The following is a 57671-nucleotide window of genomic DNA, read 5'->3' on the forward strand; positions in this document are numbered from 1 at the left end:
GCGCCTTGCCCTGCACAACAGCAGACCCGGCGCGGTGTGAAAACTAATTGAGAACGCCCCCTAGGTTGTACGATCTGCAAAGGATTACAACGATGGATGAGTGTGCGCAGTGACAGGCGCCCCCAATCACAGGATAATGCCGCATCTTTTTTCGACGGCTCTGCGTTGCGGGCCGGTCGATGTGTTTGCTTGTTTGGCCGCCTTAGCCTGACAACCCTGGAGTGTCTGGTTTGATCGTCTTCCGTTATCTGTCCCGCGAAGTCCTGTTGACCCTCAGCGCCGTGAGTGCCGTGCTGCTGGTCATCATCATGAGCGGTCGCTTCATCAAATACCTGGCGCAGGCCGCTGCCGGCCAGCTCGATCCGGGCTCGTTGTTCCTGATCATGGGCTTTCGTCTGCCGGGTTTCCTGCAACTGATTCTGCCGCTGGGCCTGTTTCTCGGCATCCTGCTGGCGTACGGTCGCCTGTATCTTGAAAGCGAAATGACCGTGCTGTCGGCCACCGGCATGAGCCAGCAGAAGCTGTTTCGCATGACCCTGTTTCCGGCGACGCTGGTTGCATTGGTCGTGGCATGGCTGAGCCTGGGCCTGGCCCCGCAAGGCGCCAATCAGTTTCAGTTACTCCTGAACAAGCAGGATGCACTGACTGAATTCGATACCCTTGAACCGGGGCGTTTCCAGGCGCTGCGTGACGGCACTCGGGTGACTTACACCGAAACCCTGAGCGACGATCGCGTCAATCTGGGCAGTGTATTCATTTCGCAGAAGAATCTCGGAGCCGATCAAAAGGATCGCGGGATTTCCGTGCTGGTGGCCGAAAGTGGTCGCCAGGAAGTGCGCCCCGACGGCAACCGCTATCTGATCCTCGATAACGGCTACCGCTACGACGGCAGCCCGGGTCAGGCCGATTACCGTGCCATTCATTACGAAACCTACGGCGTGCTGCTGCCCAAGCCGGACGTCAGCGAAGAAGTCACCGACCGTGACGCCATGCCGACCTCGTCTCTGCTGGGCAGCGATGACATCCGCTCCAAAACCGAACTGCAATGGCGTTTGTCCCTGCCGCTGCTGGTGTTTATCGTGACCCTGATGGCGGTGCCGCTGTCGCGAGTCAATCCGCGCCAAGGGCGTTTCCTCAAGCTGCTGCCGGCGATTCTTCTTTATATGGCTTATCTGACCATCCTGATTGCCGCGCGCGGCGCCCTTGAAAAAGGCAAGATTCCACCGGCCCTTGGCCTGTGGTGGGTGCACGCGATCTTCCTGTTCATCGGTCTCGGCCTGCTCTATTGGGAGCCGCTGCGTCTGAAAATGGCCAGCCGTCGCGCCGCTGCGCTGGAGGTGGCCCGTGGTTAAACTCGACCGCTACATCGGCAGCAGCGTGTTCATGGCGATCATCGCCGTGCTGGCAATCATCCTCGGTCTGGCAACGCTTTTCGCGTTCATCGATGAGATGGGTGATGTCAGCGACACCTACACCCTCGTTGATGTTCTCAGCTTCGTGTTGCTGACCGCGCCACGCCGTCTCTACGAAATGTTGCCAATGGCCGCGTTGATCGGTTGCCTGATCGGCCTCGGCAGTCTGGCCAGCAGCAGTGAGCTGACCGTCATGCGCGCCGCTGGCGTGTCCATCGGCCGGATCGTCTGGGCGGTGATGAAGCCAATGCTGGTGCTGATGCTGGCTGGCGTGCTGATCGGCGAATACGTTGCTCCGGCGACCGAAAGCATGGCGCAGGCCAACCGTTCGCTGGCGCAAGGCAGCGGCGACGCGCAAAGCGCCAAGCACGGTATGTGGCACCGTCAGGGTGAAGAGTTCATCCACATCAACGCCGTGCAACCGAACGGCTTGCTGTATGGCGTGACCCGTTATCACTTCGACAAGGAGCGCCATCTGCTCAGTTCGAGCTTCGCCAAAAAGGCTGAGTTCGATGGCAATCACTGGCAGCTCACCGATGTGGCGACGACCAAATTCAATGAGCGCAGCACTGAAGTGGTGAATATGCCGACCGAGCGCTGGGACGTGTCCCTGAGCCCGCAATTGCTGAGCACCGTGGTCATGGCCCCGGAATCGCTGTCGATCAGCGGCCTGTGGGGTTACATCCACTATCTGTCCGAGCAAGGTTTGAGTAACGGCCGTTACTGGCTGGCATTTTGGGTCAAGGTGTTGCAGCCGCTGGTGACCGCCGCGCTGGTACTGATGGCGATCTCCTTCATCTTCGGTCCGCTGCGTTCGGTGACCCTCGGTCAGCGGGTGTTCACCGGCGTGCTGGTCGGTTTCACGTTCCGCATCGTCCAGGATTTGCTGGGCCCGTCGAGCCTGGTGTTCGGTTTCTCGCCGCTGTTCGCGGTACTGGTGCCGGCCGGGGTTTGTGCGCTGGCGGGTGTCTGGCTGCTGCGAAGAGCCGGTTGATCGGCTCTTTTCTGCCAATGTTTCCGCTTTGAGAACGCCTCGGTCGACAGAACGAGGCGTTTTTGCATGCAGTCCGGGTGACAGGTGAACGTGACGCTTGCGCCGTGTATCAGGTACAATTCCCGGCTATTTTTCGGCGGGCCATGCCTGCAGCCTTTTTGAGTGTTGATCCGTGAGTGATTTGAGTCATATCCGCAATTTCTCCATCATCGCCCACATTGACCATGGCAAGTCGACGCTGGCTGACCGTTTCATCCAGATGTGTGGCGGCCTGGCCGAGCGTGAAATGGAAGCCCAGGTACTGGATTCCATGGATCTGGAGCGTGAACGCGGGATCACCATCAAGGCCCACAGCGTCACCCTTTATTACACGGCCAAAGACGGCATCAAGTACCAGCTGAACTTCATTGACACCCCGGGCCACGTCGACTTCACCTACGAAGTCAGCCGTTCCCTGGCCGCGTGTGAAGGTGCGTTGCTGGTGGTCGATGCCGGTCAAGGTGTTGAAGCCCAGTCCGTGGCCAACTGCTACACCGCGATCGAGCAGGGCCTTGAGGTCATGCCGGTACTGAACAAGATCGACCTGCCGCAGGCCGATCCTGATCGCGTCAAGGACGAGATCGAGAAGATCATCGGCATCGACGCCACCGACGCCGTCACCTGCAGCGCCAAGACTGGCCTGGGTGTCGACGAAGTGCTTGAGCGTCTGGTGCACACCATTCCTGCGCCGACCGGCAACATCGAAGATCCGCTGCAAGCGTTGATCATCGACTCCTGGTTCGACAACTATCTGGGCGTTGTCTCCCTGGTGCGCGTGCGTCATGGCCGCGTGAAGAAGGGCGACAAGATCCTCGTCAAGTCCACCGGCAAGATCCATCTGGTCGACAGCGTTGGCGTGTTCAACCCGAAGCACACCGCCACGTCTGACCTGAAGGCCGGCGAAGTGGGCTTCATCATCGCCAGCATCAAGGACATTCACGGTGCACCGGTCGGTGACACCCTGACCCTGAGCTCGACCCCGGACGTTGAAGTGCTGCCCGGCTTCAAACGCATCCAGCCACAGGTTTACGCCGGTCTGTTCCCGGTCAGCTCCGACGACTTCGAAGATTTCCGCGAAGCGCTGCAGAAGCTGACCCTCAACGACTCGTCGCTGCAGTACACCCCGGAAAGCTCCGACGCACTGGGCTTCGGCTTCCGTTGCGGCTTCCTTGGCATGCTGCACATGGAGATCATTCAGGAGCGCCTGGAGCGCGAGTACGACCTGGACCTGATCACCACCGCGCCAACCGTAATCTTCGAGCTGGTACTGAAAACCGGTGAAACGATTTACGTCGACAACCCATCCAAGCTTCCGGATGTCTCGTCGATCGAAGACATGCGCGAGCCGATCGTGCGCGCCAATATTCTGGTGCCGCAGGAACACCTGGGCAACGTCATCACCCTGTGCATCGAGAAGCGCGGCGTTCAAGTCGACATGCTGTTCCTCGGCAATCAGGTGCAAGTCACTTACGACCTGCCGATGAACGAAGTGGTCCTGGACTTCTTCGACCGTCTCAAATCCACCAGTCGCGGCTATGCTTCGCTGGATTACCATTTCGACCGTTACCAATCGGCTAATCTGGTGAAACTGGACGTGTTGATCAACGGCGACAAGGTCGATGCCCTCGCATTGATCGTGCACCGTGACAACTCGCACTACAAAGGTCGCCAGTTGACCGAGAAGATGAAAGAACTGATTCCTCGTCAGATGTTCGACGTGGCGATTCAAGCTGCCATTGGTGGTCAGATCGTTGCCCGGACAACCGTCAAGGCACTCAGAAAGAACGTATTGGCCAAATGCTACGGTGGTGACGTCAGCCGTAAGAAGAAACTGCTCGAGAAGCAAAAGGCCGGTAAGAAACGCATGAAGCAGGTCGGCAACGTGGAAATTCCACAAGAAGCCTTCCTTGCCGTGCTCAGGTTGGATAGTTAGGTCCTATGTCACTAAATTTCCCGCTGTTGCTGGTCATCGCCGTGTTCGTCTGCGGCCTGTTGGCGTTGCTTGATCTGTTGATCCTGGCACCGCGTCGGCGTGCTGCCATTGCCTCTTATCAAGGCAGCGTCAGCCAGCCTGACGGGGTGGTCGTTGAAAAACTGAATAAAGAACCGCTGCTGGTTGAATACGGCAAGTCGTTCTTCCCGGTGTTGTTCATCGTTCTGGTGCTGCGTTCGTTCCTCGTGGAGCCGTTCCAGATTCCTTCGGGCTCGATGAAGCCAACCCTGGACGTCGGCGACTTCATTCTGGTGAACAAGTTTTCTTACGGGATCCGCCTGCCGGTGGTCGACAAGAAAATCATCGAAGTCGGTGATCCGCAGCGCGGCGATGTGATGGTGTTCCGCTACCCGAGCGATCCGAACGTCAACTACATCAAACGTGTGGTCGGTCTGCCGGGTGACACGGTGCGCTACACCGCCGACAAGCGTCTGTTCGTCAACGGCGAGTCGATTGCCGAGCAGATGGTCGGCGCCGAGCCGGGCACGCTGGGCAGTGCCGAACTGTACAAAGAGAAACTGGGCGCCGCCGAGCATCTGATCCGCAAGGAAATGAGCCGCTACCGCGCCACGCCGGACCGCTCGTGGACAGTGCCTGCCGGGCACTACTTCATGATGGGCGACAACCGCGACAACTCGAACGACAGTCGCTATTGGGATGATCCGAACATTCCCAAGGATCTGCTGGGCATGGTTCCCGACCAGAATATCGTCGGCAAGGCCTTCGCGGTCTGGATGAGCTGGCCGGAACCGAAACTCAGTCACCTGCCGAATTTCTCGCGGGTTGGCCTGATCAAGTAATCACACACGGCGCTGTTGACCACAGCGCCGAATGCATTTCTGGAGCCGGCACAATCGGCTTCGCAATCGCCAGGATTTAATTTTTGAACACAGCGTTAATTGTCCCAGGCCTGCGCCGCATCCCGGCGATGGCAGTGGAATCCAGCCACGAACTCAGCGTGGGTAAACCGTGAGCGTTTCTCTAAGCCGTCTCGAGCGTCAGCTCGGTTACACCTTCAAGGATCAGGAGCTGATGCTGCTGGCCCTCACGCACCGCAGTTTTGCCGGGCGTAACAACGAACGCCTGGAATTCCTCGGCGATGCCATCCTCAACTTCGTTGCCGGCGAGGCACTCTTCGATCGCTTCCCGCTGGCCCGCGAAGGCCAGTTGTCGCGTTTGCGCGCACGCTTGGTAAAAGGTGAGACGCTGGCCGTACTGGCGCGCGGTTTCGACCTTGGCGATTACCTGCGACTGGGTTCCGGTGAGTTGAAAAGCGGCGGCTTCCGTCGCGAATCGATTCTGGCCGACGCCCTCGAAGCCTTGATCGGTGCGATCTATCTTGATGCCGGCATGGACATGGCGCGTGAGCGCGTGCTGGCCTGGCTGGCCGGCGAGTTCGAAGGCCTGACGCTGGTCGACACCAACAAGGATCCGAAGACCCGCCTGCAGGAACACCTGCAATCGCGCGGTTGCGATCTGCCACGCTATGAAGTGGTGGATATCCAGGGCGAGCCGCACTGCCGAACCTTCTTCGTCGAGTGCGAAGTTGTCTTACTGAATGAAAAAAGCCGAGGTCAGGGTGTGAGCCGTCGTATTGCCGAACAGGTAGCGGCCGCTGCAGCACTGATTGCCCTGGGCGTGGAGAATGGCAATGACTGATACAAATGCAACTCGCTGTGGCTATGTTGCCATCGTCGGCCGTCCCAACGTCGGTAAGTCGACGCTGCTGAACCACATCCTTGGCCAGAAACTCGCGATTACCTCTCGCAAGCCGCAGACCACCCGCCACAACATGCTCGGGATCAAAACCGAAGGTGACGTGCAAGCGATCTACGTCGACACCCCCGGCATGCACAAGGGTGGCGAAAAGGCTCTGAACCGTTACATGAACAAAACCGCTTCGGCGGCGTTGAAAGACGTCGATGTGGTGATTTTCGTCGTTGACCGCACCAAGTGGACCGACGAAGACCAGATGGTTCTCGAGCGCGTGCAGTACGTGACCGGCCCGCTGATCGTCGCGCTGAACAAGACCGACCGCATCGAAGACAAAGCCGAGCTGATGCCGCACCTCAGCTGGTTGCAGGAACAGCTGCCGAACGCGCAGATCATTCCGATTTCCGCGCAGCACGGGCACAACCTCGAAGCGCTGGAAAAAGTGATTGCCGATCATCTGCCGGAGAACGATCACTTCTTCCCGGAAGACCAGATCACTGACCGCAGCAGCCGTTTCCTCGCTGCTGAACTGGTGCGCGAGAAAATCATGCGCCAGATGGGCGCCGAGCTGCCGTACCAGATCACCGTCGAAATCGAAGAGTTCAAGCAGCAGGGCAAAACACTGCACATCCACGCTTTGATCCTCGTTGAACGTGACGGCCAGAAGAAGATCATCATTGGCGACAAGGGCGAGCGCATCAAGCGCATCGGCACCGAAGCGCGCAAGGACATGGAGCTGCTGTTCGACTCCAAGATCATGCTCAACCTGTGGGTCAAGGTGAAGGGCGGCTGGTCTGACGACGAGCGTGCGCTGCGTTCGCTGGGTTACGGCGACCTGTAATCACCGTTCCAGAGAACACCGATACCCACTGTGGGAGCGAGCCTGCTCGCGAAGGGATGTAACATTCAGCATTGATGTTGACTGTCACTCCGCTTTCGCGAGCAGGCTCGCTCCCACAGTGGTTTTTGGGTTGTGTGTAAATCTGCGTTTCTTCATCGAGAACTCAATGTCGCAAAACCCGCCTCCCGCCCAACCTGCCTACGTCCTGCACAGTCGCGCCTATCGCGAAACCAGTGCGTTGGTGGATTTCCTCACGCCGCAAGGGCGGCTGCGGGCGGTGTTGCGCAGTGCGCGGGGCAAGGCCGGGACATTGGCGCGGCCGTTCGTGTCGCTGGAAGTCGAATTCCGTGGCAAGGGGGAGCTGAAGAATGTCGGACGTATGGAGAGTTCTGGCACTTCGGCGTGGCTCAATGGCGAGGCGCTGTTCAGTGGTCTCTATCTCAATGAGCTGCTGATCCGTCTGCTGCCCGCTGAAGATCCGCACCCGGGTGTATTCGATCACTACGCCGCGACCTTGCTGGCACTGGCTGAAGGCCGTCCGCTGGAGCCGTTGCTACGTTCGTTCGAATGGCGACTGTTGGACGATCTCGGTTATGGCTTCTCGCTGAACACCGATATCCACGGCGAGCCCGTCGCGCCAGACGGTCTCTATCGTCTGCAAGTGGATGCGGGGCTTGAGCGGGTTTTCCTATTGCAACCCGGCCTGTTCAACGGCGTCGAATTACTGGCCATGGCCGAAGCCGACTGGAGCGCTCCCGGCGCGTTGTCCGCCGCCAAGCGCTTGATGAGGCAGGCCTTGGCCGTTCATTTGGGCGGTCGCCCTCTCGTCAGTCGCGAGCTGTTTCGCAAGCCCTAGCCCCGTGTATGCTGTGCGCCGAATCTTTTCCTTCAGGAGCGCGCATCCGTGACCACCAGCAATCGCATTCTTCTTGGCGTGAACATCGACCACGTCGCCACCCTGCGTCAGGCCCGTGGCACGCGCTACCCGGATCCGGTCAAGGCTGCGCTGGACGCGGAAGAGGCGGGTGCCGACGGCATCACCGTGCACCTGCGTGAAGACCGCCGGCACATTCAGGAGCGCGACGTTCTGCTGCTCAAAGACGTGCTGCAAACCCGCATGAACTTCGAAATGGGCGTCACCGAAGAAATGATGGCGTTCGCCGAGCGTATTCGCCCGGCACACATCTGTCTGGTTCCGGAAACCCGTCAGGAACTGACCACTGAAGGTGGTCTGGATGTCGCGGGGCAGGAAGAGCGGATCAAGGCCGCGGTCGAGCGTCTGTCGAAGATCGGCAGCGAAGTGTCGTTGTTCATCGATGCGGACGAGCGTCAGATCGCTGCGTCGAAGCGCGTCGGTGCGCCTGCAATTGAACTGCACACCGGGCGCTACGCCGATGCCGAAACCCCGACCGAAGTGGCTGAAGAACTAAAGCGCGTTGCCGAAGGCGTGGCGTTTGGTTTGGCCCAAGGCTTGATCGTTAACGCGGGTCACGGCTTGCATTACCACAACGTTGAAGCCGTCGCGGCGATCAAGGGCATCAACGAACTGAACATCGGCCATGCGCTGGTGGCACATGCGTTGTTCGTTGGCTTCAAGTCTGCCGTATCGGAAATGAAGGCGCTGATTCTGGCTGCTGCCAAGCACTAAAGGTCACCGCATAACAACTTGTGGGAGCGAGCCTGCTCGCGAAAGCGTTGTATCAGTCGAAGATGATGTCGACTGACACGACGCTTTCGCGAGCAGGCTCGCTCCCACAATTTGTTTTGGGGTGTTGGTTAGAGCGGGGCAGGTTCTTGAGTGGGCTTTGATTTGTCGATGCCGGGCACATGCAGATTGCCCTCAGCGACTTGATCGCCCTCAAGCTGCGGCTGCGTCACCCAGGTCAAAATGTCGTAATAGCGACGAATGTTCGCCACAAAATGCACCGGCTCGCCGCCCCGGGCGTAGCCATAACGCGTCTTGCTGTACCACTGCTTCTGCGACAGGCGCGGCAGGATCTTCTTAACGTCCAGCCATTTGTCCGGGTTCAACCCTTCCTTGGCCGTCAGCTTGCGCGCGTCATCCAGATGGCCGCTGCCGACGTTGTACGCCGCCAGGGCAAACCAGGTGCGATCCGGTTCCTTGATCGAATCGTCGAGCTGATCCTTCATATAAGCCAGGTACTTGGCGCCACCCATGATGCTCTGCTTGGGGTCGAGGCGGTTGGACACGCCCATCGCCTGCGCGGTGTTCTGGGTCAGCATCATCAGCCCGCGCACGCCGGTCTTCGAGGTAACCGTCGGCTGCCACAGCGACTCCTGATAACCGATCGCTGCCAGAAGGCGCCAGTCGACCTTCTCTTTCTTCGCGTAATTCTTGAAGTGCTGTTCGTATTTCGGCAGGCGCTGCTGCAAGTGCTGGGCGAAGGTCGTGGCGCCCATGTAACCGAGGACATCGACGTGGCCGTAATAGCGGTCTTTCAGGCGTTGCAGGGTGCCGTTCTTCTGCACCTTGTCCAGATACGCGTTGATTTCGTTGAGCAGGCTGTTGTCTTCGCCAGGGCCAACCGCCCAACTCTGGCTGCGCGCATCGCCGAGGTCGAAGGCCACACGAATGTTGGTGAAGTACACCTGATTCATCGCCACTTCGTTGGAGTCGACCAGGGTCAGGTCAATCTGCCCTTCATCGACCATGCGCAGCAGATCGACCACTTCAACCGCGTCGGACTCTTCATATTCAATGCCGGGGAATTTCTTTTTCAGTTCGGCCAGTTGTTCGGCGTGAGTGCTGCCCTTGAGCACCATGATCTTCTTGCCGACCAGATCGCCGGGATCGGTTGGCCGCGACTGGCCGTTGCGGTAGATGATCTGCGGGGTGACTTCGAGATAGGAGTGCGAGAAGCGCACCTGCTTCTTGCGCTGTTCGCTGCTGACCAGACCGGCGGCGGCCAGCACCGGGCCGTTCGGCTTGCCGATCTGATCGAACAGGTCGTCGAGGTTGTCGGCGGTCTCGATCTTCAGCTCGACACCCAAATCGTCGGCGAAGCGCTTCACCAGCTCGTATTCGAAGCCGGTTTCACCGCTGCGATCCTGAAAGTAGGTGGCGGGGCTGTTACGGGTAATCACCCGCAGCACACCATCCTCCTTTACGCGCTCGAGTGTGTTGGGTTTATCAACACAGCCACCGAGCATCAGGAAGAGTCCGGTTGCGATCAGCCATTTGGCGTACCGCGGACGCAAAGCCGTTGGGAAAAACATCTGCGCAGTATACGCAAACGGCCGCGGGCGCCATATCTCGACAGTGCAAGGCGAGTCTGCTAGCGATCACAAAACCGAGCGAAACCCCGCAGAAACGGGCCTTTACGGCTTTTTGTTACAGTAAAAATAAGCGGCCTCCGAATAGCTGATTTACCTGACTCTGAAGTCGGAAACACAGATTGATACTCGAGTGCAACCGTGCGTAGCGTTTCGGGTGATGTTGAGGGCGGTTTAGGCTAGAATGCACGGCCTCAAAGCACACCCCTTCCCGAGGCTGTCCCGAAGATGTTGATCCTGCGCGGCGCTCCTGCCCTTTCTGCCTTTCGCCACAGCAAACTCCTTGAGCAACTGAGCCAGAAGGTTCCAGCTGTCAGTGGCCTGTATGCTGAATTCGCTCACTTCGCCGAAGTCACCGGCGTCCTGACCGGCGACGAACAGCAGGTGCTAGCGCGCCTTCTGAAGTACGGTCCAAGTGTTCCGGTTCAAGAGCCGACCGGCCGTCTGTTTCTGGTGTTGCCGCGTTTCGGCACCATCTCGCCATGGTCGAGCAAGGCCAGCGATATCGCTCGCAACTGCGGCCTGAGCAAGATCCAGCGTCTGGAGCGCGGTATCGCCTTCTACGTGGCCGGTCAGTTCAGCGAAGCCGAAGCCCAGCAGATTGCCGATGTGCTGCATGACCGCATGACCCAGATCGTGCTGGCCAACCTCGAGCAGGCCGCCGGCCTGTTCAGCCACGCCGAGCCGAAGCCGCTGACTGCAATCGACATCCTCGGTGGTGGTCGCGCCGCGCTGGAAAAAGCCAACACCGAGCTGGGCCTGGCCCTCGCCGAAGACGAAATCGACTATCTGGTCGACGCCTTCAACGGTTTGAAGCGCAACCCGCACGACATCGAACTGATGATGTTCGCCCAGGCCAACTCCGAGCACTGCCGTCACAAGATCTTCAACGCCAGTTGGGACATTGATGGCGAGAACCAGGAAAAAAGCCTGTTCGGCATGATCAAGAACACCTACGTGATGCACAGCGAAGGCGTTCTGTCGGCTTATAAGGACAACGCCTCGGTGATCGTCGGCAACGTTGCCGGCCGTTTCTTCCCGAATCCTGAGACCCGCCAGTACGGCGCGGTGCAGGAGCCGGTGCACATCCTGATGAAGGTTGAAACCCACAACCACCCGACCGCGATCGCTCCGTTCCCGGGCGCGTCGACCGGTTCCGGCGGCGAGATCCGTGACGAAGGTGCAACCGGCCGTGGCGCCAAGCCTAAGGCTGGCCTGACCGGTTTCACTGTATCCAACCTGCAGATCCCGGGCTTCGAACAGCCGTGGGAAGTGCCGTACGGCAAGCCTGAGCGCATCGTCACCGCGCTGGACATCATGATCGAAGGCCCGCTCGGCGGCGCCGCGTTCAACAACGAATTCGGTCGTCCGGCCCTGACTGGCTACTTCCGTACCTTCGAACAATCGATCACCACCCCGCACGGTGACGAAGTTCGCGGTTACCACAAGCCGATCATGCTCGCTGGCGGCATGGGCAACATCCGCGAAGAACACGTCAAGAAAGGCGAGATCGTGGTCGGCTCCAAGCTGATCGTCCTCGGCGGCCCGGCGATGTTGATCGGTCTGGGCGGCGGCGCCGCTTCCTCGATGGCCACCGGCACCAGCTCGGCGGATCTCGACTTTGCTTCCGTACAGCGTGAAAACCCTGAGATGGAGCGTCGTTGCCAGGAAGTCATCGACCGTTGCTGGCAACTGGGTGACAAGAACCCGATCAGCTTCATCCACGACGTGGGTGCGGGCGGTCTGTCCAACGCCTTCCCGGAACTGGTCAACGACGGCGACCGCGGTGGCCGTTTCGAACTGCGCAACATTCCTAACGACGAGCCGGGCATGGCCCCGCACGAAATCTGGTCCAACGAATCCCAGGAACGTTACGTTCTGGCGGTCGGCCCGGAAGATTTCGAGCGCTTCCAGGCGATCTGCGAACGTGAGCGTTGCCCGTTTGCCGTAGTCGGTGAAGCCACCGCCGAGCCGCAACTGACCGTGACCGACAGCCACTTCGGCAACAATCCGGTGGACATGCCGCTGGAAGTGTTGCTGGGCAAGGCTCCACGCATGCACCGTTCGGTGGTTCGTGAAGCTGAACTGGGCGATGACTTCGATCCGTCGAACCTCGACATCAGCGAATCCATCGAGCGCGTTCTGCATCACCCGGCCGTGGCGAGCAAGAGCTTCCTGATCACCATCGGCGACCGCACCATCACCGGCCTCGTGGCCCGTGACCAAATGGTCGGCCCATGGCAGGTTCCAGTGGCTGACGTTGCCGTCACCGCGACCAGTTTCGACGTCTACACCGGTGAAGCGATGGCGATGGGCGAGCGCACTCCGCTGGCATTGCTGGACGCTCCGGCGTCGGGCCGCATGGCCATCGGCGAAACCCTGACCAACATCGCGGCTTCGCGCATCAACAAGATCTCCGACATCAAACTGTCGGCGAACTGGATGTCGGCGGCCGGCCACCCGGGCGAAGACGCGCGTCTGTACGACACCGTGAAAGCGGTCGGTATGGAACTGTGCCCTGAGCTGGGCATCACCATTCCGGTGGGCAAGGACTCGATGTCCATGGCCACCCGTTGGAACGACAACGGCGAAGAAAAAACCGTGACCTCGCCGATGTCGCTGATCGTGACCGGTTTCGCGCCAGTGGCTGACATCCGTCAGACCCTGACCCCGGAACTGCGCATGGACAAGGGCACCACCGACCTGATCCTGATCGACCTCGGTCGCGGGCAGAACCGTATGGGCGCTTCGATCCTTGCTCAGACACACGGCAAGCTCGGCAAACACGCGCCGGACGTCGATGACGCCGAAGACCTGAAAGCCTTCTTCGCGGTGATCCAGGGCTTGAACGCCGACGGTCACTTGCTGGCTTACCACGACCGTTCCGACGGTGGTCTGCTGACATCCGTGGTGGAAATGGCCTTCGCCGGTCATTGCGGTCTGAGCCTGAACCTCGACAGCGTTGCCGAGTCCTCGGCGGAAATCGCTGCGATCCTGTTCAACGAAGAACTGGGTGCGGTGATCCAGGTCCGTCAGGACGCCACGCCAGACATCCTCGCGCAATTCAGCGCGGCCGGTCTGGGCGACTGCGTGTCGGTGATCGGTCAGCCGATCAACAATGGTCAGATCAACATCACCTTCAACGGTGACACCGTGTTCGAAGGCCAGCGTCGTCTGCTGCAACGTCAGTGGGCCGAGACCAGCTACCAGATCCAGCGTCTGCGCGACAACGCCGACTGCGCCGAGCAAGAGTTCGACGTGCTGCTGGAAGAAGACAATCCGGGTTTGAGCGTCAAGCTGAGCTACGACGTCAACCAGGACATCGCCGCGCCTTACATCAAGAAAGGCATCCGCCCACAGGTTGCCGTGCTGCGTGAGCAGGGCGTCAACGGTCAGGTGGAAATGGCGGCGGCGTTCGACCGCGCCGGTTTCAACGCGATCGACGTGCACATGAGCGACATTCTCGCCGGCCGTGTTGACCTGAACGAGTTCAAAGGTCTGGTGGCGTGTGGTGGTTTCTCCTACGGCGACGTGCTCGGCGCCGGTGAGGGCTGGGCCAAGTCGGCACTGTTCAACAGCCGTGCCCGCGATGCGTTCCAGGGCTTCTTCGAGCGTAACGACAGCTTCACCCTCGGCGTGTGCAACGGTTGCCAGATGATGTCCAACCTGCACGAGCTGATCCCGGGCAGCGAATTCTGGCCGCACTTCGTGCGCAACCGCTCCGAGCAGTTCGAAGCGCGCGTGGCGATGGTGCAGATTCAGGAGTCGAACTCGATCTTCCTGCAGGGCATGGCCGGTTCGCGTATGCCGATCGCCATTGCTCACGGCGAAGGTCATGCCGAGTTCTCCAGCGAAGAGGCACTGCTGGAAGCCGATCTGTCGGGTTGCGTGGCGATGCGTTTCGTCGACAACCACGGCAAGGTCACCGAGCGTTACCCGGCCAACCCGAACGGTTCGCCACGCGGGATTACCGGTCTCACCAGCCGTGATGGCCGCGTGACGATCATGATGCCGCACCCGGAGCGGGTGTTCCGCGCGGTGCAGAACTCGTGGCGTTCGGAAGACTGGAACGAAGATGCACCGTGGATGCGTATGTTCCGTAACGCGCGCGTCTGGGTGAACTGAGCCCTGTGTACAAGCTCGCCTTTTTTGTTCCCGACAGTCATGTCGAAGTGGTCAAAGGCGCTGTGTTCGCTGCCGGTGGTGGGCGGATCGGTGATTATGATCACTGTGCGTGGCAGGTGCTCGGTCTGGGCCAGTTTCGACCGTTGGACGGCAGTCAGCCGTTTATTGGCGAGGCTGGGCAGGTCGAGCGGGTTGAGGAATGGAAGGTTGAGCTTGTAGTGGCGGATGAGCTGATCGTTGCTGTTGTGGCGGCGTTGAAGCTCAGTCATCCGTACGAGACACCGGCTTATGAAGTGTGGCGGCTGGAAGATTTCTGATAGCCGCTTAAACAGGAAACCCGCAGATGAGTGATTGTCTGCGGGTTTTTTGTTGCCCCCCCGATTTTCCGGGCGATGGGAATCCAATGTGGGAGCGAACCTGCTCGCGAAGGCGCCGGCTCAGGCAATAATGTTCTGACTGACCGAGTACATATCCATTGCTGCGGTAACGGCTTCTCAGGGTTCCGCCCTTACGGCGGGTCACCTTTTCCAAACGCCGAAAAAGTAACCCAAAAGGCTTGCCCCAACGTTCGGCCCACTCGCTAAAGCTCGGGGTTCCTTCGCTCCGGGATCCATCCGCTCAGCCTGCCGACGAGGCTGGTGGATCAAGATCAAAAGCTGCAGCCGAGCTAACGCTCATTCTGTTGAGTGGGGCGGCTTCGCTGCGGGTATGTTCGCAAATCGAAGTTGTGGGGGCTGGCCCCAAAAACGGCGAGAAGAAAACCACTGGGCCGTCCAGTCCAGTGGTTTTCAGCGTGATTACGCCCTCTCGAAGGCGTTCAACTGACAGCCGAAAGTTTGGCTTGCTCGACAAGCATTTCGATCAATTCGGGCAAGTATTGGAACCGCTGCTCCTTCTTGTTCCAGCGGTCAATGAAGAACAACCCTTTGTCATCCACCTGGATTGGCGTGCTGACAATGTCCCCCGTTGCGGACTTATGCACCAGATTGATTTCGCTCGGGCCAGGACGTTCGATCAGAAAATGTCCGGCGTGAGTGAGTCTGGTCCGACTGACAGACGGAATGGGTGGCGGTTTTTTTGCTCGGGAAACCGCGATGTCCAGATTGAAATCGCTGCGCAGTGCGAACACGCCGGAATTGACTTCCGAGTTCACCACTTCCCAGGTGCCTTGATAGACACCTTTGGTCAGTTCTTGCGGGGTGTCGCGCACATGAAGGCTGGCAGCGCCAAGCGTATCGGTCAGCCCCGGTACGCCCAGATTATAGTGGGTGTTCGTTCTGTCGATCAGCGCCACCCACTTATGCGGTCCGTGTGCCAGTTGGTCAGCCTCGATCAGCTGGGTAGCGAAGTAACTGAACATCTGGTTTCGCGAAATATTCTTGTCAGCCAAGCCGTCCAGGTAATAGCTCACCGTGCAATCGAGCGCCCTGATGCGGATGTTGTTTTTCGCCGCCGCGTGGACCAGTTCGGTGTAGAGAGCGACACCACCCGAACGCCCCATGAGTGAGGAGTCGAGTATCCGCAAGTAGCTTCTGAGGCGGTCGGGCATGCGTTGGGTTTGAAAAAAAATGTCCAGCTCGGCCTGATGCAGGTCGGTCAGCAGATGTTGCATATACAACGTGTCGTAGCCTGACGACTTGAGTGTTTCCATGTGTTTTTTCAGCAGTGTTTTGCTCGACACTGTGAGTCTTGATTCGCCGATCAGCAGGCTCAGACGACTGTCGACCAGTTGGCTCAAAAATGTTTCGAATGAGCTATCGGCAGCAATGTCTGGAAGGGTCGCAGCGGGGGCCGGCGTGTAGTCGGTAAAGGCGTCTCGGGCCTTTTTCTCGAGGCGGTTGCGTTGAGCAATAAACGCGTCATAGGCAGCCTGCGCGTCGCGGCCGGCCTGACCACGCAAGGAGGTAAAGGGGAAGCGAGAGTCCAGTGCTCGGGGGCGGAATTGCATGCGAGCAATTTCGTCACGGAACGCCGTCGGAACATCGAACTCGTCGAAATGTTGAACGCCCGGACTCGCCGTCGCCGGAGGCTGAGCCGGTACTTGGGGCGCTTTGTAGGATGTCGGCAATGCCACGAGGTAATCGCCCTTGGCCGCTGCGTCACCGGGTATCGCGCCGGGTGAGTCCACGCCGATGCGCGTCGGTTGACCCACAGCCACGTCGTCGATGCGCAGCGCAACGGCTTCGTGCAGGTCGGCCAGACCAGGCGTCTTGTCGAACGTGCTTATGCGTGAAGCGTCCGTCAGGGCTATCCAGCGTTCGGCGGGCGCCTCAATCGCATCGGCGGCAATGGCCTTGAGCGAGTAGAAGTTTCTGATGCTGTTGCTGCGGGGCGTCAGCGGCGAAACATCGGCCATCACCAGGGCTCCGTCCAGCTTATAGCTGGTGGAGGCGTCCAGCGCGTGGATTTTCAGACCCTTTTCCCGAGCCGTGCGGACCAGCGCAAGGTACGAGAACGGCGCGTCGGGTCCGTGGCCAAAGGCTTTGTCGACGGCTTTCAAATGTCGTTTGATACCGCGCCATGATTCGCCCCGGTTGAATTTTGCCAGCTTGATATGGAAGACGTCAGCCGGCAGATATTCCATATAAAGGTGTTTGAAACCACTCTTGAGCAACGCGTCCATATAAGTGATCAGCGCCTGTTTACTGGCGATGGAGCCAGGCTGGGCGCCGATGACCAGATTCTTGCCGGCCAACGCGTCGCTGGCGATCAGTTGCGTAAATGACGTGTCGGCGGCGATGGCCGGCACTTCGATGCGCGCAGGCAAAGGGGCCAGTTCGGCAAAATGACGGGTCGCGTCCGTGGTCAGCTTTTCGACCTGTTGCAGGTAGGCAGTGCGTGTGGAAGCCAGTTGGTCGGCAGCGGCGAAGAGGCTGGAGTGAGCGTAGGACGTTCCCATGTAGTCCTGGCTGCGCAAAATGAGTTCCTCTCGGGACTCTGGATTGATCACCATTGCAATCCTGTCCCGATATTTGGACGGCACGCCGTAGTCTTTGTGCGGGCCGGGTGTATCCGGCAAGGCGTCGTATTTCGGCGCGCCGCCGGCCACGCCGCTGCGCACCATCACACCTTCGCCATTGGGCACGGCCAGAATCCCGGTCGACAGAAGCCTGTCGGTGTCAGGGTCAAGGCGATGCAGCAGGTATCGGCCAATAACGTCGGGCGTATTCGCTGCCCACAGGGTCTGACCCTTGTAGTTCACCGGCCGCATGTCCGCCGGGGGTACGCTGGGTTCCAGTTGCTCAATCAGAGCCATGACGCGTTGCTGCTCGCTGGCGCTGCTGACGGCGGCCTGGCGCAGGGGACGGCTGACTGGCTGAAGTGAGCGCAGGGCTGGACGCAGGTCGGTCAATAGCGCACCGGTACTGTTGAGCATGTAGCCGAGCAAATGGTTGAGCGCTTCGGCGTTGTTACCCTGCCGATAGGCGTGCAGGGCGAGCATGCCATCCTTGAATGCCAACAGCAGCCCGGTGCTCAGACTCAACAGTGGAAACGGTGCGGTGGCAATGGCGGTGATCCATTCGACGCACGTCCAGATCAGGCCGGCAATCATCTGGGCGCGGCTGCTGGTAGTCGCGTGGACATCGTCGATCTTGCGCTGCAGCTTCATGTCATACAGCGCGTCGCGCATGTCGCTGATCGGGGCTTTCTGCTGTGTCGAGTCGTAGCGTGCCGGGCTGGACGTGGTTTTGTCGATGTCTTTGGGCAGCTGCTTTTTGGCAGTTTCAAGGAATTTGCGCACCCGGGTCTGCGATTGAATGCCTACCCGCCGGGTGAAGTATTCGATCATGCCGGGCTGCTGTTTCAGCAGGTAATTGAACAGCCGTGCTTCGCGAAAACTCACGCCGTCAGGCGCGTCGGGGGTGTAGAGCAGCACCGGGTTTTTGTCGTGGCCGAACAGCCAGTTGTCGAGCACCCACTCACCCTCAATCATCAGTCGATGGACCGGGTATTTTTTTTGCCGTGGCGCCGATATGTCCTCCATGCTGTCGATGCTCTGCTCAAGCCATTGCCGGTCACTGCTGGCGATATGGCCCTGCAACTGGCATTCCAGCGCTGCGCATTTCATCTGGCGTTGAGTAATGGCCAGGATTGTATTGCGCCTGAAGGCGTAACCCTCACTCGCGTCACTTTGCAGTTCTTGTCTGACCTTGTCGGTGTAGCGTTTGCCTATCCACACACCGGTAATCGAGCGCGCGACAGTCTTTGCGCTCAGGTTGCTGATATCGATGTCTGGCGGCCCTTTGAAGTGTGCCGAACGAGAGAATTTTTCGTCGAGGAAGCCGACGCCGTCGGCATACCCGTCGCGATACAGCCGTGTGTACGTTAACGGTTTTGGTGTCAGGGCCGGAATGACCGACATGGGCGAGTAAGCGATGACAGTATCCGGGTCGACGTCATTTGCCGGGCGTTTGAGCAACTGGTTCAGTTGTTTTTTCGCCTGCTCGTGCACGTAATCGTCGAACGCCGGAAAGCGGCTGCCCGAAAGTTGATGTCGGTCGAAGCCTTGCAATGCACCTTCGGCGTCTTCGCTCAGCGTCGACAGTTTTCTGCGGTTTTCGTCGGTGGTTGTGCGATACCACAGCGGGGTGCCGAAATCGTAGTCGTCGACTCGCGTGGCCAACACGTGCTCGGCCATGACTTGCAGGCAATCGAGGTGCTTGCCGATGTTCTCGAAGGTGACTTTTCTGTGCTCCTGATCCTCAAGCTTGAAACTGAGGCTGGAGAGCACTTTGCGCAGGCTTGAACGAAAACGCAGAGGTGCACGGCTGATCAGGTAGCCGGTCATGGTATTGGCGTCTTCGCTGTGCGTGGCCCAGCCAAGCAGGTGGGTCTGACATTCAAGCTCACTGGCGAAGACCTGGAACTGCTGCTCTCGCGGCGCTTGTGGCGTGCACAGCAACATGCGTTTGAGGACGCCCTCGGCGTCGCTTTGGCGCAACACCCAGAGATCCTGCAGTTGCGCACCGTGCACGGACAGGGTCGCGGCGCGCAGGTGTGGATCGCTGTCGCTGCGCAAGCGCTGGATCAGTTGCAGGTCACTCTCGAGCAGATGGCCTTGCAGCACTGCCGTATGAGCCAGCGCGACGATACGTTGATCGAGCATGTCCTCGATCGCGGGTTTGATGGCTGGGCCGGCATGCATGTCTTTCTGCAAACGGTCGAATTCGATACGCGGCTTGAGGCTCAACCCTTGCTTGACCAGCCACTGCGGTGTCAGGTCTGCGTAGGCATCGGCCAAAGGCGCATCGTCATAGGTGAGGGTGGTATATCGAAGAAACTCCGAGTCCGGCAATTCGTCTCCCGTGTGCGGGCCACGCAAGGACAGATCGAGCAAATTGCGCTGATGCTCATACACACCGTATCCGGGCACCCGACGTTGCGTGGTGATTTGCAGCTTCTGCGGCTCCAGATCATCAATCTCCAGATCTTCGCTCAGACGCTCCAGCCATTGATGCCGGGCGAGGGTCAGAAGACTGGCCGACGGCCCCATCAGGTCGAGCAGTTTTTGCCGCGCCTTGTGGTAGATACCGACCTGTTGCGCCAGCTCGGTCTGCCTGGCGGCGCTGGCGCTGCGGTACCACTGCGGTGCACTGTCGCGCAGGTGGCGTTCGAACAAGGTTTGCGCCTGCAGTTCCAGGCGCGGGGCGAGATCCGGCAGGGCTCCTGCAATGGCCCGGTCGAGGGCCGCGAGCAACTGCGCCGAGTCTTGTTGCGGGTTGTCGTCGTAGCTCCAGGCGCGATCGATGTCTTGTGTGCGCTTGTCGATCAGGGCATCGCAGATATGTTCAAACAGCGGTTGGCTATCGATCAGCGAACACTGCAACGGCCAGATCCCCGCTGCACTCAAGTCGTGATAGCGCGCCGGCAACATCTGCATGAATTCAGTGTGGCTGGCGGGATGTTGCAGGTATTGCAGCAAATGGACGTCGAGAGCCGCTGCTGAATCGAAGTACTCGATGCCCCGGCTCGGGGTGAACAACAGGACGTAACCACCGTCCCTGGCCGTCGACAGATCGGTGAGCGCGGACTTGTTCTTTTCCGTGACGACAAAGGCGCCAGCCAGCTCGACGGTGTGTTCCTGAAAGCTGAACTGCAGCGCGTAGGCGGCCGGACGTAGCGTCGGCCCCAGCGTCAGCTGTTCCAGGAGCGCAGCGGCTTGGGGATGCAGCAGGCGATCCTTGACGGCCTGTCGCGCCTCGTGGCCGATCGCGGTGAAACCGGCTTCGTAGGTCAGAAAGGTTCTGGCCGATTTGTTATCGATCAGATCGCGCAGATCCATGTCGAGCAACGCCGTGTCGAGCTTGGCTTTGGTGGTCGCGAGCAGTTTTTTGCCCTGGTCACTGTGCAGGTCGCTGTTTTCCAGGATCTGGTAGATCGCCCGACTTTTTTGCAAGAACTGCTCGCGGTGAGCTTTGAGCAGGCTGTTCAGCCGTTTGAGGTAAACCTGCTCCGCTGTCGGTGCCTGTTCGGCAAGCAACGGGGTATCGATGTTGAAAAGATGCTGGGCGATCTGGTTGAGATCGCTCCTGATCTCTTCAACCGTGGGGGCGGTGGGAGTGCTCATCGGCACAGTCTCCATGCTGGTGGGAAGAGCCTTCAGCATGGCGAGGGTGATTCGATCGAAGGTGGTACATATGTAGTGGGTGTGCAGTGCAGGTCAGGCGGAGGCGTGAAAGGCTCGACTCGATCCACATACCGGAGAATTGCAGCATCGTTGATCGCCAGCAGGGCATGTGAAATGCATTCCTCTACGGGAACGAGCCTGCCAGCGATACAGTCGACTCAAACACTATTGCTTCAAACCTTCGCGCTGACCTCGCTGCGATTCACCAGGCTCTCCAGCGCTCCACTCAAACTCGCGGCCTTATCCCCCACCAGCAAATGCCAGACCCCGCCATCCAACTGGCTGACGCCATGACACCCCAACGCCTTCAACTGCGCTTCCGACAGCGCCTTGCCATCCGCCAATTGCAGGCGAATCCGCGTCATCGCGATGCAGTCCAGTTGCAGTACGTTGCCGCCACCGCCCAAGGCATTCAGCCATTGCTGCGCCTCGGAGCCGGCGACCACCGGCGCTTTCGGTTCCTCGACAGCCACAGCATTTTCAAGCAGAACCGCACGCCCGAGAGAAGGCATTGCCAGGCGAATCTCGTCAGCAATGCTGTCCGCCATCGGCCCGACCACAACCTGCAAACTGCCACCTTTACCCGGACGCACAACCGCCATTGCGCCCAGCGCTTTCAGATCAGCATCCGAAGCCTTGTTGCGATCGACCATCTCCAGTCGCAGGCGCGTGGTGCAAGCGCCAACAGTCAGCAGATTTTCGGCGCCGCCCAAGGCCTTGATGTAAGCGCTGGCACGTTCGTTTTCCGTGAGCACTGCTTTCTCAGCAGAAGCCACATCCTCGCGCCCCGGCGTCTTCAGATTGAAGCGACGAATGCAGAAATCAAATACGGCGTAATAGATAACCGCGTAGGCGAGGCCCACCGGAATCACCAGCCAACCATTGGTCGAGCGCCCCCAACCCAGCACCATGTCGATAAAGCCGCCGGAGAAGGTAAAACCCAAATGAATATTCAAGCCATTGGTAATCGCCATCGATAACCCGGTCAGCAACGCATGCAGCAGATACAACAGCGGTGCGAGGAACATAAAGGCAAATTCGATCGGCTCGGTTACCCCGGTCAGAAACGAGGTCAACGCCATCGACAGAAAAATCCCGCCCATGACTTTGCGGCGCTCCGGCAGGGCGTTGCGGTACATCGCCAGACAGGCCGCCGGCAGGCCGAAGATCATCATCGGGAACATGCCGGTCATGAACTGCCCACCCTTCGGATCGCCAGCGAAGTAGCGCGACAGGTCACCGGTCACCAGCGCACCAGTCGTCGGATCGGTGAAGTTACCGAACACGAACCACGCCATGTTGTTGAGGATATGGTGCAGGCCGGTGACGATCAGCAGACGGTTGAATACGCCGAACACGAACGCACCGATGCTGCCGCTCTCCATCATCAACGCACCGAAGGCGTTGATGCCGTGCTGGATCGGCGGCCAGATATAGCCGAACACTACGCCCAGACCGACCGCTGCAAACCCGGTGACAATCGGCACAAAGCGCCGCCCGCCGAAGAACGCCAGATATTCCGGCAGCTTGATGTCCTTGAAGCGGTTGTACAGAGCGCCGGCCATCAGACCGCTGACGATCCCGGCGAGCATGCCCATGTTGATGCTCGCATCGAGCACCTTGAGCGTGGAGATCATCACCAGATAACCGATCACCCCGGCGAGGCCAGCGGTGCCGTTGTTGTCCTTGGCGAAACCGACGGCGATGCCGATGGCGAAGATCATTGCCAGGTTGGCGAAGATCACTTGGCCGGCATCGTGAATGATTGCGATGTTCAGCAGGTCGGTGTCACCCAGGCGCAGCAGCAGACCGGCAATCGGCAGGATTGCGATCGGCAGCATCAGCGCACGGCCGAGGCGTTGCAGGCCTTCGATGAAGAGTTGGTACATGGCGTTTGTCCTTGTTGTTTTTGTTAGCGCAGAGGCCAATGTTGATGACAGGCGTGACGCACGGCGGCGGCGCTGCTCAGTTTGAGCAGGTCGCGGCTGAGACGCTGGCACTCGGCCTCGTGCACCTGGCGCACGCGATCCTTGATTTCGCCGATCTGCACCGGGCTGACCGACAGTTCGGTGACGCCCAGACCGATCAACACCGGTGTGGCCAGCGGATCAGAGGCGAGGGCGCCGCAGACACCGACCCAACGTTTGTGCACCGCCGCGCCTTCGCAGGTCATGGCGATCAATCGCAGCAGCGCCGGATGCAGAGCGTCGACGCGAGCGGCCAAACCAGCGTGGTCGCGATCCATGGCCAAGGTGTATTGCGAGAGATCGTTAGTACCGATCGAGAGGAAATCGGCGTGTTCGGCCAGTTGTTCGGCTTGCAGCGCGGCGGCAGGGACTTCGATCATCACGCCGATTTCCGGGCGCTGGCTCACGCCCAGTTCGACGCACAACGCATCGACGCGTTGGCGAATCTGCAGCAGCTCATCGACTTCGGTAACCATCGGCAACAGGATCCGGCAACGACGCAACGGGCTGACTTGCAGCAGCGCACGCAGTTGCTGATCGAGGATTTCCGGACGCGCCTGAGCCAGGCGAATGCCGCGCAGACCGAGTACCGGGTTGGCCTCGATGGGCAGTGGCAGGTAGTCGAGTTGCTTGTCGCCGCCGACGTCGATGGTGCGGATGATCACGCATTTATCGCCCATGGCATCGATCACCGCCTGGTAAGCACTGCGCTGCACTTCGACGTCCGGAGCGGTCTGGCGATCGACGAACAAAAACTCGGTTCGTAACAGGCCTACACCGTCGGCACCGTTGGCGAAGGCGTCCGCCGCTTCAGCGCTGGAGGCGACATTGGCGACGACTTCGATGTGCACGCCATTACGTGTTTCGGCGGGCAGATGAGCTTTGGTTTGTTGCGCGTCGCGGCGATGCTGCCGGTCGATTTGCGCTTGCCGAACTTCGGCCAGACGTTCAGCGTTGGGCGTCAGTTCGAGACGACCGCCATCGGCATCGAGGACCACCGATTGACCTTGCGGCTGATCAAGCAGCGCCGAACCCAACGCCACCATGCACGGCAGACCTTTACCGCGAGCGAGAATCGCCACGTGCGAAGTCGCGCCACCCTCGGCCATGCACAACCCGGCGACACCTTGCGCGCTGAGTTGCAGCAGATCCGACGGCGTCAGTTCATGTGCCGCGACGATGGCGCCGGCCGGCACGTCGTAGTGCCAGGCCTCGCCGAGCACTGCACGCAACACGCGTTGCTTGAGGTCGCGCAGATCATTGGCGCGTTCGGCCAGCAGCGCGCTGCCGGTGTGTTGCAGGACTTCGCACTGCACATCGATCGACTGGCTCCAGGCGTGAGTCGCTGCAGTGCCTTGTTCGATGGCTTGCTGTGCGGCATCGAGCAGTGCCGGGTCTTCGAGCAGTGCCAGATGCGCGGCAAAGATCGCTTCTTCATCGGCATTTTTGTGTTTTTTCGCTTGGGCGAGGGTGCCGTCGATTTCACTGCGCACCTGATTCAGTGCAGTGTCGAGCGCCTGCAGTTGTTGCAGCGGATCATGATTGCCCGTATCCACCGGCAAACTGATCGCGTTCAAGCGAAACAGTGGCCCGCCGACCAATCCCGGTGCAGCGCACACACCGTGCAACACGCCAGCCTCGGCCGGGCGTTTAACCGATGCGACACTCACCGGCGCCGCAGCGTGACAATCATCCGGCAGCGCTGTGGCCAACGCGGTGAGCAACGCTTGCAGCGCCGCTTCGGCATCCGGCCCCTGACAGCTGACCTGCACCTGATCCTGTTCGCCAACCGCCAAACCCATCAAACCGATCAGGCTGTTGCACGGCGCCGATTTGCCGGCGAAGTGCAGTTGCGACCGGCTTTTGAAACCTTGCGCGGTCTGCCGAATCAGTGCCGCAGGGCGCGCATGCAATCCGCCGCGATGCGCCACCAGAACATGGCCATGAACCTCTGGCCCGCCCACGTCTGCAACATTCGCCGCCGAACTGTTGCGCGCAACAATGTGCAGTAACGGCTCGCCGACTTTCACCGCTTTGAGCGTGATCGGCCGCACCTGAAAATCCTGGCTGTTGGTCAGGATCAACAAGCTGACGAGGCTTTTGCACTGCTGACCGACCTTGTCCAGGTCATAGCGCAACAACGGCTGGCCCTTGCTGACACGCGTGCCATCCTTGACCAGCATCGAGAAGCCTTCGCCGTTCAGTTCAACGGTATCCAGGCCCAGATGCAGAAGAATCTCCGCGCCGTTATCGGCACGCACAGTGAGTGCGTGGCCGGTGCGCGCGACGTGAATGATCACCCCGGCGCATGGCGAGTACAGGGTGTCGTTGATCGGGTCGATGGCAATGCCGTCGCCCATCGCGCCGCTGGCGAACACTGCGTCCGGGACTTTGGCGAGCGTGAGCACCGGGCCGCTGAGCGGGGCGCTGAGGGTCAGCTCTTTATTGTTGTTGTGCATGGCTCGGTCTCATCGGTTAAATCTCGGTTCGATGTCCCCTGTAGGAGCTGCCGCAGGCTGCGATCTTTTGATCTTGTTTTTTGGATCAAAATCAAAAGATCGCAGCCTTCGGCAGCTCCTACAGGTTTGCTTCAATTAGTGCGTGCGGGTCACTTTGCTCAGGTGGCGCGGCTGATCCGGGTCCATGCCGCGGGCCACGGCCAAACCTGCGGCCATCACGTAGAAGCTCTGGATCGCCAGGATTGGATCGAGGGCCGGATGTTCGGCGCGGGTCAGGGTGAGATCACGTTCGCTGACGTCATCCGGTGCGGCCAGCAACACGCAAGCGCCGCGTTGGCGCATTTCTGCTGCCAAGCTCAACAAACCAGCCTGCTCTGCGCCGCCCGGTGCGAAAACCAGCAACGGATAATGTTCATCGATCAGCGCCATCGGGCCGTGACGGACTTCCGCGCTGCTGAACGCTTCGGCCTGAATCGCCGAGGTTTCCTTGAATTTCAGTGCTGCCTCCTGAGCGATGGCGAAACCAGCACCACGACCGATCACCATCAAACGCTCGCAATCGCGCAGCGCTTCGATGGCCACGCTCCAGTCCTGCTTCGCCGCTTCGCGCAGGCCTTCGGGCAAGGCATTGCCAGCCTCGAGCAATTCGCTGTCCTCTTTCCAATGCGCGATCAAACGAGCGCTGGCGCTGAGGGTGGCGATAAAACTCTTGGTTGCAGCGACGCTGCTTTCAGTCCCGGCGAGCAGCGGCAAGCTGAATTCACAGGCAGCTTCCAGCGGCGAGTCGGCGGCGTTAACCATCGACACGCTCAACGCGCCACGCTTGCGCAACAGACGCAGGCTGTTGACCAGATCCGGGCTCTGCCCCGACTGTGAAAAGGCGAACGCGACCTGACCGCTGACCTTCAACGGCGCCTGCTGCATGGTCACCACCGACATCGGCAACGACGCCACCGGCACACCGAGTTGCTGCATGGTCAGGTAGGCGAAGTAGCTCGCCGCGTGGTCGGAGCTGCCGCGCGCCACCGTCATCGCCACTTGCGGTGGCTGACGGCGCAGGCGCCCGGCGATCTCGATCATTGGCGCGTCGAGCTGTTGCAGTTGGGCTTGCACGGCCTCGAACGAGGACAGCGCCTCTTCAAGCATTTTTGAAGTCAATGTCTTCTCCTTCGACCATGACGGCGGTCAGTGTGAGTGAGCGATCCAGCCGCACGCAGTCGGCCCAGGCACCTGGTTGCAGGCGCCCGCGTTCGTTGATGCCGAGGTAATCGGCGGGGAATTGCGACAGGCGCTGCGAGGCTTCGGCGATCGGCAAACCGATCTTCACCAGGTTGCGCAGGGCTTGGTCCATGGTCAGGGTGCTGCCGGCCAAGGTGCCGTCGGGCAGGCGCACGCCGCCCAGGCATTTGGTCACGGTGTGGCTGCCGAGCTTGTATTCACCGTCGGGCATGCCGGCGGCAGCGGTCGAATCGGTCACGCAATACAGGCACGGGATCGAGCGCAGGGCCACGCGAATGGCGCCGGGATGCACATGCAGCAAGTCGGGAATCAGCTCGGCGAATTTGGCGTGGGCCAGTGCGGCGCCGACGATGCCCGGCTCGCGGTGATGCAGCGGGCTCATGGCGTTGTAGAGGTGGGTGAAACTGGTCGCGCCGGCATCGAGTGCGGCGACGCCTTCTTCGTAACTGCCGAGGGTGTGGCCGATCTGCATGCGCACTCCACGGCTGCTCAGTTCGCGAATCAAACCGTCGTGGCCGGCGATTTCCGGGGCGATGGTGATCACCCGGATCGGCGCCAGTGCCAGATATTCTTCGACTTCGGCCATCAACGCGGTGTGGGCGAAGTTCGGTTGCGCGCCGAGTTTGCCGGGGTTGATGTACGGGCCTTCGAGGTGGACGCCGAGGACGCGCGCGGCGCCTTTCGGACGCTGCTCGCAGAACTCTCCGACTTCCTTCAAAACCCTAGAGATCTCGGCACTCGGCGCGGTCATGGTGGTGGCCAGCAGCGAGGTGGTGCCGAACCGCACGTGGGTTCTGGTGATGGTCTCGAAGGCGCTGGCGCCTTCCATGATGTCTTTGCCGCCACCGCCATGCACGTGCAGGTCGATGAAGCCCGGCAGCAGATACGGCAGGTCATTGCTCGCCGGATCGCAGGGTACGCCTTCGATCGACACGACTTTGCCGTGTTCGTGGATCAGCCGGCCGCGAACCCAGCCGCTGGCGGTGAGGATGTTGTCTTCGGACATTTTGGTTCTCGCTTTGGGCCGCCTAGCGGCGCAGCTCTGCAACAAAGTCGTAGTAGTCGTTGCGGCAATAGGTGTCGGTGACTTCGATCGGTGTGTTGTCTTCCAGGTAGCCGACCCGGGTCATCAGCAGCATGGCGGTGCCGGGGGCGATGCCGACCAGCGCGGCGAACTCGTCCGAGGCGTTGATCGCCTGAATGTGCTGCAAGGCACGGACGATCGGTTTGCCGATGCCGTCGAGGTATTCGTAGAGCGAATCGCCGACCAGTTGCGGCATGGGCATGATCGAGGCGGGCAGGGTGCTCATCTCGATGGCCATGACCGTGTCATCGGCTTTGCGCAGACGCTTCATGCGCGCGACCTTGTCGTTCGGCGACAGGCTGAGGCGGATCAGTTCTTCATGAGTCGGCAGGGTGATTTCACGTTCCAGCCATTGCGAGCTGGGTACGAAGCCTTTGAGGCGGAGCATTTCGCTGAAGCCCGAAAGGCGCGACAGCGGCTGTTCGAGGCGTGGGGTGATGAAGGTACCGGAGCCTTGCAGGCGGCGGATCAGGCCTTGATCGAGGAGCACTTCCAGCGCTTTACGCGCGGTAACCCGGGAGATACCGAGCATTTCACTGAGATTGCGCTCGGACGGCATCGCCTGCTCGGACTTCCACTGCCCGGCATGAATCGCTGCTTCCAGATTGCGCGCCAGTTGCAGGTACAGCGGCGTCGGCTGGGAGTCGTCTGGGCGTAGGGCCTGGAAGTCGTTCATGTAGGTCATTTCCGACGCGAGTATAGGATTGTTGTGGCTCGCTTGTGGGGCGGAAATTAATACCACTTGAATACCATGTCAACGCGCTGAAATGGGCTTTTGCCCAGTAGGATGGCGGGTTTAAGGGGGTGTGGTTTCAAGTGGTATTAGTGTCGGCCTATAAAAAGCAAAAGATCGCAGCCTGCGGCAGCTCCTTCAGTTGAGAGTGGTATCACCTCTGTAGGCGCTGCCGCAGGCTGCGATCTTTTGATTTATTTTTTTGCGGGTGACCAGCGGTCGCTGGTTAAGGGCGGATTTCGACCATCGTGCCGTCCGGCACCAGATTCCACACTTCACGCATATCAACGTTGCGCATGGCGACGCAGCCGTCAGTCCAGTCCAGGGTGTGGAACAGGTCTTCCGGGGTTTCTTCCGAATCTGGCGTGCCGTGGATCATGATCATCCCGCCGGGCTCGACACCTTCACGCCGGGCGCGGGCCGAGTCGCTGATGTTCGGGTAGGAAATGTGCATCGACAGATTGAATTTGTCGCTGGTCTTGCGCCAGTCGATCCAATAGAAACCTTCCGGCGTGCGTTTGTCGCCTTCGATCAGTTTCGGGCCCTTTTTCGCGCCCTTGCCCAAGGAAATGCGATAGGTCTTCAGCGGCTTGCCATCGGCGATCAGTTGCAGTTGATGCGCTGACTTGAGCACCAGGACTTTTTCGATGAGCGGGGTATTCGCAGGCGCCACGGTGGTCACGAATGACGCTTGGGAGACGGTAACGAACGACAGGCAGAACAGGGCAAGCAACCAGCGCATTGAAACGATTCCCCAGGAATGACGCAGATACATGATTTATAGGTGTTGTGCAGACGTGCTCGGGTTATCGGCTGGCCGGCGACGAAATCAAGTAATGGCAGGTTGAGCAAGCGGCGGAATCGATTCCGAACGCACTGGATACGTCTCGACGCGCCGATCAGCGAAGAAGCATTCTAAGGTACGCCCCACTGTGCGGAAAGCCAGCTCGTCCCAGGGAATGTCGGCTTCGTCGAATAGTTGCACTTCGAGGCTCTCGGGGCCGGCGGCAAAGTCCAGATCCACCAGTTCGGCGCGGAAGAACACATGCACCTGACTGATGTGCGGCACGTCGATCAGCGTATAGATGCTCAGGTTACGCACCCGGGCGCAGGCTTCTTCGGCAGTTTCGCGCACGGCGGCCTGTTCGATGGTCTCGCCGTTCTCCATGAATCCGGCGGGCAGCGTCCAGTAACCGAGGCGCGGCTCGATGGCACGACGGCAGAGCAACACTTTCGTGCCCCAGGTCGGCACGCAGCCGGCGACAATATTGGGGTTTTGATAGTGAATGGTCTGACAGCTGTCACAGACAAATCGCAGCCGCGAATCGCCTTCGGGAATGCGCTGGGTGACCGGGTTACCGCAGTGGCTGCAAAATTTCATGCTGGGCTTCCTGAATGCTGCGCCTATCTTGGCGTGCAGCGGTGCCGGTCGGCAAGTTGTCGTTTCGCGACATGGCGAGATTCGGGGGCTTGGGCGGCTGCATTGATTGGTGCATGATGCAGGGTAAGGCACAGATCGAGAACACTCATGCTGGACGAGCTACTGCATAGGGTAAGCAACCACACACCGCGCACGCTGGAGACCGACACACGTTTCCCCGAGGCTGCCGTTCTGGTGCCGATCACCCGCAGTGATGAGCCGGAACTGGTGCTGACCCTGCGCGCCAGCGGGCTCTCGACCCACGGCGGCGAAGTGGCTTTTCCTGGTGGTCGCCGCGATCCGGAAGACCCGGATCTGATCTTCACGGCGCTGCGCGAAGCCGAAGAAGAAATCGGTTTGCCACCCGGACTGGTCGAAGTCATCGGTCCGCTCAGCCCACTGATTTCCCTGCACGGCATCAAGGTCACGCCTTATGTCGGCGTCATCCCCGATTTTGTCGAATACCGCGCCAACGATGCCGAAATCGCAGCCGTCTTCAGCGTTCCGCTGGAATTCTTCCGCAAGGACCCTCGCGAGCATACCCATCGCATCGACTATCAGGGGCGCAGTTGGTACGTGCCGAGTTATCGATTTGGTGAGTACAAGATCTGGGGCCTCACGGCGATCATGATTGTCGAGTTGATCAACCTGCTCTATGACGCGAAAATCAGTCTGCATGAGCCGCCGAAAAGCTTTATCAACACCTGAAGCCGTCGTTCGAGCGGCCATTCACCGTGAGCCCTGAGGAAAACAAGATGAAATACCGCTTGGGCGACGCCCGTGTCGAGACCCATCCACAGAGCTGGGTCGCCCCCAATGCCGTGCTGGTGGGCAAGGTCAAACTGGAAGAGGGCGCCAACGTCTGGTTCAACGCCGTGCTGCGTGGCGATAACGAACTGATCCTGATCGGCAAGAACAGCAACGTCCAGGACGGCACCGTGATGCACACCGACATGGGCTATCCGCTGACCATCGGCACCGGCGTGACCATTGGCCATAACGCCATGCTGCATGGCTGCACGGTCGGCGATTACAGTCTGATCGGCATCAACGCGGTGATTCTCAACGGCGCGAAGATCGGCAAGAACTGCATCATCGGCGCCAATTCGCTGATCGGCGAGGGAAAGGAAATTCCCGATGGTTCGCTGGTGATGGGCTCGCCGGGCAAGGTCGTGCGTGAGCTGACCGAGCCGCAGAAGAAGATGCTTGAAGCCAGCGCCGCGCACTATGTGCATAACTCTCAGCGTTATGCGCGCGATCTGGTTGAGCAGGAAGAATGAACACGCCCGAAAGACCTGTAGCCTCGCCGTGCGTGAATATTTGTGCGCTGGATGAGGCTGACATCTGCACGGGCTGTCAACGTACGGTCGAGGAGATCACGCGGTGGGGCCGCATGAGCAATGACGAGCGCCGGGTGGTGTTGGGGTTGTGTCATGAACGGGCGAAGGCGAGTGGGTTGGTTTGGATGATGCCGTCGTCGAAGACGTGATCGGCTTGGGACGGCCCTCACCCTAACCCACTTCCGGAGGGAGAGGGGACTGACCGAGTTGATGGTTCGAGTTACATCGACCTGAGCTACCGAGTCGAACTCAGGTTTTGAAAAGCCTCCGATCGGCTCGCTCTCCCTTCGTTTGAAGGGGGAGGGAGCGACCGGGTTGATTGTTCGGGTCGCACCGACCTGGGTTATCGAGTCGAACTCGGGATTCGATTAAACGAAGATCTGCTCCCTTTCCCCCTCGCCCCCCTTGGGGGAGAGGGCTGGGGTGAGGGGGTGGCTCTTGATCTGCGGGTCCAGTAATCTGTGCGCCAATCTGCCAGGTCGCCTCCATGATTTTCCTCATCGCCTACATCAGCAGCGTCGTGCTGATCAACTTCGCCTTCTCCACCGCGCCGCATCTGGACATCATCTGGTCGGCCTGGGGTGGTCTGGTGTTCGTGCTGCGCGACATGGTGCAAACCCGCTTTGGTCACGGCGCGATCGTCGCGATGCTGGCGGCGCTGGTGCTGTCTTACGTAACCTCCGATCCTTCTATTGCACTGGCCAGCGCTACGGCGTTCGCGGTCTCCGAGTGCATTGACTGGCTGGTGTTCAGCATCACCAAGCGACCGTTGCGCGACCGCTTGTGGATCAGTTCGGCGCTGAGCATTCCTCTCGATACCTTCATCTTCTTCGGCATGATCGACTTGCTGACGCCGCCGGTGATCATCACCGCGCTGGCCTCGAAATTTGCCGGCGTCACTGCCGTCTGGCTGATCATGGCCTGGCGTGAGCGCAAACAGGCCGTCGCCGGCTGAAGCCAAAGCCTCAGGTTCATGTAAAATGCCGCGCTTTCTCCCCATGGAAAGCGCGTCAGGCGCTGCTTTCCTCGATGATCCGCTTCTTTGAGGACCTGAGATGACCCGTATCGGAACTCCATTGTCGCCAACCGCGACCCGCGTATTGCTGTGTGGCTGTGGTGAGTTGGGCAAGGAAGTGGTGATCGAGCTGCAACGCCTGGGCGTTGAAGTGATTGCCGTCGACCGCTACGCCAACGCGCCGGCCATGCAAGTCGCCCATCGCAGCCACGTGATCAACATGCTCGACGGCGCCGCCCTGCGTGCGGTGATCGAAGCTGAAAAGCCGCACTTCATCGTGCCGGAAATCGAAGCCATCGCCACCGCCACGCTGGTCGAACTGGAAGCTGAAGGCTTCACCGTGATCCCGACCGCGCGCGCGGCGCAACTGACCATGAACCGTGAAGGCATCCGTCGTCTGGCCGCTGAAGAGCTGGACCTGCCGACCTCGCCGTACCATTTTGCCGACACCTTCGAGGACTACAGCAAAGCCGTTGAGGACCTGGGTTTCCCCTGCGTCGTCAAACCGGTCATGAGCTCGTCGGGCAAAGGCCAGAGCCTGCTGCGCAGCGTCGATGACGTGCAAAAAGCTTGGGATTACGCGCAAGAGGGCGGTCGCGCTGGCAAAGGTCGGGTGATCATCGAAGGTTTCATCGATTTCGACTACGAAATCACTCTGCTGACCGTGCGTCACATCGGTGGCACCACGTTCTGCGCGCCGGTCGGTCACCGTCAGGAGAAGGGCGACTATCAGGAATCGTGGCAGCCACAAGCCATGAGCCCGATTGCTTTGGCTGAATCCGAGCGCGTTGCCAAAGCGGTGACTGAAGCGTTGGGTGGTCGCGGTCTGTTCGGCGTTGAGCTGTTCATCAAGGGTGATCAGGTGTGGTTCAGCGAAGTTTCGCCGCGCCCGCATGACACTGGTCTGGTAACGCTGATTTCGCAGGATCTGTCGCAGTTCGCCCTGCACGCTCGCGCAATTCTGGGCCTGCCGGTACCGCTGATCCGTCAGTTCGGGTCATCGGCTTCGGCGGTGATTCTGGTGGAAGGGCAGTCGACTCAGACCGCTTTCGCCAACCTCGGCGCGGCGTTGAGCGAGCCGGACACGGCGCTTCGTCTGTTCGGCAAGCCGGAAGTGAATGGTCAGCGCCGCATGGGCGTGGCGCTGGCGCGGGATGAGTCGATCGAGGCTGCGCGTGCCAAGGCGACCCGTGCTGCTCAGGCTGTTGTTGTAGAGCTGTAAACCGAGTCGCGACATTCGCGAGCAGGCTCACTCCTACAGTTGGAATGCGTTCCCCTGTAGGAGTGAGCCTGCTCGCGATAGCGATCTGTCAGGCAATCTGATTCAGGTCGTTATTGCAGGTTTCCTTCAAACACAGCACCGCAATCAAACTCAGCACCGCCGCCGCCGACACATACCCGCCGACATAACTCAGCCCCCCCATCGCCACCAGTTTCTGCGCAAAGAACGGCGCCGCCGAGGCCCCGACAATGCCGCCCAGGTTATACGCCGCCGAAGCACCGGTATAACGCACGTGGGTCGGAAACAGCTCAGGCAACAATGCGCCCATCGGTGCAAACGTCACGCCCATCAAAAACAGCTCGATGCACAGAAACAGCGCCACACCCCAGGTCGAGCCCTGAGTCAGCAACGGCTCCATCAGAAAACCGGAAAGAACCGCCAGCACACCACCGATGATCAGCACCGGTTTGCGCCCATAACGGTCGCTCGCCCAAGCCGACAGCGGCGTGGCGGCGGCCATGAACAGCACGGCAAAACACAGCAGGCCAAGGAACGTTTCGCGGCTATAGCCGAGCGTGGAAACCCCGTAGCTCAGGGAAAACACCGTCGAGATATAGAACAGCGCATAACACACCACCATAGCCGCCGCGCCCAGCAGGGTTGGCGCCCAATACTGGCTGAACAGCTCGACCAGCGGTACTTTTACGCGCTCCTGACGAGCGATGGCGTTGGCGAACACCGGGGTTTCATGCAGTTTCAACCGTACATACAGGCCGACCATCACCAGAGCCGCGCTGAGCAGAAACGGAATCCGCCAGCCCCAGCTGCGGAACTGCTCGTCATTGAGGGTCATGGCCAGTGTCAGGAACAAGCCGTTGGCTGCGAGAAAACCAATCGAAGGCCCAAGCTGCGGGAACATGCCGAACCACGCACGTTTGCCTTTCGGCGCGTTTTCCGTGGCGAGCAGGGCGGCACCGCCCCATTCACCACCCAATCCCAAACCTTGGCCGAAACGCAGCACACACAGCAGAATCGGTGCCCAGGCGCCAATGCTGTCATAACCCGGCAGCACGCCAATCAGTGTCGTGCACACGCCCATCAAGAGTAAGGAGGCGACCAGCGTCGATTTGCGCCCGATGCGGTCACCAAAGTGGCCGAACAACGCCGAGCCCAGTGGCCTCGCCAGAAATGCGATACCAAAGGTAAGGAACGCCGAAAGCATCTGCGCGGTGCCGGAGGTCTGTGGAAAGAACACTGGCCCGATCACCAGCGCAGCCGCGGTGGCGTAAACATAGAAGTCATAGAACTCGATCGCGGTGCCGATAAAACTCGCCGTCGCCACGCGGGTGGCGGAATTGGTCGGTTGGGCAGGCGCGGTGTCGCTGATAGCGGTACTGGTTGTCATGCGGTGATCCCTGACAGTCATGAGCTCCGTTGGAGCGAATTATTATGGTCGAACACCCAGGGATGTGGGATGAGGCGCGGTCGCTGCTTCAGGTAGGAACAGTCGCCGGAGTACAGCGCAAATGGCCGAAACCTGGTGTGTGCGGGGTAAGCACAAGGTTCGGCGGGGCTTGGGTAAGCGTTCCGATTATAGGAAGGGGGCTAACAATCAAACAAGAGCAAAAAATCGCAGCCTTCGGCAGGTCCTGCATTTGGAATGCGTTCCCCTGTAGGAGCTGCCGAAGGCTGCGATCTTTTGATCTTTTACCTGGCAGGCACCAAAGCAGGCACAGAAGAGGTATGCCAAATCAGCACTTTGCTAACCCGGTTCTCTTCAGTCTCGAGAATCTCCAGACGATAACGCCCGATCTTCAAGCAAACCGCACTTTCCGGAATAGTCTCCAACGCCTCAGTCACCAGACCATTCAGCGTTTTCGGACCATCGCTCGGCAAATGCCAGCCCAGGCACTTGTTCAATTCGCGGATCGACGCGGCACCGTCAATGACCATGCGGCCATCGTCCTGCGGATGAATATGCGGATTATCCAGGCTGTGCTCGCTTTCAAACTCGCCGACAATTTCTTCGAGAATGTCTTCCAGCGTGACGATGCCGAGCACTTCGCCGTACTCGTCGACCACCATGCCCAGTCGGCGCTGCTGCTTGTGAAAATTCAGCAACTGCAGTTGCAGCGGTGTGCTTTCTGGCACGAAGTAAGGCTCGTAACTCGCCGCCAGCAGCGCCTCGCGGGTCAAATCACCATTGTTCAGCAAATGTCGGATCTGCCGGGTGTTGAGCACTGCTTCAACCTGATTGATGTCGCTGTGGAACACCGGCAGGCGCGTGCGCTTGTTGTGGCGTAGCTGTTCGATGATCTCGTCGATCGAATCGTCGAGGTTGATGCCGTCGACGTCACTGCGCGGCACCAGAATGTCATTGACCGTAATGTTGTCCAGCGCATGAATGCCTGAGACCGGGTGCGCGCGCACTGGATGCTCTGGATCGTCGTAGCGATCGGCGGGCGAGTCATCTTCGCTTTGCTGCACGACCTGAACTTTGCGAGCAAATGGACTCATCAGCAAGCCGCTGATACGGCTGAACAACCAGGCAAACGGATAAACAATCTTCAGCGGCACGGCCAGCAATGTATTGCCGAACGCCAGCACGGCATCGGGATACCGTTGGGCGACGGTACGTGGAAAATAATCGGCAAACACCAGCAGGATTGCGCCAGCACCGAGGCATGCCGCCCACGGGCCGTTTTCTTCGCAGAGAAAAATCGCCAGCAGCGTCGCAATCACCACGGCGAGCGCACGGCACAAGGTGTTGCAGAGGATCAGGCTATCGAGCGGAAAGCTCAGCTTCGCCAGCGGTTTGTCGCTGGCGCGCGAGGCGGTGCGTTGCGCAAGCAGGTGCTGTTGCGCGATTTCGACGGCGGTAAACAGCCCTGACCACAAAATCAGCAGGACAAACACCGCGAGCATCGGCCCTAAGGGCAAACCGTCCATTTATGCCGCCCGTCAGATGTGCAGGATGTATTCACGAACCAGTTTGCTGCCGAAATACGCCAACATCAGCAGGCAGAAACCGGCGAGGGTCCAGCGAATCGCCTTGTGACCGCGCCAGCCGAGACGGTTGCGGCCCCACAGCAGCACGCTGAACACGATCCACGCCAGGCAGGCCAGCAGGGTCTTGTGTACCAGATGCTGGGCGAACAGGTTCTCGACGAACAGCCAGCCGGAAATCAGCGACAGCGACAGCAGCGTCCAGCCAGCCCAAAGGAAGCCGAACAGCAGGCTTTCCATGGTTTGCAGCGGCGGGAAATTCTTGATCAGTCCGGACGGATGCTTGTGCTTGAGCTGGTGGTCCTGCACCAGCAGCAGCAAGGCCTGGAACACCGCGATGGTGAACATGCCGTAGGCGAGGATCGACAACAGAATGTGCGCGAGGATACCCGGCTCTTCATCGATGATCTGCACAGTGCCGGTCGGCGCGAACTGCGCCAGCAGCACGGTCACCGCACCGAGCGGGAACAGCAGCACCAGCAGGTTTTCCACCGGAATGCGCGAGCAGGCGATCAGCGTCAGGGCGATCACCGCCGCCGCAATCAGGCTGGAGGCGCTGAAGAAGTCCAGGCCCAGACCGATGGGTGTCAGCAAGTGGGTGAGCAGGCTGGCGGCGTGGGCTACCACGGCGAGAGCGCCGAGGCTAACCAGCAGGCGCTTGTTCGCCTTGGCGCCGGTGGCCAAGCGGGTGCTCTGATAAAGGGTCGCAGCGGCATATAGAAGGGCGGCGGCGAGGGTGGTCAGCAAACTCGGTGACAAGGGGAGCATAAATCCTGTTAGGCAAGCCCGAAAGGGGCTGAGTTTGGCATAGAACCGCCATGGCACGAAAGACTCAGGAAGCTGACAGCGAGGTGTCCGCCAGCCGCAGTCTTCGCTATAATCCGCGACCTGCCCACGCCGCAGGCTCGCCGAGCACATGTTGATTCCGGTCTGGGCCGCCATTATCCCGGTCTACACAGGGCCTGAAAGGATCGCGCAATGTTTGAAAACTTAACCGACCGTCTCTCGCAGACGCTGCGCCATGTCACCGGCAAGGCGAAGCTGACCGAGGACAACATCAAAGACACCCTGCGTGAAGTGCGCATGGCGTTGCTCGAAGCCGACGTCGCCCTGCCGGTGGTCAAGGACTTCGTCAATTCGGTCAAGGAGCGCGCTGTCGGCACCGAGGTGTCGCGCAGCCTGACGCCGGGCCAGGCATTCGTGAAGATCGTCCAGGCTGAACTCGAAAGCCTGATGGGCGCGGCCAACGAAGATCTGAACCTGAGCGCCGTACCGCCAGCCGTCATTCTGATGGCCGGTCTGCAGGGCGCCGGTAAAACCACCACCGCCGGCAAACTGGCGCGCTTCCTTAAAGAGCGCAAGAAGAAGTCGGTCATGGTCGTGTCGGCGGACGTTTATCGTCCGGCTGCTATTAAACAGCTGGAAACCCTGGCCAACGACATCGGCGTGACGTTCTTCCCGTCCGACCTGAGCCAGAAGCCGGTCGACATCGCCACCGCAGCTATTAAAGAAGCAAAACTGAAGTTCATCGACGTGGTCATCGTCGACACCGCCGGTCGTCTGCACATCGACGAAGAGATGATGGGCGAGATCAAGGCGCTGCACGCCGCGATCAACCCGGTCGAGACCCTGTTCGTGGTCGACGCCATGACCGGCCAGGACGCCGCCAACACGGCCAAGGCCTTCGGGGATGCGCTGCCGCTGACCGGTGTGATCCTGACCAAGGTCGACGGCGACGCCCGTGGCGGTGCTGCATTGTCGGTACGTGCTATCACCGGCAAGCCGATCAAGTTCATCGGTATGGGCGAGAAGAGCGAAGCGCTCGATCCGTTCCACCCTGAGCGTATTGCCTCGCGTATTCTCGGCATGGGCGACGTGCTCAGCCTGATCGAACAGGCTGAAGCGACCCTCGACAAGGACAAGGCCGACAAACTGGCCAAGAAGCTGAAGAAGGGCAAGGGCTTCGACCTCGAAGACTTCCGCGATCAGCTGCAACAGATGAAGAACATGGGTGGCCTCGGCGGGCTCATGGACAAACTGCCGAGCATCGGCGGCGTCAACCTGTCGCAAATGGGCAACGCCCAGAACGCCGCAGAGAAACAATTCAAACAGATGGAAGCCATCATCAATTCCATGACCCCGGCCGAGCGCCGCGACCCTGAGCTGATCAGCGGTTCGCGCAAACGTCGTATCGCCATGGGTTCCGGCACTCAGGTGCAGGACATCGGCCGCTTGATCAAGCAGCACAAGCAGATGCAGAAGATGATGAAGAAATTCACCGCCAAGGGCGGAATGGCGAAAATGATGCGCGGCATGGGCGGAATGTTGCCCGGCGGCGGCATGCCAAAGATGTGAGGTGTCCCGTCTCACCCATTCTGCTCACTTATGGCGGCGTCTGATGCCCTCATGCTGCGTTGCCGCTCCTCGCCATAGCGGGCTATGACTCGTCGCGGCGCCTTGCTTGAGGGCATCAGTCACTCGCCAAAAGTGAGCAAAATGGGTGAGACGGGACACAAGAATCCGCGCCGGTCGTCGCACCGGCGCAGACCCTGCAAGGACGCAGGATCAACAGCAAACCCGCACTCGGCGGGAGCTGACTGGCCGTTTTCATCGACGGCTCTATATGCAGATCTGCACGGCATGCCATAGGCGCCGGAAAAAGTCATTTGCAAAAGTCCGGATATTCCTTAGAATATGCGGCCTTTCGGGCACCCATGCCCGCTGTGCATTTAGATTTGCAGCACCGACTACAGGAACGATGTTCACATGCTAACAATCCGTCTTGCCCTTGGCGGCTCCAAAAAGCGCCCGTTTTACCACCTGACCGTAACCGACTCGCGTAACCCGCGTGACGGCTCCCACAAAGAACAGGTTGGTTTCTTCAACCCTGTTGCCCGTGGTCAGGAAGTTCGTCTGTCCGTGAACCAAGAGCGCGTAGCCTACTGGCTGAGCGTTGGTGCACAGCCTTCTGAGCGTGTTGCTCAGTTGCTGAAGGAATCTGCAAAGGCTGCGGCCTGAGCAATATGAACGCGACGCCTGCTGTTGCCGATGATTTGATCGTTATTGGCAAAATTTATTCTGTTCATGGCGTTCGCGGCGAAGTGAAGGTTTATTCCTTTACTGATCCGACTGAAAACCTGTTGCAGTACAAAACCTGGACGCTCAAGCGCGAAGGCAATGTCAAACAGGTCGAGCTGGTCAGTGGACGCGGGAGCGACAAGTTCCTGGTCGCAAAGCTCAAGGGTCTTGATGATCGTGAAGAAGCTCGTCTTCTGGCCGGTTACGAGATCTGCGTGCCGCGCAATCTGTTCGCTGAATTGACCGACGGTGAGTACTACTGGTACCAGCTGGAAGGTCTGAAGGTCATCGACACGCTCGGGCAACTGCTCGGGAAAATCGATCATCTTCTGGAAACCGGCGCCAATGATGTAATGGTCGTCAAGCCTTGCGCTGGCAGCCTGGATGATCGCGAACGTCTGTTGCCCTATACGGAGCAATGCGTGTTGGCCATCGACCTGGCAGCGGGCGAGATGAAGGTGGATTGGGACGCGGACTTCTAAACGTGGCTAATTTGCGCGTAGAAGTGATCAGTTTGTTTCCCGAAATGTTTTCCGCCATCGGCGACTACGGCATCACCAGTCGTGCGGTCAAACAGGGGCTCTTGCAGCTGACCTGTTGGAATCCGCGAGATTACACGACGGATCGGCATCACACTGTGGACGATCGCCCGTTTGGCGGTGGTCCGGGCATGGTGATGAAGATCAAGCCCCTGGAAGATGCTCTGGTTCAGGCCAAGGCAGCAGCCGGGGAGGCGGCGAAGGTGATTTACCTGTCCCCCCAAGGCCGTCAACTGACTCAGTCGGCGGTACGCGAGCTGGCACAATCGGATGCATTGATCCTGATTGCCGGCCGCTATGAAGGCATTGACGAGCGCTTTATTGAGGCTCATGTCGATGAAGAGTGGTCGATTGGTGACTATGTACTGTCTGGCGGCGAGCTGCCGGCGATGGTCCTGATCGATGCGGTTACACGACTGCTGCCTGGAGCTTTAGGGCATGCGGATTCCGCTGAGGAAGATTCCTTTACGGATGGTCTGCTGGATTGCCCGCACTACACCCGACCTGAGGTGTATGCGGATCAGCGTGTTCCCGACGTGTTGCTGAGTGGCAATCACGCGCATATCCGGCGTTGGCGTTTACAGCAGTCCCTTGGTAGGACCTTTGAACGACGCGCCGATCTTCTGGAAAGCCGCTCGCTTTCTGGAGAAGAGAAGAAGCTGCTCGAGGAATACATCCGCGAGCGGGACGATAGTTAACAACGTATCGATGGTAGATCGAACGATTTACCTTAGGAGCACAGCATGACCAACAAAATCATCCTTGCACTCGAAGCAGAGCAGATGACCAAAGAAATCCCTACCTTCGCCCCAGGCGACACTATTGTCGTTCAGGTGAAAGTGAAGGAAGGCGATCGTTCCCGTCTGCAAGCGTTCGAAGGCGTTGTAATCGCCAAGCGTAACCGCGGCGTGAACAGTGCGTTCACCGTTCGTAAAATCTCCAACGGTGTTGGCGTAGAACGTACTTTCCAGACCTACTCCCCGCAGATCGACAGCATGGCTGTTAAACGTCGCGGTGACGTACGTAAAGCCAAGCTGTACTACCTGCGCGACCTGTCGGGTAAAGCAGCTCGCATCAAGGAAAAACTGGCTTAAGTCCAGCTTCCGATGCAGAAAAAAGCAGCCTACGGGCTGCTTTTTTGTTGCCTGCAATTTATTCACCGTACTTTCGTTTCAGGCCAGAACCATGACCACCCGCGACCAGGAAATCCAGCGCCGCACCGAACTCTCGGTGACCCGCGTAACCAAAGCCGTCTTCCCGCCGACCACCAACCACCACAACACCCTGTTCGGCGGCACCGCGCTGGCATGGATGGACGAAGTGTCGTTCATCACCGCCACGCGCTTCTGCCGGTTGCCGCTGGTGACCGTGTCCACCGACCGCATCGACTTCAATCATGCGATCCCGGCCGGCTCCATCGTCGAGTTGGTCGGGAAGGTGATCAAGGTCGGCAATACCAGCCTCAAGGTCGAGGTGGAAGTGTTTGTCGAGAGCATGAGCTGCGATGGCCGCGAGAAGGCGATTCATGGGCAGTTCAGCTTTGTTGCCATTGATGATGACAAGCGGCCGGTGCCGGTGCTGCCGGGTTTTGCGGCCTGATCAAAAACCGCGTCGCGCCCTTCGCGAGCAGGCTCGCTCCCACAGTGATCGGGGTGAACACAAAATTTGTGTCCGGCATAGAACCTGTGGGAGCGAGCCTGCTCGCGAAGGCGTCAGCTCAGGTGCCGCTGGCCTCGGGTTGAATCAACGCCAATAACGTCCACCCCGCCCCAGGCTTCAACGCCGTCTCCGGCGTCACCACATGCACCCAGCCACTGTCATCGCGCATGAACAACAACGTGGCGCGATTGCCATGCAGAGCCCGGTAATCCTCCCAGCCAAATCCATCTGTCAGCGTCGTGCTGTACAACTCTGCACCCTGGCCCATCTGGCTGGCCAGCTTCGCGTAAGTGAATGCCTCGCTACCCAACTGATTGCCGCGATGCTCAAGGCTGGCGCGGTGTTTGTCGCTGCGCCGGCTCTCATGACCGCTGGCCAGACCAAACAAGCGTTGATGGCCGAAATCATGCCGAAAGCGCATCGCCGCCAGAGTATTGAGTTCGCCCGACGGCGACAGCGCCAGCAAATGCCCCAGCCCGACCAGATCCAGATGCGCATCGGCATGTTGCGAGGCCGGGTTGCCGAAATATGTCGGCAAGCCTTCCATCCGCGCCGCGCGAATATTTTCCCAACTCGAATCGGTCAACAGCACGCGGCTGCCCAGTTGCTGCAGCGATTTGCCCAGCTCCCGCGCGGGGCCGTTGGCTCCGACGATCAGGAATCCACTCGGCGCTGGCTCCGCGACCTTGAGCAGTCGTGCAAGTGGTCGCGCAGTCGCACTCTGCAGCACAACCGTGCCGATGATCACCGCAAACGTCAGCGGCACCAGCAGCAATGCACCTTCATGCCCGGCTTCATGCAGGCGAATCGCGAAAATCGCCGACACCGCCGCCGCGACGATCCCGCGTGGCGCGATCCAGCACAGCAATGCACGCTCACGCCAGCTCAGGCTCGAACCAGCTGTGCTGAGCAACACGTTCAGCGGCCGGGCAATCAACTGGATTACCAGTAGCAGAATCAGCACCAGCGGCCCCAGTCCGATCAGCGCGTACAAATCCAGGCGCGCCGCCAACAAGATGAACAGTCCGGAAATCAGCAGCACGCTGAGGTTTTCCTTGAAGTGCAGGATGTGCCGCACATCCACGCCCTTCATGTTCGCCAGCCACATGCCCATCAACGTTACCGCCAGCAGACCGGACTCGTGCATCACTGCGTTGGAGGTAATGAAAATCCCCAGCACCGCCGCCAGCGAGGCGAGGTTATGCAGATATTCCGGCAGCCATTGCCGGCGGATCACCGTGCCGAGCAGCCAGCCACCGAGAATGCCGAACGCAGCGCCGCAGAGAATCACGCCGCCAAAGGTGAACAGGCTTTGCTTGAGACCATGGCCTTCGGCGCTGGCAATGATGAAGCTGTAAACCACCACGGCGAGGAGGGCGCCGATCGGGTCGATGACGATGCCTTCCCAGCGCAGAATGTTGGCGATCGAGGCTTTCGGCCGCACCACACGCAGCATCGGCACGATCACTGTCGGGCCGGTCACCAGCGTCAGGCTGCCGAACAGAATGGCCAGCATCCAGTCGAAGCCGAGCAGGAAATGCGTGGCGACCGCGATAACGATCCAGGTAGAGATCGCACCGATGGTTACCAGGCGATGGACGACGCTGCCGATCTCCTTCCACTCCGAGAGGTGCAGCGTCAGGCTGCCTTCGAACAGAATCAGCGCCACCGCCAGTGACACCAGCGGCATCAGCAGTGGGCCAAACATTTCCTGCGGATCAAGCCAGCCCAGCACCGGGCCGACCAGAATGCCGGTCAGCAACAGAAACAGGATCGCTGGCAACTTCAGGCGCCAGGCCAGCCATTGGCAACCCAGTGCCGCCGCGCCAATCCCGCCAAACGCCAAGAGAATTTGCTGCTCGTTCATTGAAGCTCCCTGTTCCTTGAAATAGCGGGCTATGAAAGACTAGCGCCCATTCCTACAGTTCACTCTACATTTGCGCACAGTCTTTGAGGCTGTGTGACTTGAGCGCCCATGCCTGCCATCGACCATCCGCTGATTGATCAATTCCTCGACGCTTTATGGCTGGAGAAAGGCCTGTCCGATAATACCCGTGGCGCTTATCGCAGTGATCTGGCGCTGTTCAATGGCTGGTTGCAGGAGAAGAACCTGGAACTGATCAATGCCGGACGCGAGTTGATCCTTGATCACTTGGCCTGGCGGCTGGAGCAGAACTACAAACCGCGTTCGACCGCGAGATTTCTCTCCGGTGTGCGTGGCTTTTATCGCTATCTGCTGCGGGAAAAGCTGATCAGCGTTGACCCGACATTGCGCGTCGACATGCCGCAACTCGGTAGGCCATTGCCCAAATCCCTGTCGGAAGCCGATGTCGAGGCGCTGCTCAAAGCACCGGATCTGAGCGAAGCGATCGGCCAGCGTGACCGCGCCATGCTGGAAGTGTTGTACGCCTGTGGTTTGCGCGTGACCGAGTTGGTGAGCCTGACGCTGGAACAGGTCAACCTGCGTCAAGGTGTGTTGCGGGTGATGGGCAAGGGCAGCAAGGAGCGGTTGGTGCCGATGGGCGAGGAGGCAATTGTCTGGGTCGAGCGCTATATGCGTGACGGTCGCGGCGAACTGCTCGGTGGCCGGCCCAGTGATGTGCTGTTCCCCAGTCAGCGCGGCGAGCAGATGACCCGCCAGACCTTCTGGCACCGGATCAAGCATCAGGCCAAGGTTGCCGGGATCGGCAAATCGCTGTCGCCGCACACCTTGCGTCACGCGTTTGCCACGCACCTGCTCAACCACGGCGCGGATTTGCGTGTGGTGCAGATGCTGCTCGGCCACAGCGACCTTTCCACCACGCAGATCTACACCCACGTCGCCCGCGCTCGATTGCAGGATCTGCACGCCAAACACCACCCGCGCGGCTGAAAAAAGTCCCTGTAGGAGTGAGCCTGCTCGCGATAGCGGTATTCCTCACAACACAGTGCTGAATGAAGGACCGCTATCGCGAGCAGCCTCACTCCTACGGGTTCTTCAGTGCTCTCAAAATCTATGGCGACAGGCGCATTCGGCCACCGTGGCCTTATGTGTTAGGCTTTGCCGGTTTGCACGATGGACGGTTATGACCCGGTGTTCCGGCACGGGCGTTCTGATCGTTCCATTTGTCCGCCTTCAGGAGTTCTCATGCGTCTGACCCAGATTTTCGCCGCCGCAGCCATTGCGTTGGTCAGCACCTTTGCCGTCGCCGATGACGCGGCCGACAAAGCCATTCGTCAAAGCCTGGAAAAACTCGAACTCGAGGTTCCGGTAGAAAGTATCAGTGCCAGCCCGTTGCCAGGCATGTACGAAGTCAAGCTCAAGGGCAGCCGCGTGCTCTACGCAAGTGCCGATGGCCAGTACATCGTGCAGGGCTACCTGTTTCAGCTCAAGGACGGCAAACCGGTCAACCTGACCGAGAAGACCGAACGCCTGGGCATCTCCAAGCTGATCAATGCCATTCCGGTTGCCGAAACCGTGGTCTACCCGGCCGTGGGCGAAACCAAATCGCACATCACCGTGTTCACCGACACTACCTGCCCGTACTGCCACAAGCTGCACGCCGAAGTGCCTGAGCTGAACAAGCGCGGCATCGAAGTGCGCTATGTCGCCTTCCCGCGCCAGGGTTTGAACTCGCCGGGTGACGAGCAACTGCAAGCCGTGTGGTGCTCGAAAGACAAGAAAGCCGCCATGGACAAAATGGTCGATGGCAAGGAAATCAAGGCCGCCAAATGCGATAACCCGGTTTCCAAGCAGTTCGCCCTCGGTCAGTCGATCGGCGTGAACGGCACACCGGCCATCGTTTTGGCTGACGGACAAGTGATTCCGGGCTACCAGCCTGCGCCACAAGTCGCCAAACTGGCGCTGGGCGCGAAGTAAATTCGCATCGTCACGGTCAGCCGTGACGATCATGGTCAGGCAGCGACATCGCCGGGCCATTAATAGAGAGCCGCGAGCACGCGGTTGTTTTCCGGCCGACCCCGCGTCGGCCGTTTTATGGGGAGTTCACAGTGAATCCGGTCAAAGTAGGCATCTGTGGGTTAGGGACCGTCGGTGGCGGTACCTTCAACGTACTTCAGCGCAACGCCGAGGAAATTGCTCGTCGTGCCGGGCGTGGAATCGAAGTGGCACAAATTGCCATGCGCACGCCAAAGCCTCAGTTCCAGACGACCGGTATTGCGATTACCAACGATGTCTTCGAAGTGGCCACGAACCCTGAGATCGACATCGTCATAGAGCTGATGGGCGGCTACACCGTTGCCCGCGAGCTGGTACTCAAGGCCATCGAGAATGGCAAGCATGTGGTCACCGCGAACAAGGCTCTGATTGCCGTTCACGGTAATGAAATTTTCGCCAAGGCTCGCGAGAAAGGCGTGATCGTGGCGTTCGAAGCGGCCGTGGCCGGTGGCATTCCGGTGATCAAGGCGATCCGTGAAGGCCTGTCCGCCAACCGCATCAACTGGGTCGCCGGGATCATCAACGGCACCGGTAACTTTATCCTCACCGAAATGCGCGAGAAAGGCCGCACCTTCGAAGACGTGCTGGCCGAAGCGCAGGCACTGGGTTACGCCGAAGCCGATCCGACCTTCGACGTTGAAGGCATCGACGCGGCGCACAAGCTGACGATTCTGGCCTCCATCGCGTTCGGCATTCCGCTGCAATTCGACAAGGCTTACACCGAAGGCATCACCAAACTGACCACCGCTGACGTCAACTACGCCGAAGCGTTGGGCTACCGCATCAAGCACCTCGGTGTGGCGCGCAGCACTGCCGCCGGTATCGAGTTGCGCGTACACCCGACACTGATCCCGGCCGATCGCCTGATCGCCAACGTCAACGGCGTGATGAACGCGGTGATGGTCAACGGTGACGCTGCCGGTTCGACGCTGTTCTACGGCGCTGGCGCCGGCATGGAGCCAACCGCTTCGTCGGTGATCGCCGATCTGGTCGACGTGGTTCGCGCGATGACTTCCGATCCGGAAAACCGCGTGCCGCATCTGGCCTTCCAGCCGGATTCGCTGTCGGCCCATCCGATCCTGCCGATCGAAGCCTGCGAAAGCGCTTACTACCTGCGCATTCAGGCCAAGGACCATCCGGGCGTGTTGGCTCAGGTGGCGAGCATCCTCTCGGAGCGCGGCATCAACATCGAGTCGATCATGCAGAAGGAAGTCGAGGAACACGACGGTCTGGTGCCGATGATCCTGCTGACCCACCGCGTGGTCGAGCAGCGCATCAACGATGCCATTGCCGCCCTCGAAGCGCTGGCCGGCGTCAATGGTCCGGTTGTACGGATCCGCGTCGAGCACCTGAACTAAACAGAAGCAGCTGCAAGCTTCGAGCTGCAAGCGGCAAGAGAAAAGCGGTCTGGCTTTTACTTGCAGCTTGTAGCTCGTAGCTTGAAGCTCAAACCGAAGGTTTGAAATCATGCGTTATATCAGTACCCGCGGCCAGGCACCGGCCCTGAATTTCGAAGACGTCCTGCTGGCTGGTCTGGCGACCGACGGCGGTCTGTACGTTCCGGAAAACCTGCCACGTTTCACCCAGGAAGAAATCGCTTCCTGGGCCGGCCTGCCGTATCACGAGCTGGCTTTCCGCGTCATGCGCCCGTTCGTCACCGGCAGCATTCCGGATGCCGATTTCAAAAAGATTCTCGAAGAAACCTACGGTGTGTTCGCCCACAGCGCCGTGGCGCCGCTGCGTCAGCTGAACGGCAACGAATGGGTGCTGGAGCTGTTCCACGGCCCGACCCTGGCGTTCAAGGACTTCGCCCTGCAACTGCTCGGTCGTCTGCTCGACTACGTGCTGGAAAAACGCGGTGAGCGCGTAGTGATCGTCGGCGCCACCTCCGGTGACACCGGTTCGGCCGCCATCGAAGGCTGCAAGCACTGCGAAAACGTCGACATCTTCATCCTGCACCCGCACAACCGTGTGTCTGAAGTGCAGCGTCGCCAGATGACCACGATTTTCGGCGAGAACATCCACAACATCGCCATCGAAGGCAACTTCGATGACTGCCAGGAAATGGTCAAGAACAGCTTCGCCGACCAGAGCTTCCTCAAAGGCACGCGTCTGGTCGCGGTGAACTCGATCAACTGGGCGCGGATCATGGCCCAGATCGTTTACTACTTCCACGCAGCCCTGCAGTTGGGCGGCCCAGCGCGTTCGGTGTCGTTCTCGGTGCCGACCGGCAACTTCGGCGATATCTTCGCCGGTTACCTGGCGCGCAACATGGGCCTGCCGATCAACCAGTTGATCGTCGCCACCAACCGCAACGACATCCTGCACCGCTTCATGAGCGGCAATCAGTACGTCAAGGAAACCCTGCACGCCACGCTGTCGCCGTCGATGGACATCATGGTCTCGTCGAACTTCGAACGCCTGCTGTTCGACCTGCACGGTCGCAACGGTGCAGCGATTGCCGGCCTGATGGACTCGTTCAAGCAGGGCGGCGGTTTCAGCGTCGAGCAAGAGCGCTGGACCGAAGCGCGCAAACTGTTCGACTCGCTGGCCGTGGATGACGTGCAGACCTGCGAAACCATCGCCGAAGTCTACGAACAGACCGGCGAAGTGCTGGATCCGCACACCGCCATTGGCGTCAAAGCTGCGCGCGAATGCCGACGCAGCCTGGACATCCCGATGGTCATCCTCGGCACCGCCCACCCGGTGAAATTCCCGGATGCAGTGGAGAAAGCCGGTGTAGGAAAAGCGCTCGAGCTACCTGCACATCTTTCTGATTTGTTTGAGCGAAACGAGCGCTGTACCGTTCTGCCAAACGAGCTGAAAGCCGTGCAAGCCTTTGTCAGCCAGCATGGCAACCGCGGCAAGCCGCTTTAAGCCCGTAAAAGCTGTCACATTTTGAAGCCCGTCTCCTGACGGGCTTTTTTGTTTCTGCTGCCACACTGCTCGGGTTTTCACCCACGAAGGACGGGTGAGTCGATCACGAAGGAAGTGGCAATGCTGTTTTATAGAGGTTTGAAACCGGCACTGAGTGGACTGTTCTTGTTCGGATTGCTGGCTTTGACGCGCAGCAGTGTGGCGGCGCAATTGGCGTTGCACGACGATGCCGTGGCGTTCAAGGTCCAGCCGATCGAGTTGGCCGCGCACGAGCGTCAATGGATTCGCGACAATCCCAAGGTGACGGTGACGTCGGTGCAGTACCCGTTGTATCTGTTTCAGGATGAGCATGGGCAGTGGAGCGGTTTGAACAACGATGTGCTCAAGCGTGTGACGGCAATGACCGGGCTGCAGTTCGTGCATCAGGAGTCGTTTTCCACCGATCACATGCTCGAACGCCTCGAGAGTGGGGCGGCGGATATCAGTACGACCCTGGCCATGAGCGAAGAGCGCAAGACGTTTCTGGATTACAGTCACGCATTCGGTGGCGCGGGCTGGGTGTTCGTCGGTCGTGCTGACGCGCCCCGGCTGGAATCGTTCGAGCAGTTGAGCAAACGAGTGCTGGTGTTGCCGGCCCGGCATGCGCTGGAAGACATGATCAGGCGTGACTTTCCCTCGATCGAGATCCGCTCGGTCAAGACTTATGCCGAGGCGCGGGCGCTGGTCGAAAGCGGTGAGGCCTACGCCACCATCGAAAACGAAATCGGTGCGCAGCTTTATCCCTTGGGCTTGCTCAAGGTAGGCGGGCTGGTCGAAGGCAAATGGGAGGCCGATAACCTCGCTGTACGCAAAGGCATGCCAGTGCTGCTGAGTATTCTCAACAAGGCCCTTGAGGCATTTCCTGCGGCGGAACTGCGGGCGATCCGCCTGAAGTGGCTGGAAGGTATTGCGCCGGCGCCGGTGCCGTCGTTCTGGCAGCAGCTGCTCGAATGGGGTTGCTGGGGCATGGGCGGACTTGGCGTGTTCGGTCTGCTGTCGCTGGTGTGGAATCGGCGACTGACAGCGGTGATCAAACTGCGGCGCGTGGCGGAAAAGGATCTGGGCGATCAACTCGCATTCCAGCATGCATTGATCGACTCCATGCCGGACCCAGTATTCGTCCGTGATCTGCAAGGGCGGCTGATCATGTGCAATCGCAGCTATGAGGAGGCGTTATCGGTGCGACTGGATCAGGTGCTGGGCCGATTGCTGATCGAAGTCGATGCGTTGCCCGAGGCGACGGCGCTGATGCTGCACGACGAGTTCATGGTGCAATTGCGCACGCGCAAATCACGTTTCAGCAAACGGCGATTGCAATTCAATAGCGGTCCCCGTGAGGTGTATCAGTGGACGGTGCCGTTCTACAGTGCCGACGGTCAACTGCGCGGGCTTTTGGGTGGCTGGACGGACATCACTCAGCGTCGCACAGAGAGCGGGTGTCGATGTCCGCATTGAAGATGGGAAATGTCCTATACGACGCGGCTACTTTTCCGATGGGAGGCTTAGGACGGCTGCCCTAGAGTGACAACCACTGCGGTGAGAGTCCGCGATTGTCGCTTCAGAGGTCGCTTATGCGCTCGCTTAAAGTCCTGATACTTGAACCCAATCCGTTCCAGCTGATGGCATTGCATCAAATGCTCAATGCCATTGGCATCTATGACGTACTGACGGCGCCGTCGCTGGCATCGGCCCTGTCTTCGCTGAGCCATCGTGGCGTGGTCGACATTGCGATTTGCGATCCGCAGCTCAAGGGTGGCGATGGTCTGGCGCTGATCCATCGCCTGGCGGTTCAGCATGAGGCGCGTGCACTGATCCTGCTGGGAACGGTCGCGCCGAGCCTGCTGAACGATCTCGAACCCTTGCTGTGCGAGCACCACCTGCGGCTGCTGGGGCGTCTGCAAACCCCGGTGTCGGCGGTGCTCATGCGCGGTTTGCTCGACAGTTACCTGATCGCTGCTTCGCCACCGCTCGGGATTTGACGAGGGCCGTTATTTTACTGTCATCTTCGCCGTGCATGCTCTGACAGACCGGTGACACTCCAGGGTGGGGGCGATCGGTATGCAGAACTTTCTTCTCGGGCCGGTGGTCATTTATTGTGAACACGCCCAAGGCACACAGTTTTCGGACTATTGAGTGGAGATCGAGATGGAAAGTATCAGTCTATTGCTCGGTGAGGCTCTGAGCCCGTATCAGGTTTCGTTGTCTCCAAGCGGTTGCCATGGCGAATGCCTGTTGACCTTGAAGAACAGCAGCGGCGCCATTGTGGTGGAACGCGAATTCAATCACGCGCAACTCAACGACAAGCGGCAGCTGACCGACGTCGTCGACGGCTTGCACCGTGACGTGCTGATCGCTGAAGGACGGCTGGAGCCTTGTGTGATCGCGGCATTGCGCAACGCGGCACTGGATAAACGTGCGGCGCTGTAAAGATGAAATATTTTTTGTGGGAACCTTCCTGCATCCCTGTCAGTCAGACCCCGTAACAGCAGGATCAAGCATTGTGCTCCGGTGCTTGTCGCTTGCTGCTACTGGTCTTTATGTAGGCCACGTTTAACCCCGAGTCGTCTCCCCACTTCTCGGGGTTTCTTTTGTCTGCGATTTGCCTACTGCGCGGCCTGGCGTTCGAAGAACGCGCGGGCCTGTTCCAGATAATCCGCTTGTCGCTCGGGGTCCAGCCATGCGGCGTAGAGCTGATTGAGATGCTCGTGGGGCAGGGTGCGCAGCAGTTGGTTGATCTCGCTGATGGCCTGGCGTCCCTGGGTGGTGTCGGAACACGCCACGTAGCCTGAGAGATATTTTCCCGTGCCGCGAATCGGATAAAACTCCAGTTCATCCTCGGCGATCTGCGCCTGCCTGGCCTGATAGCGGATTTCCGGCCAGTAACCCAGCACCACCTGCAGCCGGCCCAGACGCTGCATCGACAGCAGATTGGTCAGTGCCTCGTTACCGTAATGGGGCGTCAGTGCGCCGCTGGGTGCCTGATGCAGAATGTTGTCGATAAATTCGCCATAACTGCGCTCAGCGACCACGCCGACTTTTCTGTCGGTGGCGGTCAGCAACGCCGACAGGTCGACTTCGCCGTCCACCAGATAAGGTTCAAGGACCGAGCGATCTTGCAGGCGCACCACCAGACCATTGCTCACGGCGCGGATCGCCGGAATCGAATACGCAACCCACTGCGCGCGCTCCTTGTTCCACAGCAGTGCGGGATCACAGGCAAACGGGTTTTCATGAAGCATCTGCAGACCACGGGCGCGATTGACCCGCATCAGCGTGTGTTCGTATTGCGGCATGCCGGCGATCAGCAACGGCATCAGTTGGTCAATCACCCCCTGACCCTTTTTCGGACCTTCGAAAATGGTCAGTGGAGGCAAGTCGCGCAGCAGCCATATGAGCGTCGGCTTCGCCTGCGCTCCCGTCGACAGGACGAGCAAAAACAACAGGCCGAACAGCCGCCATGTCCACCAATGATGGGCGCGGTTGGCGTGCGATGGCGGCCGACGTTTCAGCTTAAATGGCTCCGTCTTCGCGCAGCTTGGCGATCTGTTGCTCGTCGTAGCCAAGGTCGTGAAGTACCTGCGCATTGTGTTCACCCAATTGCGGCCCGACCCATTCTGAACTGCCCGGTGTCTCAGAGAGTTTCGGCACAATGCCCGGCATCTTGAAATCTTTGCCGTCGGGCAGTTTGGCCTGCAGGAACATCTCCCGGGCCAGGTACTGCGGATCGTTGAACATGTCCTCGGCGCTGAAGATCCGGCTGACCGGTACTTCGGCTTGATTGAGCAGGTCGAGCACGGTTTGCAATGGCAGCGAATTGACCCAGCGATCAATCACGCCATACAGCTCGTCGCGGCGATTATCGCGTCCGTCGTTGCTGGCCAGCGTCGGATCGTTGGCGAGATCGTCGCGGCCGATGATCAGCATGAAGCGTTTGAAGATCGCGTCACCGTTGGCGCCGATTTGCACATGTTTGCCGTCAGCGCTGGTATGAATCGAAGAGGGTGTAATGCCCGGCATGATGTTGCCGGTGCGTTCGCGGATAAAACCGAACACATCGAACTCCGGCACCATGCTTTCCATCATCGCGAAAATCGCTTCGTACAACGCCACGTCAACTACTTGGCCAAGGCCGCCGTTGACTTCGCGATGACGCAGCGCCATTAACGCGCCGATCACGCCCCACAGCGCGGCAATCGAATCGCCGATGGAAATGCCGGTGCGCACCGGCGGCCGGTCTTCGAAACCGGTGATGTAGCGCAGACCGCCCATGGACTCGCCAACTGCGCCGAAGCCTGGCTGATCTTTCATTGGTCCGGTCTGACCGAAACCGGACAGGCGCACCATCACCAGTTTCGGGTTCAGCGCGTGCAGGGTTTCCCAGCTCAGGCCAAGCTTTTCCAGCACGCCGGGGCGGAAGTTCTCGATGAGGATGTCGGCTTCGCTGAGAAGTTTTTTCAGGATCGCCAAGCCGTCAGCGTGTTTGAGGTTCAGCGTCAGCGACTTTTTATTGCGCGCCTGAACGAACCACCACAGCGACGTGCCTTCGTACAGTTTTCGCCATTTGCGCAAGGGATCACCGCCGTCTGGCGACTCGATCTTGATCACTTCAGCGCCGAACTCGCCGCAAATACGCGAGGCAAACGGCCCGGCAATCAATGTACCCAATTCAATGACTTTCACACCGCTGAGCGGTTTGTTGGCGAACGGCATACTGAATCCTGTAGGACAAGGCTAAGCAGATACAGCGTTTTAACATAGCCGGCTGTCAGACGCCGCAGGTTGATCGCCATCAATTCGATGATTGCCTACCGCATCGGTTAGACTTGCCGACTTTCCTCGTATCAAGAAGCCCGTTCATGGCCCAGCCGTCCACTACCTACAAGTTTGAACTGAACCTCACCGACCTCGACCGCAGTGTCTACGAGAGCGTCAAGCAGACCATCGCCCGTCACCCTTCGGAAACCGAAGAGCGCATGACCGTGCGCCTGCTGGCCTACGCCCTCTGGTACAACGAGCAGTTGTCGTTTGGTCGCGGTCTGTCAGACGTGGACGAACCCGCGCTATGGGAAAAGAGCCTGGACGACCGTGTTCTGCACTGGATCGAAGTCGGCCAGCCAGACGCCGACCGTCTGACCTGGTGCTCGCGTCGCACCGAGCGCACCAGCCTGCTGGCCTATGGCAGCCTGCGCGTCTGGGAAACCAAAGTGATCCCGGCGATCAAGAACCTGAAGAACGTCAACATCGCCGCCGTCCCGCAGGAAGTGCTGGAGACGCTGGCCAAGGACATGCCCCGCGTCATCAAGTGGGACGTGATGATCAGCGAAGGGACGATCTTCGTCACCGACGACCGTGGTCAGCACGAAGTCCAGTTGCAATGGCTGCAAGGTGAGCGCGGCTGATCCTGCGCCCTCAACTGATTAACCCCACGTATTAAAGAGAAGTCTCCGTCACCCCATGCGTATCGAACCTCGTCAACTGCCTGCCACTCTGCCCTTTCTCGGTGATATACCGCCACTGCTGACCCGCCTGTATGCGGCGCGGGGCGTGCAATCCGAGGCAGAACTGGACAAGAGCCTGGCGCGGTTGATCCCGTTTCAGCAGCTCAAGGGCATTGATGCGGCGGTGGACTTGCTGGTGACGGCGCTGGAGCAACGCCAGCGCATCCTCATCGTCGGCGACTTCGATGCGGACGGTGCGACGGCCAGCACGGTTGGCATGCTTGGCTTGCGTTTGCTCGGTGCCGCACATGTCGATTATCTGGTGCCGAACCGCTTTGAATATGGCTATGGCCTGACCCCGGAAATCGTCGAAGTTGCGATGACCCGCGAGCCGCATTTGCTGGTCACCGTGGACAACGGCATCTCCAGCGTCGAAGGCGTGGCCGCCGCCAAACGCCATGGCCTCAAAGTGCTGATCACCGACCACCACTTGCCCGGCGATGAACTGCCACTGGCCGATGCGCTGGTCAATCCGAATCAGCCCGGTTGCGAGTTTCCGAGCAAGGCACTGGCCGGTGTCGGGGTGATTTTTTATGTGTTGATGGCGTTGCGCGCGCGTTTGCGCAGCCTCGGCTGGTACGAGAACAAGCCGCAGCCGAACATCGGTGAACTGCTGGATCTGGTGGCGCTGGGCAGCGTTGCCGACGTGGTGCCGCTGGACGCCAACAACCGGATTCTGGTGCATCAGGGTCTTGAGCGAATTCGCGCCGGTCGCGCACGGCCGGGGATCAAAGCGATCCTTGAAGTGGCCAAGCGTGACGCTGCACGCATTACCTCCACGGATCTGGGTTTTATCGTCGGCCCGCGCCTGAATGCCGCCGGGCGTCTGGATGACATGAGTCTGGGCATCGAATGCCTGCTCACCGCCGACGCCAATCTGGCCCGGGAAATGGCCGCGCAACTCGACGGCATGAACCAGGACCGCAAATCCATCGAGCAGGGCATGCAGCGTGAAGCGCTGGCGCAGCTCAAGGAATTGCCGGTCGAGTCGATGCCGTTTGGTCTGTGCCTGTTCGATCCGGAGTGGCACCAGGGCGTGATCGGCATCCTCGCGTCACGCATGAAAGAGCGTTATTTCCGCCCGACCATTGCCTTCGCCGATGCGGGCGATGGTTTGCTCAAGGGCTCCGGCCGCTCTGTTCAGGGCTTCCATATTCGTGATGCCCTGAGTGTGGTCGCGGCGCAGCATCCGAACCTGATCGCCAAATACGGTGGCCACGCAATGGCGGCCGGACTGACCTTGCCGCAAGAGAATTTTCCGCTTTTCGCTGAAGCATTCGACGCCGAAGTGCGTAGGCAACTTCGCGAAGACGACCTGACCGGGCGCATGCTGACCGATGGCACGCTGGCGGTTGAAGAGTTCCACCTCGAACTGGCCCGCGCACTGCGCCACGCCGGGCCTTGGGGGCAGCACTTCCCGGAGCCGCTGTTTCATGGTGTGTTTCAGTTGGTCGAACAGCGGGTGGTCGGCGAGCGGCACCTCAAAGTGGTGCTGAAGAGCGAATGTGGCTCGGTGAAGCTGGACGGTATTGCGTTTGGTATTGACCGGGATATCTGGCCGAATCCGACAATCAAGTGGGTTGAACTGGCTTATAAGCTCGACGTTAATGAGTTTCGTGGGAATGAGACGGTTCAGTTGATGATTGCCCACATCGAACCGCGCTAAGCCCTTCGCGAGCAGGCTCGCTCCCACAGGTACGGTGTTGTCCTTGTGGGAGCGAGCCTGCTCGCGAAGGCGGACTTTCACACACAGAATCACTCTGAACCCTCCCTCATCCCCCGTTGTCGACTAGGCTCTAAGCACTGCTTGATTGGCCTTGTGACGTCTTGTCGAATTTTTTGCCCGCGGGGGCGGGTGCTGCACATTTTTCCTGTCACTCGTCGACTATTCAAACAGAACCCTGGAGCCTGCCCACTGATTTGAGAGGTGCCCCATGAGTCTGCTGCTTGAACCCTTCACCCTGCGCCAACTGACCCTGCCCAACCGCATCGCCGTGTCACCGATGTGCCAGTACTCCAGCGTCGATGGCCTGGCCAACGACTGGCACTTGGTGCACTTAGGCAGTCGTGCGGTGGGCGGCGCCGGTCTGGTCTTCACCGAAGCCACGGCGGTCACGGCCGACGGACGGATCACCGCCGAAGACCTTGGCCTGTGGAACGACGAACAGATCGAACCTCTACAGCGCATCACCCGATTCATTACGTCCCAAGGCGCGGTCGCCGGTATTCAACTGGCCCACGCCGGGCGCAAGGCCAGCACCCATCGGCCATGGATCGGCAAGCATGGCAGCGTTAAACCCGATGATGGCGGCTGGACCCCGGTCGGGCCGTCGCCGATTGCCTTCGACCCGCAACACACTCAACCGAAACAGCTCGACGAAGGGCAGATTGCTGACGTCATTCAGGCCTTTGTCGATGCCGCGAAACGCGCGTTGAAGGCCGGTTTCAGTGTGGTTGAGGTGCATGCGGCGCATGGTTATCTGTTGCATCAGTTTCTCTCGCCGTTGAGTAATCAACGCCGCGATCAGTACGGTGGTTCGTTTGAAAACCGCATTCGTCTGGTGCTGCAAGTCACTGAAGCGGTGAGGGCGGTCTGGCCTGAGGAGTTGCCGGTGTTTGTTCGCGTGTCGGCGACTGACTGGGTGGAAGACGGCTGGAATCCGGACGAAACCGTGGAGCTGGCGCGACGTCTGCACACTCTGGGCGCCGATCTTATCGACGTATCGTCGGGCGGGACGGCGGCCAACGCTGAAATCCCCGTCGGGCCGGGTTATCAGACGCGTTTCGCCGAACGCGTACGCAAAGAGTCAGGCATCGCCACCGGCACTGTGGGAATGATTACCGAGCCGGCGCAGGCCGAGCACATTCTGCGCACCTGTCAGGCCGACATTATCTTCCTTGCCCGCGAGCTGTTGCGTGATCCGTACTGGCCGCTGCATGCCGACGATGATCTGGGTGGACGCAAAGCGGTGTGGCCGGCGCAGTATCAGCGTGCGACTCATCGTGATCAGCCGATTCATGAGTCTGATTTGCGCGATTGAGTCGGTAGCGGTAAAGCAAAAAAGCCCCGGTCAGTGATGGCCGGGGCTTTGTTTTTTGTCTGCTGAATGTTGTATTGCCTGGGCCGACTTCGCGAGCAGGCTCGCTCCCACATTGAATCAATGCCGGTCATGACTTTTGTGATCGGCCGAGATCAACTGTGGGAGCGAGCCTGCTCGCGAAGAGGCCTGCCCAAACGCTAGAGAATCCTCAAGGGTACTTACGCTTGTCCGGCGCCGGCGGGAAGTACTGGTACAACCAGGTCTCGCTCAACGTGCGGTCATTGGTGCGAATAAACAACCGCAGCTCCACCGGCTCCACGCTGTCATTGGTCGGGTACCAATCGAACAGAATCCGGTAACCCTTGATGTCATCCAGCACCAGCACGCTGAAGTCCTGCACCTTACCGTTCGAGCACGTCACCACTGGCTCAATCCCGGTGCCCTGTGGCAATCGATCCAGCCCGCCGCCGGTGAAGTCC

General features: G+C 59.7%; 47 protein-coding genes (1 of these 47 only partly in view). 31 read left to right on the forward strand and 16 right to left on the reverse strand.

Annotated features, from left to right (window positions below; translation table 11 throughout):
• The first annotated feature begins 230 nt into the window (after positions 1–230).
• From lptF to pdxJ, 8 genes are all read left to right on the forward strand, one after another.
• Positions 231–1352, forward strand: a complete 1122-nt coding sequence (lptF, locus tag AB4N44_RS22470; RefSeq protein ID WP_095050952.1) for an LPS export ABC transporter permease LptF — start codon at positions 231–233, stop codon at positions 1350–1352.
• Positions 1345–2406, forward strand: a complete 1062-nt coding sequence (lptG, locus tag AB4N44_RS22475) for an LPS export ABC transporter permease LptG (RefSeq protein ID WP_122843205.1) — start codon at positions 1345–1347, stop codon at positions 2404–2406. The genes lptF and lptG overlap by 8 nt, the downstream gene beginning before the upstream one ends.
• Positions 2407–2578: 172 nt before the next feature.
• A complete protein-coding gene (gene lepA / locus AB4N44_RS22480; RefSeq protein ID WP_038357686.1) occupies positions 2579–4378 on the forward strand; it encodes a translation elongation factor 4 in 1800 nt (599 codons plus the stop codon).
• A 5-nt stretch (positions 4379–4383) separates the two neighbouring features.
• The gene (gene lepB / locus AB4N44_RS22485; RefSeq protein ID WP_127925937.1) at positions 4384–5238 is read left to right on the forward strand and encodes a signal peptidase I; all 855 of its coding nucleotides are present in this window, start codon (positions 4384–4386) and stop codon (positions 5236–5238) included.
• 169 nt (positions 5239–5407) lie between these two features.
• On the forward strand, positions 5408–6097 hold the full coding sequence (rnc, locus tag AB4N44_RS22490; protein ID WP_016986099.1) for a ribonuclease III: 690 nt from the start codon (positions 5408–5410) through the stop codon (positions 6095–6097).
• Positions 6090–6992: a GTPase Era gene (gene era / locus AB4N44_RS22495; protein WP_016771562.1), complete on the forward strand. Its 903-nt coding sequence runs from the start codon at positions 6090–6092 to the stop codon at positions 6990–6992. The genes rnc and era overlap by 8 nt, the downstream gene beginning before the upstream one ends.
• Positions 6993–7158: 166 nt before the next feature.
• Positions 7159–7848: a DNA repair protein RecO gene (recO, locus tag AB4N44_RS22500; RefSeq protein ID WP_127925938.1), complete on the forward strand. Its 690-nt coding sequence runs from the start codon at positions 7159–7161 to the stop codon at positions 7846–7848.
• 48 nt (positions 7849–7896) lie between these two features.
• Positions 7897–8640: a pyridoxine 5'-phosphate synthase gene (gene pdxJ, locus AB4N44_RS22505; RefSeq protein ID WP_460107440.1), complete on the forward strand. Its 744-nt coding sequence runs from the start codon at positions 7897–7899 to the stop codon at positions 8638–8640.
• Between the two features lie 128 nt (positions 8641–8768).
• On the opposite strand, the gene mltF is transcribed toward pdxJ, so the two are convergent.
• Entirely contained in the window at positions 8769–10229 is a 1461-nt protein-coding gene (gene mltF, locus AB4N44_RS22510; RefSeq protein WP_127925939.1) for a membrane-bound lytic murein transglycosylase MltF, read from the reverse strand.
• A 285-nt stretch (positions 10230–10514) separates the two neighbouring features.
• Here mltF and purL point away from each other — a divergent pair, with 285 nt between their 5' ends.
• Positions 10515–14411 carry a phosphoribosylformylglycinamidine synthase gene (gene purL, locus AB4N44_RS22515; RefSeq protein ID WP_460107438.1) on the forward strand — a complete coding sequence of 1299 codons (3897 nt, stop codon included), beginning with the start codon at positions 10515–10517 and terminating at the stop codon, positions 14409–14411.
• A gap of 5 nt (positions 14412–14416) precedes the next feature.
• Entirely contained in the window at positions 14417–14728 is a 312-nt protein-coding gene (locus AB4N44_RS22520) for a YqfO family protein (protein ID WP_042607740.1), read from the forward strand.
• A 500-nt stretch (positions 14729–15228) separates the two neighbouring features.
• On the opposite strand, the gene AB4N44_RS22525 is transcribed toward AB4N44_RS22520, so the two are convergent.
• The 8 genes from AB4N44_RS22525 to AB4N44_RS22560 all read right to left on the reverse strand — a co-directional run bounded on the left by AB4N44_RS22525 (position 15229) and on the right by AB4N44_RS22560 (position 29902).
• The gene (locus tag AB4N44_RS22525) at positions 15229–20979 is read right to left on the reverse strand and encodes a membrane-targeted effector domain-containing toxin (RefSeq protein WP_460107436.1); all 5751 of its coding nucleotides are present in this window, start codon (positions 20977–20979) and stop codon (positions 15229–15231) included.
• A 233-nt stretch (positions 20980–21212) separates the two neighbouring features.
• Entirely contained in the window at positions 21213–22928 is a 1716-nt protein-coding gene (nagE, locus tag AB4N44_RS22530; RefSeq protein WP_460107433.1) for an N-acetylglucosamine-specific PTS transporter subunit IIBC, read from the reverse strand.
• Positions 22929–22951: 23 nt separating this feature from the next.
• Complete coding sequence (gene ptsP, locus AB4N44_RS22535; RefSeq protein WP_316917716.1) at positions 22952–25465, reverse strand: phosphoenolpyruvate--protein phosphotransferase; 2514 nt, start codon at positions 25463–25465, stop codon at positions 22952–22954.
• A 135-nt stretch (positions 25466–25600) separates the two neighbouring features.
• The gene (locus AB4N44_RS22540; protein ID WP_460107430.1) at positions 25601–26623 is read right to left on the reverse strand and encodes an SIS domain-containing protein; all 1023 of its coding nucleotides are present in this window, start codon (positions 26621–26623) and stop codon (positions 25601–25603) included.
• Complete coding sequence (nagA, locus tag AB4N44_RS22545) at positions 26604–27710, reverse strand: N-acetylglucosamine-6-phosphate deacetylase (RefSeq protein ID WP_150776047.1); 1107 nt, start codon at positions 27708–27710, stop codon at positions 26604–26606. Before nagA ends, AB4N44_RS22540 begins: the two co-directional genes overlap by 20 nt.
• 22 nt (positions 27711–27732) lie before the next feature.
• Entirely contained in the window at positions 27733–28464 is a 732-nt protein-coding gene (locus tag AB4N44_RS22550; protein WP_460107427.1) for a GntR family transcriptional regulator, read from the reverse strand.
• Between the two features lie 283 nt (positions 28465–28747).
• Positions 28748–29263 carry a L,D-transpeptidase family protein gene (locus tag AB4N44_RS22555; protein WP_127925947.1) on the reverse strand — a complete coding sequence of 172 codons (516 nt, stop codon included), beginning with the start codon at positions 29261–29263 and terminating at the stop codon, positions 28748–28750.
• An 87-nt stretch (positions 29264–29350) separates the two neighbouring features.
• Positions 29351–29902, reverse strand: coding sequence for an NUDIX hydrolase (locus AB4N44_RS22560; protein WP_127925948.1), 552 nt, complete (start codon positions 29900–29902; stop codon positions 29351–29353).
• Between the two features lie 147 nt (positions 29903–30049).
• On the opposite strand from AB4N44_RS22560, the gene AB4N44_RS22565 reads away from it, so the two are divergent.
• The 5 genes from AB4N44_RS22565 to purT all read left to right on the forward strand — a co-directional run bounded on the left by AB4N44_RS22565 (position 30050) and on the right by purT (position 33518).
• Positions 30050–30649, forward strand: a complete 600-nt coding sequence (locus AB4N44_RS22565; RefSeq protein WP_034154815.1) for a CoA pyrophosphatase — start codon at positions 30050–30052, stop codon at positions 30647–30649.
• Between the two features lie 47 nt (positions 30650–30696).
• Entirely contained in the window at positions 30697–31221 is a 525-nt protein-coding gene (locus tag AB4N44_RS22570) for a gamma carbonic anhydrase family protein (RefSeq protein WP_007954617.1), read from the forward strand.
• Positions 31218–31430: a DUF1289 domain-containing protein gene (locus tag AB4N44_RS22575; protein WP_150749487.1), complete on the forward strand. Its 213-nt coding sequence runs from the start codon at positions 31218–31220 to the stop codon at positions 31428–31430. The genes AB4N44_RS22570 and AB4N44_RS22575 overlap by 4 nt, the downstream gene beginning before the upstream one ends.
• A 338-nt stretch (positions 31431–31768) precedes the next feature.
• Complete coding sequence (locus tag AB4N44_RS22580) at positions 31769–32236, forward strand: VUT family protein (RefSeq protein ID WP_016986366.1); 468 nt, start codon at positions 31769–31771, stop codon at positions 32234–32236.
• Positions 32237–32336: 100 nt separating this feature from the next.
• The gene (gene purT / locus AB4N44_RS22585; protein ID WP_460107421.1) at positions 32337–33518 is read left to right on the forward strand and encodes a formate-dependent phosphoribosylglycinamide formyltransferase; all 1182 of its coding nucleotides are present in this window, start codon (positions 32337–32339) and stop codon (positions 33516–33518) included.
• An 88-nt stretch (positions 33519–33606) separates the two neighbouring features.
• Here purT and AB4N44_RS22590 read toward each other — a convergent pair whose 3' ends face one another.
• The 3 genes from AB4N44_RS22590 to AB4N44_RS22600 form a co-directional block, all read right to left on the reverse strand.
• Positions 33607–34923, reverse strand: a complete 1317-nt coding sequence (locus AB4N44_RS22590; RefSeq protein WP_150749486.1) for an MFS transporter — start codon at positions 34921–34923, stop codon at positions 33607–33609.
• Positions 34924–35225: 302 nt separating this feature from the next.
• Complete coding sequence (locus tag AB4N44_RS22595) at positions 35226–36467, reverse strand: transporter associated domain-containing protein (RefSeq protein WP_150776050.1); 1242 nt, start codon at positions 36465–36467, stop codon at positions 35226–35228.
• Positions 36468–36479: 12 nt separating this feature from the next.
• A complete protein-coding gene (locus AB4N44_RS22600; RefSeq protein WP_038357737.1) occupies positions 36480–37292 on the reverse strand; it encodes a cytochrome C assembly family protein in 813 nt (270 codons plus the stop codon).
• Positions 37293–37502: 210 nt separating this feature from the next.
• Between AB4N44_RS22600 and ffh the strand changes: the two genes are divergently transcribed.
• The 6 genes from ffh to AB4N44_RS22630 all read left to right on the forward strand — a co-directional run bounded on the left by ffh (position 37503) and on the right by AB4N44_RS22630 (position 41740).
• A complete protein-coding gene (gene ffh, locus AB4N44_RS22605; RefSeq protein ID WP_008081630.1) occupies positions 37503–38879 on the forward strand; it encodes a signal recognition particle protein in 1377 nt (458 codons plus the stop codon).
• A gap of 411 nt (positions 38880–39290) precedes the next feature.
• Positions 39291–39542 (forward strand): 30S ribosomal protein S16, encoded by a 252-nt coding sequence (gene rpsP, locus AB4N44_RS22610; RefSeq protein ID WP_003198088.1) that lies wholly within the window; start codon positions 39291–39293, stop codon positions 39540–39542.
• Positions 39543–39547: 5 nt separating this feature from the next.
• Positions 39548–40084 (forward strand): ribosome maturation factor RimM, encoded by a 537-nt coding sequence (gene rimM, locus AB4N44_RS22615; RefSeq protein ID WP_064393256.1) that lies wholly within the window; start codon positions 39548–39550, stop codon positions 40082–40084.
• A gap of 44 nt (positions 40085–40128) precedes the next feature.
• Entirely contained in the window at positions 40129–40839 is a 711-nt protein-coding gene (trmD, locus tag AB4N44_RS22620; protein WP_230669539.1) for a tRNA (guanosine(37)-N1)-methyltransferase TrmD, read from the forward strand.
• Positions 40840–40884: 45 nt separating this feature from the next.
• Positions 40885–41235, forward strand: coding sequence for a 50S ribosomal protein L19 (gene rplS / locus AB4N44_RS22625; RefSeq protein WP_003175895.1), 351 nt, complete (start codon positions 40885–40887; stop codon positions 41233–41235).
• 91 nt (positions 41236–41326) lie between these two features.
• Positions 41327–41740 (forward strand): acyl-CoA thioesterase, encoded by a 414-nt coding sequence (locus tag AB4N44_RS22630; RefSeq protein WP_007908981.1) that lies wholly within the window; start codon positions 41327–41329, stop codon positions 41738–41740.
• A gap of 118 nt (positions 41741–41858) precedes the next feature.
• Here AB4N44_RS22630 and AB4N44_RS22635 read toward each other — a convergent pair whose 3' ends face one another.
• Positions 41859–43667: a cation:proton antiporter gene (locus AB4N44_RS22635; protein WP_455807363.1), complete on the reverse strand. Its 1809-nt coding sequence runs from the start codon at positions 43665–43667 to the stop codon at positions 41859–41861.
• 108 nt (positions 43668–43775) lie between these two features.
• Here AB4N44_RS22635 and xerD point away from each other — a divergent pair, with 108 nt between their 5' ends.
• The 7 genes from xerD (at position 43776) to AB4N44_RS22670 (ending at position 51080) form a co-directional block, all read left to right on the forward strand.
• Positions 43776–44672 (forward strand): site-specific tyrosine recombinase XerD, encoded by an 897-nt coding sequence (gene xerD / locus AB4N44_RS22640; RefSeq protein ID WP_038357750.1) that lies wholly within the window; start codon positions 43776–43778, stop codon positions 44670–44672.
• A 255-nt stretch (positions 44673–44927) separates the two neighbouring features.
• Entirely contained in the window at positions 44928–45659 is a 732-nt protein-coding gene (gene dsbC / locus AB4N44_RS22645) for a bifunctional protein-disulfide isomerase/oxidoreductase DsbC (RefSeq protein WP_007908974.1), read from the forward strand.
• Positions 45660–45790: 131 nt separating this feature from the next.
• The gene (locus tag AB4N44_RS22650) at positions 45791–47095 is read left to right on the forward strand and encodes a homoserine dehydrogenase (protein ID WP_007908972.1); all 1305 of its coding nucleotides are present in this window, start codon (positions 45791–45793) and stop codon (positions 47093–47095) included.
• A gap of 109 nt (positions 47096–47204) precedes the next feature.
• Positions 47205–48614 carry a threonine synthase gene (gene thrC, locus AB4N44_RS22655; protein WP_460107415.1) on the forward strand — a complete coding sequence of 470 codons (1410 nt, stop codon included), beginning with the start codon at positions 47205–47207 and terminating at the stop codon, positions 48612–48614.
• Positions 48615–48734: 120 nt separating this feature from the next.
• Positions 48735–50108: a transporter substrate-binding domain-containing protein gene (locus AB4N44_RS22660; protein WP_150749481.1), complete on the forward strand. Its 1374-nt coding sequence runs from the start codon at positions 48735–48737 to the stop codon at positions 50106–50108.
• A gap of 116 nt (positions 50109–50224) precedes the next feature.
• On the forward strand, positions 50225–50632 hold the full coding sequence (locus AB4N44_RS22665) for a response regulator (protein WP_460107413.1): 408 nt from the start codon (positions 50225–50227) through the stop codon (positions 50630–50632).
• 166 nt (positions 50633–50798) lie between these two features.
• The gene (locus AB4N44_RS22670) at positions 50799–51080 is read left to right on the forward strand and encodes a DUF3509 domain-containing protein (RefSeq protein ID WP_127925957.1); all 282 of its coding nucleotides are present in this window, start codon (positions 50799–50801) and stop codon (positions 51078–51080) included.
• A 176-nt stretch (positions 51081–51256) separates the two neighbouring features.
• On the opposite strand, the gene AB4N44_RS22675 is transcribed toward AB4N44_RS22670, so the two are convergent.
• Positions 51257–52237 (reverse strand): TIGR02285 family protein, encoded by a 981-nt coding sequence (locus AB4N44_RS22675; protein ID WP_174245044.1) that lies wholly within the window; start codon positions 52235–52237, stop codon positions 51257–51259.
• Positions 52164–53363: a CaiB/BaiF CoA transferase family protein gene (locus AB4N44_RS22680; RefSeq protein ID WP_127925958.1), complete on the reverse strand. Its 1200-nt coding sequence runs from the start codon at positions 53361–53363 to the stop codon at positions 52164–52166. Before AB4N44_RS22680 ends, AB4N44_RS22675 begins: the two co-directional genes overlap by 74 nt.
• Before the next feature lie 146 nt (positions 53364–53509).
• Between AB4N44_RS22680 and AB4N44_RS22685 the strand changes: the two genes are divergently transcribed.
• The 3 genes from AB4N44_RS22685 (at position 53510) to AB4N44_RS22695 (ending at position 57192) form a co-directional block, all read left to right on the forward strand.
• Positions 53510–54052: a YaeQ family protein gene (locus AB4N44_RS22685; RefSeq protein WP_007908961.1), complete on the forward strand. Its 543-nt coding sequence runs from the start codon at positions 53510–53512 to the stop codon at positions 54050–54052.
• A gap of 55 nt (positions 54053–54107) precedes the next feature.
• Positions 54108–55817, forward strand: a complete 1710-nt coding sequence (recJ, locus tag AB4N44_RS22690; protein WP_127925959.1) for a single-stranded-DNA-specific exonuclease RecJ — start codon at positions 54108–54110, stop codon at positions 55815–55817.
• Between the two features lie 268 nt (positions 55818–56085).
• Positions 56086–57192, forward strand: a complete 1107-nt coding sequence (locus AB4N44_RS22695) for an NADH:flavin oxidoreductase/NADH oxidase (protein WP_095119340.1) — start codon at positions 56086–56088, stop codon at positions 57190–57192.
• Positions 57193–57400: 208 nt separating this feature from the next.
• Here AB4N44_RS22695 and AB4N44_RS22700 read toward each other — a convergent pair whose 3' ends face one another.
• Positions 57401–57671, reverse strand: partial view of a glucan biosynthesis protein D gene (locus AB4N44_RS22700; protein WP_460107409.1) — the end only. Its footprint extends 1358 nt past the window's final position; only the last 271 of its 1629 coding nucleotides appear in the window; the start codon falls outside the window, past its right edge; its stop codon occupies positions 57401–57403.

The sequence above is a fragment of the Pseudomonas sp. S3_C06 genome (assembly GCF_054667675.1).

Coding starts and splice junctions, on each gene's coding strand:
- lepB (WP_127925937.1), top strand. CDS start 4,384: ATGTCACTAAATTTCCCGCTGTTGCTGGTCATCGCCGTGTTCGTCTGC.
- era (WP_016771562.1), top strand. CDS start 6,090: ATGACTGATACAAATGCAACTCGCTGTGGCTATGTTGCCATCGTCGGC.
- recO (WP_127925938.1), top strand. CDS start 7,159: ATGTCGCAAAACCCGCCTCCCGCCCAACCTGCCTACGTCCTGCACAGT.
- mltF (WP_127925939.1), bottom strand. CDS start 10,229: ATGTTTTTCCCAACGGCTTTGCGTCCGCGGTACGCCAAATGGCTGATC.
- purL (WP_460107438.1), top strand. CDS start 10,515: ATGTTGATCCTGCGCGGCGCTCCTGCCCTTTCTGCCTTTCGCCACAGC.
- AB4N44_RS22525 (WP_460107436.1), bottom strand. CDS start 20,979: ATGAGCACTCCCACCGCCCCCACGGTTGAAGAGATCAGGAGCGATCTC.
- nagE (WP_460107433.1), bottom strand. CDS start 22,928: ATGTACCAACTCTTCATCGAAGGCCTGCAACGCCTCGGCCGTGCGCTG.
- ptsP (WP_316917716.1), bottom strand. CDS start 25,465: ATGCACAACAACAATAAAGAGCTGACCCTCAGCGCCCCGCTCAGCGGC.
- nagA (WP_150776047.1), bottom strand. CDS start 27,710: ATGTCCGAAGACAACATCCTCACCGCCAGCGGCTGGGTTCGCGGCCGG.
- AB4N44_RS22550 (WP_460107427.1), bottom strand. CDS start 28,464: ATGAACGACTTCCAGGCCCTACGCCCAGACGACTCCCAGCCGACGCCG.
- AB4N44_RS22555 (WP_127925947.1), bottom strand. CDS start 29,263: ATGCGCTGGTTGCTTGCCCTGTTCTGCCTGTCGTTCGTTACCGTCTCC.
- AB4N44_RS22560 (WP_127925948.1), bottom strand. CDS start 29,902: ATGAAATTTTGCAGCCACTGCGGTAACCCGGTCACCCAGCGCATTCCC.
- AB4N44_RS22565 (WP_034154815.1), top strand. CDS start 30,050: ATGCTGGACGAGCTACTGCATAGGGTAAGCAACCACACACCGCGCACG.
- AB4N44_RS22570 (WP_007954617.1), top strand. CDS start 30,697: ATGAAATACCGCTTGGGCGACGCCCGTGTCGAGACCCATCCACAGAGC.
- AB4N44_RS22575 (WP_150749487.1), top strand. CDS start 31,218: ATGAACACGCCCGAAAGACCTGTAGCCTCGCCGTGCGTGAATATTTGT.
- AB4N44_RS22580 (WP_016986366.1), top strand. CDS start 31,769: ATGATTTTCCTCATCGCCTACATCAGCAGCGTCGTGCTGATCAACTTC.
- purT (WP_460107421.1), top strand. CDS start 32,337: ATGACCCGTATCGGAACTCCATTGTCGCCAACCGCGACCCGCGTATTG.
- AB4N44_RS22590 (WP_150749486.1), bottom strand. CDS start 34,923: ATGACAACCAGTACCGCTATCAGCGACACCGCGCCTGCCCAACCGACC.
- AB4N44_RS22595 (WP_150776050.1), bottom strand. CDS start 36,467: ATGGACGGTTTGCCCTTAGGGCCGATGCTCGCGGTGTTTGTCCTGCTG.
- AB4N44_RS22600 (WP_038357737.1), bottom strand. CDS start 37,292: ATGCTCCCCTTGTCACCGAGTTTGCTGACCACCCTCGCCGCCGCCCTT.
- ffh (WP_008081630.1), top strand. CDS start 37,503: ATGTTTGAAAACTTAACCGACCGTCTCTCGCAGACGCTGCGCCATGTC.
- rpsP (WP_003198088.1), top strand. CDS start 39,291: ATGCTAACAATCCGTCTTGCCCTTGGCGGCTCCAAAAAGCGCCCGTTT.
- rimM (WP_064393256.1), top strand. CDS start 39,548: ATGAACGCGACGCCTGCTGTTGCCGATGATTTGATCGTTATTGGCAAA.
- trmD (WP_230669539.1), top strand. CDS start 40,129: ATGTTTTCCGCCATCGGCGACTACGGCATCACCAGTCGTGCGGTCAAA.
- rplS (WP_003175895.1), top strand. CDS start 40,885: ATGACCAACAAAATCATCCTTGCACTCGAAGCAGAGCAGATGACCAAA.
- AB4N44_RS22630 (WP_007908981.1), top strand. CDS start 41,327: ATGACCACCCGCGACCAGGAAATCCAGCGCCGCACCGAACTCTCGGTG.
- AB4N44_RS22635 (WP_455807363.1), bottom strand. CDS start 43,667: ATGAACGAGCAGCAAATTCTCTTGGCGTTTGGCGGGATTGGCGCGGCG.
- xerD (WP_038357750.1), top strand. CDS start 43,776: ATGCCTGCCATCGACCATCCGCTGATTGATCAATTCCTCGACGCTTTA.
- dsbC (WP_007908974.1), top strand. CDS start 44,928: ATGCGTCTGACCCAGATTTTCGCCGCCGCAGCCATTGCGTTGGTCAGC.
- thrC (WP_460107415.1), top strand. CDS start 47,205: ATGCGTTATATCAGTACCCGCGGCCAGGCACCGGCCCTGAATTTCGAA.
- AB4N44_RS22660 (WP_150749481.1), top strand. CDS start 48,735: ATGCTGTTTTATAGAGGTTTGAAACCGGCACTGAGTGGACTGTTCTTG.
- AB4N44_RS22665 (WP_460107413.1), top strand. CDS start 50,225: ATGCGCTCGCTTAAAGTCCTGATACTTGAACCCAATCCGTTCCAGCTG.
- AB4N44_RS22670 (WP_127925957.1), top strand. CDS start 50,799: ATGGAAAGTATCAGTCTATTGCTCGGTGAGGCTCTGAGCCCGTATCAG.
- AB4N44_RS22675 (WP_174245044.1), bottom strand. CDS start 52,237: ATGCGCAGGTACTTCACGACCTTGGCTACGACGAGCAACAGATCGCCA.
- AB4N44_RS22680 (WP_127925958.1), bottom strand. CDS start 53,363: ATGCCGTTCGCCAACAAACCGCTCAGCGGTGTGAAAGTCATTGAATTG.
- AB4N44_RS22685 (WP_007908961.1), top strand. CDS start 53,510: ATGGCCCAGCCGTCCACTACCTACAAGTTTGAACTGAACCTCACCGAC.
- recJ (WP_127925959.1), top strand. CDS start 54,108: ATGCGTATCGAACCTCGTCAACTGCCTGCCACTCTGCCCTTTCTCGGT.
- AB4N44_RS22695 (WP_095119340.1), top strand. CDS start 56,086: ATGAGTCTGCTGCTTGAACCCTTCACCCTGCGCCAACTGACCCTGCCC.